Origin of the sequence: Limosilactobacillus caecicola, assembly GCF_943192935.1 — a bacterium.
GTDB lineage: Bacteria > Bacillota > Bacilli > Lactobacillales > Lactobacillaceae > Limosilactobacillus > Limosilactobacillus caecicola.
Genome location: NZ_CALPCI010000003.1, coordinates 1 through 57,671 on the forward strand (window position 1 = coordinate 1; position 57,671 = coordinate 57,671).

General features: G+C 41.9%; 59 protein-coding genes (1 of these 59 running past the window's edge). 5 read left to right on the forward strand and 54 right to left on the reverse strand.

Annotation, left to right across the window (positions count from 1 at the left end):
* Nucleotides 1-284: 284 nt before the first annotated feature.
* Nucleotides 285-941 carry a VTT domain-containing protein gene (locus NFR43_RS05155; protein ID WP_251547137.1) on the forward strand — a complete coding sequence of 219 codons (657 nt, stop codon included), beginning with the start codon at nucleotides 285-287 and terminating at the stop codon, nucleotides 939-941.
* On the opposite strand, the gene NFR43_RS05160 is transcribed toward NFR43_RS05155, so the two are convergent.
* The 18 genes from NFR43_RS05160 to NFR43_RS05245 all read right to left on the reverse strand — a co-directional run bounded on the left by NFR43_RS05160 (nucleotide 915) and on the right by NFR43_RS05245 (nucleotide 13,205).
* The gene (locus NFR43_RS05160) at nucleotides 915-1,562 is read right to left on the reverse strand and encodes a lipoprotein intramolecular transacylase Lit (protein ID WP_251547139.1); all 648 of its coding nucleotides are present in this window, start codon (nucleotides 1,560-1,562) and stop codon (nucleotides 915-917) included. The two genes, NFR43_RS05155 and NFR43_RS05160, sit on opposite strands and share 27 nt — an antisense overlap.
* Nucleotides 1,537-2,316, reverse strand: a complete 780-nt coding sequence (locus tag NFR43_RS05165) for a TIGR01457 family HAD-type hydrolase (RefSeq protein WP_251547142.1) — start codon at nucleotides 2,314-2,316, stop codon at nucleotides 1,537-1,539. The genes NFR43_RS05160 and NFR43_RS05165 overlap by 26 nt, the downstream gene beginning before the upstream one ends.
* A gap of 2 nt (nucleotides 2,317-2,318) precedes the next feature.
* Nucleotides 2,319-2,861 carry a YutD family protein gene (locus NFR43_RS05170; protein ID WP_251547144.1) on the reverse strand — a complete coding sequence of 181 codons (543 nt, stop codon included), beginning with the start codon at nucleotides 2,859-2,861 and terminating at the stop codon, nucleotides 2,319-2,321.
* A 10-nt stretch (nucleotides 2,862-2,871) separates the two neighbouring features.
* Nucleotides 2,872-3,486: a metallophosphoesterase gene (locus tag NFR43_RS05175; protein WP_251547146.1), complete on the reverse strand. Its 615-nt coding sequence runs from the start codon at nucleotides 3,484-3,486 to the stop codon at nucleotides 2,872-2,874.
* 104 nt (nucleotides 3,487-3,590) lie between these two features.
* Nucleotides 3,591-4,790, reverse strand: coding sequence for an acetate/propionate family kinase (locus tag NFR43_RS05180; protein WP_251547147.1), 1,200 nt, complete (start codon nucleotides 4,788-4,790; stop codon nucleotides 3,591-3,593).
* A 17-nt stretch (nucleotides 4,791-4,807) separates the two neighbouring features.
* Nucleotides 4,808-5,821 carry a class I SAM-dependent methyltransferase gene (locus NFR43_RS05185; protein ID WP_407658141.1) on the reverse strand — a complete coding sequence of 338 codons (1,014 nt, stop codon included), beginning with the start codon at nucleotides 5,819-5,821 and terminating at the stop codon, nucleotides 4,808-4,810.
* Between the two features lie 73 nt (nucleotides 5,822-5,894).
* Nucleotides 5,895-6,134: a hypothetical protein gene (locus NFR43_RS05190; protein WP_251547149.1), complete on the reverse strand. Its 240-nt coding sequence runs from the start codon at nucleotides 6,132-6,134 to the stop codon at nucleotides 5,895-5,897.
* Between the two features lie 4 nt (nucleotides 6,135-6,138).
* Nucleotides 6,139-6,573, reverse strand: a complete 435-nt coding sequence (locus NFR43_RS05195; protein ID WP_251547150.1) for a ComGF family competence protein — start codon at nucleotides 6,571-6,573, stop codon at nucleotides 6,139-6,141.
* The gene (locus NFR43_RS05200) at nucleotides 6,570-6,836 is read right to left on the reverse strand and encodes a hypothetical protein (protein ID WP_251547151.1); all 267 of its coding nucleotides are present in this window, start codon (nucleotides 6,834-6,836) and stop codon (nucleotides 6,570-6,572) included. The genes NFR43_RS05195 and NFR43_RS05200 overlap by 4 nt, the downstream gene beginning before the upstream one ends.
* Nucleotides 6,808-7,200: a hypothetical protein gene (locus NFR43_RS05205; protein ID WP_251547152.1), complete on the reverse strand. Its 393-nt coding sequence runs from the start codon at nucleotides 7,198-7,200 to the stop codon at nucleotides 6,808-6,810. Before NFR43_RS05205 ends, NFR43_RS05200 begins: the two co-directional genes overlap by 29 nt.
* Nucleotides 7,201-7,238: 38 nt before the next feature.
* On the reverse strand, nucleotides 7,239-7,538 hold the full coding sequence (gene comGC / locus NFR43_RS05210) for a competence type IV pilus major pilin ComGC (RefSeq protein ID WP_251547154.1): 300 nt from the start codon (nucleotides 7,536-7,538) through the stop codon (nucleotides 7,239-7,241).
* Nucleotides 7,535-8,605 (reverse strand): type II secretion system F family protein, encoded by a 1,071-nt coding sequence (locus NFR43_RS05215; RefSeq protein WP_251547156.1) that lies wholly within the window; start codon nucleotides 8,603-8,605, stop codon nucleotides 7,535-7,537. Before NFR43_RS05215 ends, comGC begins: the two co-directional genes overlap by 4 nt.
* On the reverse strand, nucleotides 8,520-9,497 hold the full coding sequence (gene comGA / locus NFR43_RS05220; RefSeq protein ID WP_251547158.1) for a competence type IV pilus ATPase ComGA: 978 nt from the start codon (nucleotides 9,495-9,497) through the stop codon (nucleotides 8,520-8,522). Before comGA ends, NFR43_RS05215 begins: the two co-directional genes overlap by 86 nt.
* 105 nt (nucleotides 9,498-9,602) lie before the next feature.
* Nucleotides 9,603-10,343: a YebC/PmpR family DNA-binding transcriptional regulator gene (locus NFR43_RS05225; protein WP_251547160.1), complete on the reverse strand. Its 741-nt coding sequence runs from the start codon at nucleotides 10,341-10,343 to the stop codon at nucleotides 9,603-9,605.
* Nucleotides 10,344-10,411: 68 nt separating this feature from the next.
* Nucleotides 10,412-11,230: a hypothetical protein gene (locus NFR43_RS05230; RefSeq protein WP_251547162.1), complete on the reverse strand. Its 819-nt coding sequence runs from the start codon at nucleotides 11,228-11,230 to the stop codon at nucleotides 10,412-10,414.
* An 8-nt stretch (nucleotides 11,231-11,238) separates the two neighbouring features.
* Nucleotides 11,239-12,264, reverse strand: coding sequence for a catabolite control protein A (ccpA, locus tag NFR43_RS05235; RefSeq protein WP_251547163.1), 1,026 nt, complete (start codon nucleotides 12,262-12,264; stop codon nucleotides 11,239-11,241).
* A 143-nt stretch (nucleotides 12,265-12,407) separates the two neighbouring features.
* A complete protein-coding gene (locus tag NFR43_RS05240; protein ID WP_251547165.1) occupies nucleotides 12,408-12,779 on the reverse strand; it encodes a hypothetical protein in 372 nt (123 codons plus the stop codon).
* Nucleotides 12,780-12,797: 18 nt separating this feature from the next.
* Nucleotides 12,798-13,205 (reverse strand): DUF948 domain-containing protein, encoded by a 408-nt coding sequence (locus NFR43_RS05245; RefSeq protein ID WP_251547166.1) that lies wholly within the window; start codon nucleotides 13,203-13,205, stop codon nucleotides 12,798-12,800.
* A 168-nt stretch (nucleotides 13,206-13,373) separates the two neighbouring features.
* On the opposite strand from NFR43_RS05245, the gene NFR43_RS05250 reads away from it, so the two are divergent.
* Nucleotides 13,374-14,204 carry a mechanosensitive ion channel family protein gene (locus tag NFR43_RS05250; protein WP_251547167.1) on the forward strand — a complete coding sequence of 277 codons (831 nt, stop codon included), beginning with the start codon at nucleotides 13,374-13,376 and terminating at the stop codon, nucleotides 14,202-14,204.
* Between the two features lie 12 nt (nucleotides 14,205-14,216).
* Nucleotides 14,217-15,074, forward strand: coding sequence for an HAD-IIB family hydrolase (locus NFR43_RS05255; RefSeq protein WP_251547168.1), 858 nt, complete (start codon nucleotides 14,217-14,219; stop codon nucleotides 15,072-15,074).
* A gap of 216 nt (nucleotides 15,075-15,290) precedes the next feature.
* Here NFR43_RS05255 and NFR43_RS05260 read toward each other — a convergent pair whose 3' ends face one another.
* From NFR43_RS05260 to murI, 5 genes are all read right to left on the reverse strand, one after another.
* Entirely contained in the window at nucleotides 15,291-16,664 is a 1,374-nt protein-coding gene (locus NFR43_RS05260; RefSeq protein ID WP_251547169.1) for an SLC45 family MFS transporter, read from the reverse strand.
* 14 nt (nucleotides 16,665-16,678) lie between these two features.
* On the reverse strand, nucleotides 16,679-18,361 hold the full coding sequence (locus tag NFR43_RS05265) for a glycoside hydrolase family 13 protein (RefSeq protein ID WP_251547170.1): 1,683 nt from the start codon (nucleotides 18,359-18,361) through the stop codon (nucleotides 16,679-16,681).
* 199 nt (nucleotides 18,362-18,560) lie between these two features.
* On the reverse strand, nucleotides 18,561-19,079 hold the full coding sequence (locus tag NFR43_RS05270) for a YfcE family phosphodiesterase (protein WP_251547171.1): 519 nt from the start codon (nucleotides 19,077-19,079) through the stop codon (nucleotides 18,561-18,563).
* On the reverse strand, nucleotides 19,079-19,672 hold the full coding sequence (locus NFR43_RS05275) for an XTP/dITP diphosphatase (protein ID WP_251547173.1): 594 nt from the start codon (nucleotides 19,670-19,672) through the stop codon (nucleotides 19,079-19,081). The genes NFR43_RS05270 and NFR43_RS05275 overlap by 1 nt, the downstream gene beginning before the upstream one ends.
* Nucleotides 19,673-19,675: 3 nt before the next feature.
* Nucleotides 19,676-20,479 (reverse strand): glutamate racemase, encoded by an 804-nt coding sequence (gene murI / locus NFR43_RS05280; RefSeq protein ID WP_251547175.1) that lies wholly within the window; start codon nucleotides 20,477-20,479, stop codon nucleotides 19,676-19,678.
* A 142-nt stretch (nucleotides 20,480-20,621) separates the two neighbouring features.
* Here murI and NFR43_RS05285 point away from each other — a divergent pair, with 142 nt between their 5' ends.
* On the forward strand, nucleotides 20,622-21,146 hold the full coding sequence (locus NFR43_RS05285; protein ID WP_251547176.1) for a YslB family protein: 525 nt from the start codon (nucleotides 20,622-20,624) through the stop codon (nucleotides 21,144-21,146).
* 38 nt (nucleotides 21,147-21,184) lie between these two features.
* On the opposite strand, the gene trxA is transcribed toward NFR43_RS05285, so the two are convergent.
* The 3 genes from trxA to NFR43_RS05300 form a co-directional block, all read right to left on the reverse strand.
* Nucleotides 21,185-21,499, reverse strand: coding sequence for a thioredoxin (gene trxA / locus NFR43_RS05290; protein ID WP_251547178.1), 315 nt, complete (start codon nucleotides 21,497-21,499; stop codon nucleotides 21,185-21,187).
* 78 nt (nucleotides 21,500-21,577) lie between these two features.
* A complete protein-coding gene (locus NFR43_RS05295) occupies nucleotides 21,578-23,953 on the reverse strand; it encodes an endonuclease MutS2 (protein ID WP_251547180.1) in 2,376 nt (791 codons plus the stop codon).
* A gap of 11 nt (nucleotides 23,954-23,964) precedes the next feature.
* Nucleotides 23,965-24,504, reverse strand: a complete 540-nt coding sequence (locus tag NFR43_RS05300; RefSeq protein ID WP_251547182.1) for a CvpA family protein — start codon at nucleotides 24,502-24,504, stop codon at nucleotides 23,965-23,967.
* Between the two features lie 40 nt (nucleotides 24,505-24,544).
* Here NFR43_RS05300 and rnhC point away from each other — a divergent pair, with 40 nt between their 5' ends.
* A complete protein-coding gene (gene rnhC, locus NFR43_RS05305) occupies nucleotides 24,545-25,474 on the forward strand; it encodes a ribonuclease HIII (RefSeq protein WP_251547184.1) in 930 nt (309 codons plus the stop codon).
* Nucleotides 25,475-25,531: 57 nt separating this feature from the next.
* Here rnhC and NFR43_RS05310 read toward each other — a convergent pair whose 3' ends face one another.
* The 28 genes from NFR43_RS05310 to NFR43_RS05445 form a co-directional block, all read right to left on the reverse strand.
* Complete coding sequence (locus tag NFR43_RS05310) at nucleotides 25,532-25,837, reverse strand: DUF1292 domain-containing protein (RefSeq protein ID WP_251547186.1); 306 nt, start codon at nucleotides 25,835-25,837, stop codon at nucleotides 25,532-25,534.
* 10 nt (nucleotides 25,838-25,847) lie between these two features.
* The gene (gene ruvX / locus NFR43_RS05315) at nucleotides 25,848-26,288 is read right to left on the reverse strand and encodes a Holliday junction resolvase RuvX (RefSeq protein WP_251547188.1); all 441 of its coding nucleotides are present in this window, start codon (nucleotides 26,286-26,288) and stop codon (nucleotides 25,848-25,850) included.
* On the reverse strand, nucleotides 26,288-26,551 hold the full coding sequence (locus NFR43_RS05320) for an IreB family regulatory phosphoprotein (protein ID WP_251547190.1): 264 nt from the start codon (nucleotides 26,549-26,551) through the stop codon (nucleotides 26,288-26,290). Before NFR43_RS05320 ends, ruvX begins: the two co-directional genes overlap by 1 nt.
* Before the next feature lie 99 nt (nucleotides 26,552-26,650).
* Nucleotides 26,651-29,302, reverse strand: coding sequence for an alanine--tRNA ligase (gene alaS / locus NFR43_RS05325; protein ID WP_251547192.1), 2,652 nt, complete (start codon nucleotides 29,300-29,302; stop codon nucleotides 26,651-26,653).
* Between the two features lie 245 nt (nucleotides 29,303-29,547).
* Nucleotides 29,548-30,930, reverse strand: a complete 1,383-nt coding sequence (locus NFR43_RS05330; RefSeq protein ID WP_251547194.1) for a DEAD/DEAH box helicase — start codon at nucleotides 30,928-30,930, stop codon at nucleotides 29,548-29,550.
* 17 nt (nucleotides 30,931-30,947) lie between these two features.
* Nucleotides 30,948-31,892 (reverse strand): DHH family phosphoesterase, encoded by a 945-nt coding sequence (locus NFR43_RS05335; RefSeq protein WP_251547196.1) that lies wholly within the window; start codon nucleotides 31,890-31,892, stop codon nucleotides 30,948-30,950.
* 105 nt (nucleotides 31,893-31,997) lie between these two features.
* Complete coding sequence (gene yajC, locus NFR43_RS05340) at nucleotides 31,998-32,396, reverse strand: preprotein translocase subunit YajC (RefSeq protein WP_251547590.1); 399 nt, start codon at nucleotides 32,394-32,396, stop codon at nucleotides 31,998-32,000.
* 79 nt (nucleotides 32,397-32,475) lie between these two features.
* Entirely contained in the window at nucleotides 32,476-33,543 is a 1,068-nt protein-coding gene (locus tag NFR43_RS05345; protein ID WP_251547198.1) for a tRNA-guanine transglycosylase, read from the reverse strand.
* 6 nt (nucleotides 33,544-33,549) lie between these two features.
* A complete protein-coding gene (gene ruvB, locus NFR43_RS05350) occupies nucleotides 33,550-34,545 on the reverse strand; it encodes a Holliday junction branch migration DNA helicase RuvB (protein WP_251547592.1) in 996 nt (331 codons plus the stop codon).
* 41 nt (nucleotides 34,546-34,586) lie between these two features.
* Nucleotides 34,587-35,189: a Holliday junction branch migration protein RuvA gene (gene ruvA, locus NFR43_RS05355; RefSeq protein WP_251547200.1), complete on the reverse strand. Its 603-nt coding sequence runs from the start codon at nucleotides 35,187-35,189 to the stop codon at nucleotides 34,587-34,589.
* 10 nt (nucleotides 35,190-35,199) lie between these two features.
* On the reverse strand, nucleotides 35,200-37,212 hold the full coding sequence (gene mutL, locus NFR43_RS05360) for a DNA mismatch repair endonuclease MutL (protein WP_251547202.1): 2,013 nt from the start codon (nucleotides 37,210-37,212) through the stop codon (nucleotides 35,200-35,202).
* Between the two features lie 13 nt (nucleotides 37,213-37,225).
* Nucleotides 37,226-39,874 carry a DNA mismatch repair protein MutS gene (gene mutS / locus NFR43_RS05365; protein WP_251547204.1) on the reverse strand — a complete coding sequence of 883 codons (2,649 nt, stop codon included), beginning with the start codon at nucleotides 39,872-39,874 and terminating at the stop codon, nucleotides 37,226-37,228.
* Between the two features lie 83 nt (nucleotides 39,875-39,957).
* Complete coding sequence (gene rny / locus NFR43_RS05370) at nucleotides 39,958-41,505, reverse strand: ribonuclease Y (protein WP_251547205.1); 1,548 nt, start codon at nucleotides 41,503-41,505, stop codon at nucleotides 39,958-39,960.
* Between the two features lie 170 nt (nucleotides 41,506-41,675).
* Nucleotides 41,676-42,746: a recombinase RecA gene (gene recA / locus NFR43_RS05375; RefSeq protein WP_251547206.1), complete on the reverse strand. Its 1,071-nt coding sequence runs from the start codon at nucleotides 42,744-42,746 to the stop codon at nucleotides 41,676-41,678.
* A gap of 85 nt (nucleotides 42,747-42,831) precedes the next feature.
* On the reverse strand, nucleotides 42,832-44,079 hold the full coding sequence (locus NFR43_RS05380) for a competence/damage-inducible protein A (protein ID WP_251547208.1): 1,248 nt from the start codon (nucleotides 44,077-44,079) through the stop codon (nucleotides 42,832-42,834).
* Nucleotides 44,080-44,150: 71 nt separating this feature from the next.
* Complete coding sequence (pgsA, locus tag NFR43_RS05385; protein ID WP_251547210.1) at nucleotides 44,151-44,735, reverse strand: CDP-diacylglycerol--glycerol-3-phosphate 3-phosphatidyltransferase; 585 nt, start codon at nucleotides 44,733-44,735, stop codon at nucleotides 44,151-44,153.
* A gap of 24 nt (nucleotides 44,736-44,759) precedes the next feature.
* On the reverse strand, nucleotides 44,760-45,824 hold the full coding sequence (locus NFR43_RS05390; protein ID WP_251547212.1) for a helix-turn-helix domain-containing protein: 1,065 nt from the start codon (nucleotides 45,822-45,824) through the stop codon (nucleotides 44,760-44,762).
* 78 nt (nucleotides 45,825-45,902) lie between these two features.
* Entirely contained in the window at nucleotides 45,903-47,201 is a 1,299-nt protein-coding gene (gene yfmH / locus NFR43_RS05395) for an EF-P 5-aminopentanol modification-associated protein YfmH (RefSeq protein ID WP_251547214.1), read from the reverse strand.
* Nucleotides 47,202-47,214: 13 nt separating this feature from the next.
* On the reverse strand, nucleotides 47,215-48,456 hold the full coding sequence (yfmF, locus tag NFR43_RS05400) for an EF-P 5-aminopentanol modification-associated protein YfmF (RefSeq protein ID WP_251547216.1): 1,242 nt from the start codon (nucleotides 48,454-48,456) through the stop codon (nucleotides 47,215-47,217).
* A gap of 212 nt (nucleotides 48,457-48,668) precedes the next feature.
* Complete coding sequence (locus NFR43_RS05405; protein ID WP_251547218.1) at nucleotides 48,669-49,514, reverse strand: amino acid ABC transporter substrate-binding protein; 846 nt, start codon at nucleotides 49,512-49,514, stop codon at nucleotides 48,669-48,671.
* A gap of 32 nt (nucleotides 49,515-49,546) precedes the next feature.
* Nucleotides 49,547-50,182 carry an amino acid ABC transporter ATP-binding protein gene (locus NFR43_RS05410; protein WP_251547220.1) on the reverse strand — a complete coding sequence of 212 codons (636 nt, stop codon included), beginning with the start codon at nucleotides 50,180-50,182 and terminating at the stop codon, nucleotides 49,547-49,549.
* Between the two features lie 18 nt (nucleotides 50,183-50,200).
* On the reverse strand, nucleotides 50,201-50,848 hold the full coding sequence (locus NFR43_RS05415; protein WP_251547222.1) for an amino acid ABC transporter permease: 648 nt from the start codon (nucleotides 50,846-50,848) through the stop codon (nucleotides 50,201-50,203).
* 458 nt (nucleotides 50,849-51,306) lie between these two features.
* Nucleotides 51,307-51,843, reverse strand: coding sequence for a rod shape-determining protein MreD (gene mreD, locus NFR43_RS05420; protein WP_251547224.1), 537 nt, complete (start codon nucleotides 51,841-51,843; stop codon nucleotides 51,307-51,309).
* A 10-nt stretch (nucleotides 51,844-51,853) separates the two neighbouring features.
* On the reverse strand, nucleotides 51,854-52,705 hold the full coding sequence (mreC, locus tag NFR43_RS05425; protein ID WP_251547226.1) for a rod shape-determining protein MreC: 852 nt from the start codon (nucleotides 52,703-52,705) through the stop codon (nucleotides 51,854-51,856).
* A gap of 116 nt (nucleotides 52,706-52,821) precedes the next feature.
* Nucleotides 52,822-53,850 carry a rod shape-determining protein gene (locus tag NFR43_RS05430; protein ID WP_251547594.1) on the reverse strand — a complete coding sequence of 343 codons (1,029 nt, stop codon included), beginning with the start codon at nucleotides 53,848-53,850 and terminating at the stop codon, nucleotides 52,822-52,824.
* Between the two features lie 122 nt (nucleotides 53,851-53,972).
* Nucleotides 53,973-54,584, reverse strand: a complete 612-nt coding sequence (locus tag NFR43_RS05435) for a JAB domain-containing protein (protein WP_251547228.1) — start codon at nucleotides 54,582-54,584, stop codon at nucleotides 53,973-53,975.
* Between the two features lie 52 nt (nucleotides 54,585-54,636).
* Entirely contained in the window at nucleotides 54,637-55,956 is a 1,320-nt protein-coding gene (locus tag NFR43_RS05440) for a bifunctional folylpolyglutamate synthase/dihydrofolate synthase (protein WP_251547230.1), read from the reverse strand.
* A 102-nt stretch (nucleotides 55,957-56,058) separates the two neighbouring features.
* On the reverse strand, nucleotides 56,059-57,671 hold the 3' portion of the coding sequence (locus NFR43_RS05445) for a valine--tRNA ligase (protein ID WP_275087104.1). The gene runs 1,048 nt beyond the window's last position; only the last 1,613 of its 2,661 coding nucleotides appear in the window; its start codon lies off the right edge, out of view; its stop codon occupies nucleotides 56,059-56,061.

Here is a 57,671-nt window from a genome sequence, read left to right on the forward strand (position 1 = left end):
AATATACCAGTGATTACTAACAGTTGTCAACAAACTTTCGCAATCTTTTTGAACTTTTTTCTAAAGCTGGACAATCATCAACTATAGCTAGCTTATAGTCAATAAAACACGTACTATATCTATCAACTCATCTAAAAAAGTCCACATTCAGAAATACTTACCAGATTACAACAAGTTTGACAATTCATTAAGTTCATAAGTCAAACTTCACTTTAGAACGCAGTGCTGTTAAAATTCTTGATGGATTTAAAATTTAGTTATTACTATATTGAAGGAGATTATTAATGGGTTTTTTAATTGATTTTATCCTACACATTGATTCACACATCATTCAAATTGTAAATACCTTTGGCAACTGGTCATACTTGCTACTTTTTTTGGTGATTTTTATCGAAACCGGGGCAGTAATTCTACCTTTTTTGCCCGGTGACTCACTGCTCTTTGCGGCGGCGGCGCTATCCGCCAATCCACGATACCACCTGAGCATTGAAATCTTCATTCTCGTCTTCTTAGCAGCTTGTATTGGTGGCGACTCATTAAACTTTCTAATTGGAAGCAAGCTTAGCCAATCCCTATCTAAACATCCGTGGTTTAACAAATTAATCGACCAGAAAAGTCTCCGTAAGACTGAGCGATTTTTTGAACGGCATGGTGCTCCAGCAATTATTTTAGCTCGCTATATGCCAATTATTAGAACGTTTGCACCATTTGCCGCTGCCGGTTCTGGATTCCCCTATAAAAATTTCATTCGATACAACTTAGTAGCCTGTTTATCATGGGTACTAATCTGCTGTGGTGCAGGATACTTCTTTGGCAACTTACCATTCGTTCAAGCACACTTCTCATTAATCATCATTGCCATTATTGTGGTCACTCTGATTCCTGCTGTTGTCGGGGCAATTAAATCAAAGCTTTCACCGGTTGAGGAAGACGTAGATTAAGTGTTTAATGTATAAAAGCAGTGCCACCTGCAAAGCTAAACAAGCCGCTGCCCAACCCAATAAGTAGTGTAAAAAGTACTGATTAGTTAATACTAAGATAATCGGGTCAGAATAAGGACTGAAAATCCAATTTAAGTTATGAAAGGCATGATAATGAAACCACAAAAAGCTGTCCTGAAAGCTAATCAATACCATCACTATAATTACACATTCAAATATCATCATTTGGATAAAGAGAGGTGCCAGTCTCCACAACTGGTACCTCTCTTTTTCATAACCAAACAATGCTACAAAGATGACCACAGCGAATACTGTCAAAATCTCTCCAATCGTTATTAAGCCTTGCACATCTGCAAAATGTGCCTGCGCAGCCTCACTCATTTGTATTGCTTTGAAATTAAACTGTCTATTGGAAAAACCAATTAAATACCAAACCAAACGGTAATAATCATGCAACAACGCACGATGGCTGATCAGCAAACCGTGTGATGGAACCTCCACTAAGCATCCAGATCCTAGCAAAACACCAAAAAAGCTAAGACCAATTGTAGTTAACATTCCCGCCACGATGGTTAACAGAGCCACCAAATTATCCTTAAATATTCTCAATTTGCCAATCATCTAACGTATCTACCTCATAAGTTGGCTTAGTCTTTACTTTAGCAACCTGTTTTTTAGTGGAAAGTCCCGTATAAACTAATAAAGTGTCCATTCCAACGTTGATACCCGCAGAAATGTCAGTTTTATAATTATCACCGACCATGATCACATCGTCGACACTAAATCCATAACGTTCTAACGCCATTTGCATAATAATTTTTTCGGGTTTGCCAATCATCAACGGTCGCTGTTGAGTGGCATATTGGACCAGTGCAACTAGTGACCCCGCACCAGGGACCATTCCACGCTCATTGGGCAGGTTACTATCTGCATTCGTACCGATAAAAGTAGCGCCACCACGAATTGCTAACACTGCCGTTTCGAATTTTTGATAAGTTACCTGGGTATCCAATCCAACGATTACATAATCAGGATGATCATCAGTAAGTAAAAAGCCACAATTTTGTAAGGCAGTTTTCAATCCAGACTCACCAATAACATAAACACGCCGATGGGCACCCGCATTCTTATCTAAATAGTCAGCTGTCGCTAAGGCAGTCGTGTACACACAACTAGCATCTACACTAATATCATGATTATTTGCCAAATTTGCGGCAACGTCCTCAGGAGTACGTGTACTATTGTTAGTCACAAACACCACCTTTTTATGATGTGACTGGAGACGACTAATAAAGCGGGAAGCCGCGGGAATTTGTTCTTTTCCCTTATACATTGTGCCATCTAAATCAATAAAATAAGCTAAATAATTCTTCATCCCTACTCACCACGTTTTTTAATAACAAAGCGTCGCTGTCGATTACGTTCAACAGTCTTAACTTCCTGATGATGCCGCTGTTTTAAATTAGGCTCTTTTAATGGAACTCTTTTTTCACGGTACCCTACCGAACGGCGCCGACGCCGTGACTTAGTTCGACGACGCCTGGAATGACGGGGAATATTCACTTCTAGATTATGGATAATAAAATACTTGCAGCCAAAATTGCACTGCTCGTATAAATAATCTTGAATTGTATCGGTTCCACGGCCTGGAACATATAACGGATTATCCGAGCTGTAAAACCCCCGTAATCTTAACTGACCATATCCCCAATCACCGACCAAATAATCAAATTTGCTTAAAATCATGCTAAACCGATCAGTAAATTTATCAAGGTCAAATGAGTGATCATCATCCTTCACAATTTCATAAGGATGATTATTAATGATAAAACGTTGCTCATCTTCCATTTTGGCATGGTAAACACCACGACGTTCCTCTGTTCGTTGATCAATATAGTCTTGTATTTTTGCCCTATTCATAATCAGCCACCTAACTATTTTTCTGTTGATCAAAAAGTTTTGCCTTGCGATGAGCAATTTCATCAACTTCACGAAGTAAGATTGGTGTTCCGAAGGCCGGCTTCGGTGTTAAATAATCTAATTCAGGAGCATCAACACCGACGTTAATGTTTCCTGCCGTTGGAACCATATAGTGATGAATGTGCCCATGTAAATTTAAAATTTGTGGAGCAATTCCCAACATCATTGGGTAATGCGTCATATATAATTGTTGATGATTATACTTAATCAGTTTACCAACATCATGAAATTCAAATTTTGGTTGTCCATGAACTAAATAGTTATGCTGCGCCAAATATTTAAATAAATCTCGTCGATCATGGTTGCCCTTAATCAATACTAACCGGCCGTGCAGTTGTTGTAAAACCTTGAAGACCTGCTCATCGCCAACTCGTGGTGGTTTCGTATAGTTAACAGCAATATCCCCTAAATGGTAAACAATGTCAGAATCCGTAACACGTTGATTCCAATCATTAATAATTTTGGTATTCATGTCAGTAACGGATTCAAAAGGTCTTGGCGCAAACCGATCCATTCCTAACAGATTTTCATCAAAAAAATGAGTATCAGAGGTTACATACATCAATTTTGAGCACTTCCTTACGCAAAGAAGCGAGACTAAAGCCTGAATGACTTTTGAGTCTCGCCCCCAATAAAAAGATTATCAATTAAAGCCGAATATTACAAACATTATTTAGCGGCCTTCTTTAACCGTTCGATATCATGAACAATCATTAATTCTTCATCGGTTGGGATCAATAATACTTTGATCTTGGCATCCGCAGAAGAAATGTCACGTTCAACTCCCCGAACATCATTCTTTTCAGGATCTACCCCAACCCCAAAGAATGAAAGCCGGTCACCAATCGTTTGACGGAATTCTTTATCGTTTTCACCAACTCCGGCAGTAAACACAATCGCATCCGCACCATTTAATTCAGCTAAATATGCACCGATATACTTAACGATGGTATTTTCATCAATATCCAATGCTAGTTGTGCCCGTTTATTACCTTCATCTGCTGCCTTTTGAACATCCCGCATATCACTAGACACACCTGAAATTCCTAGCAAACCAGACTTATGGTTAAGAATATCGATCATTTCATCACTCGAAATGTCCAACTTGTGTTCCATAAAGTTAACCAGTGATGGATCAACATCACCAGAACGAGTTGCCATAGTAATTCCAGCAAGTGGGGAGAAGCCCATTGAGGTATCGAATGACTTGCCATTTTTAATTGCAGTAATGGATGCACCAGCTCCCAAGTGGCAAGTAATTAACTTCAGATCTTCAACTGGTTTACCAAGCATCTTAGCTGCTCGTTGAGCAACGTAACGGTGACTAGTACCGTGCGCACCATAACGACGCGCACCATACTTTTCATACCATTCGTATGGGACACTGTACAAAGCGTTCATCTTTGGCATATCAGAGTGGAAAGAAGTATCAAAAACAGCAACTGCAAAGGCATCTGGAAGAACCTTCTTAAAAGCTTTAATTCCTTCTAATTCTGCCGGGTTATGTAATGGAGCGTATTCAGATAATTCATCAATTTTTTCCATTACATCATCATCAATGACAGCAGAATCTTTAAAGAATTCACCGCCGGCGACAATCCGGTGACCAACAGCAGTGATTTCATCATATGATTCCACAATATTCAAAGCGATTAGTTGATCCAATAAATATTGGACGGCTTCTCCGTGATCGGCAAACTTGCGCGTATCTTCATGAACCTGTCCATCACCAAACTTAATTTTGGCGTGACCTTGATCCATTCCAATCCGTTCAATTAAGCCTTCGGCAACCACATTCTCACTTGGCATATCAAAAAGCTTAAACTTAACCGTTGAACTACCAGCATTAACTGCAATTGTTTTTGACATTTTTGTCTCTCCTTTAACTACTTCAAACTCGTTTTAACCCACTGGTTAATCTCTCCCAAAAATTTGCGAAATTCTTTCTGATCTTTGAGAGAAGGAAACGTTCCTAGTAATACTTGTTGAGCTTGCTTCGCTTCAGCACCATGATTTTGCAACACTAAAATTGATTTTTGCGAAGCGGGATTACTAAACATATCAGTTGGCAGATTAATAAAGCCTTGCAGATATGCAACCGAATGAATCCATTTCACAAAGGTTGCTGATTCCTTTGTCTGAAATAAATTGCTTGGCACAACAAAGAAGGCGAAGCCCCCCGCAACTAAATAATTCATCGTTTGCTCAATTAGTAGATGATGAACATACGAATGACCTTCACTTGCTTTGGTTTCGTAGTTGGCAACATTTTGGTCTAACGGATAGTAGCCAATTGGCAGATCAGCAACCGCCAAGTCTGATTGAGGAATATCAAGATTCAAAATTGAATCCTGATGATACAGTTGGATGGGGAGTCGCTGAAGATCAGCACTAACGCTGGCGACAGCCAACATCGAATCATCGTTATCAACACCAAAGGCTTCAATCTTTTGCTTAGAAATGGTGGATAAGTGATTAATCACCGTAGTCAACAAATTACCAGTACCAACTACTGGATCAAAAATCTTTAATGGTTGATCAGGCTTGAAAGAAACAATGTGCTCAATCAAATATGCAATCAACATCCCAATTGTATCAGGAGTCATCTGATGGTTTGCTTGAATTGCATCCTTTCGTATTACCTTTAGTAAACCTAATTGAAGAAGGCGACGTACATTTTCACGTGGCTCCTGCATTAAATCCAAATTTTGATAAATCTGAGTTAATTCATTGACCGTGTCGGGTTTTGGTAAGCTATCTTCAACACGAACCTTGCCATTATCAACGATATTCTCGGCATTTTCCAAGAAAGCATCCAAGTACGAGCAAGAGAGATCCGCTTGAATTAACTCCGTTGCGTGATCAAACTGCTCGAATAATTGCTCGGGCGTCTTTCCCATCTACGATCGCTCCCTCCATTATAAATTCACAATCTTAAGTTTACCCATTCAGACTATGAAATTCAAGTTTGATTCACTTCACAACCCTAACTTTAGTACCAGAATTCATGGTTACAATCCACTCGTTGATGTTTACCTTTTTAACATTTCCCAAGTTAAATCTTTGATTATTTCCACCGGCCAATTTTACCATGCTTTCTGCTAACCATTGTTCAGTAAGCTGATCATTAATCAATTCTTGACGTGCTAAATAACGTTGGTAATAGCATATCACTCCACAAAATAATCCTAACAATATAATTGATAAAGCCAACATACTACCCTTCCTCTGCGAAATTAAGTAGTGCATTTTTTCTTTCTCCATTTTTTAATTGACACTCGATTCTAACGTTCTGTGAATCAATTTGATCAAAACGTAACGAGCCTGGTGAACAGTTAACTAGCAGCGGCAAATAACCTCCCTGGGCAGTTTTTAAAAAAATCGACTGCCTTCCTCCCTGAACTATGTAAGTCTCATGATTAACTTGGTTCAGTAGGATTAACCGCTGATGTGTCACTTTTTGAACACTAAAAGCGTATTGCGGACTTTCTAACCTTTGCAAACATAAATACCAGTCCGTATCAATTCCCGCTGCTGTATCCGAACTTCTTTTAAGACATGGCACCGTCAGTACAACCAAATATGTCATCATCAGGACCACCAATAAGCCAATCACGCATTCGAGTAGCGTAAATCCAGAACTCTTTTTCATGCCTTAAGCTCCAACACTTTCTGATGATCTTTCCACACTTCAATAACTCGCGAACTATCTTGATGAACAGAATAACCAGAAACTGTGGAAGTATGATGTGAGTAAACATATTCTTTCACTAAGCGAGCAGCCACTAACCGATCTTGCATCCGCTGTTGTTGGCTTATTAAGCCTCGCGTCGTGATTGTAAAGATCATCACCGCCATGACAATAATCGCCAGAGCTACAATTTGTTCACTCAAGATAAAGCCGGTGCTTTTCAATCCGATATCCTCCCCCTGCTAATTGGATTTTCACCAAAACTTCTTGCTGACTGAGCTGATCAACAAATCGCCAAGTATCCGGATGAATATATCCAGATGATTTCATAATTGTGTCATTGACGTCTGCCACCCTCAACCGGGATGGAACCGTAATTTTTTCACGGTAATGATTCGAAGCAAACACAAATTCTCGTCGCTGTTGATCATAATCAATCCGCGTTGCCTGCTGCCAATTTTGTGCTCGTGCTTGAGCAGCTTGCCACTCTTGATTAAATTCATTCCAAAATCTTGCGTGTTGCCACCGACTGTAGGTTAGCGTGATTCGTGATGTTCCTAATAATCCAATTAGCGTAACAATTCCCAATACAATTATTAACTCCACAAAGGTAAAACCCTGGCGCTTCATTGTCGACTAACCTGGCCATTTTGGATCTTAATATTATTTTTCTTGGCCGATTTAACTTGGGCGGCCGTTAGATAATGTTCCTGGTACAATTCATTGATTGTCCTTGGCGCCCGACCGGTTTCATTTTCATACAAGTCTGCTTGAGTTTGAATGACATTGACCATCGCTCGCGAATGAACCTTGGTAGCGCCACTCTTTTGTTTAGCAAGGTTAGGGATCACAATTAGAATTAATAAACTAATAATGAATAAAACAATGGTCATTTCTAGTAATGTAAATCCTTTTCTTTTTCTCATTTAATCACCTGCACTGTTTGATAAATTGGCATTAAAATTTGAAGGTAGAGACTAATAATTACGATTGCGATAATTAGATAAACTACCGGTTGCACATATATTAAGCGTTGTTCACATTTATAAATTAACCTTTTAAATAATTGTTCGGAAAGCGATTGGACTTGTTGAGCTAATTTTTGATTGTCAGCGCCTTGCCGAATGATAATTGCCAACTCATCCGGCAAAAACATTTCTTGGTGAATGAGTTGCGTGGGATCTTGTCCGTTGACAGTTAACGATGCTATTTTCCGACTCAGTTGATACAGCAATGAACATTTATCAAAGCAGTTACAAATTTTAATCATCTGTTGAGTTGAAATTCCTTCCGTCAATAAAATTGCGAAATTACTACACAGATAATAGCCATAATAATTTCGAATTATCCCACCAATAATCGGCGCTCGACAGAGAGAACGAACCTGTTCAAGTTTAGTGAGGCGATAAAATTCAATCATTTTAAAAATGCCAAATGTCACTCCAGCGCCACTAATCCACGCCATAATTTTAAACACTGGTTGCCAAAAATTGCCTGTCGCTTCAGGCCGGATTTCAGCTAACTGCGGAAAGACAAAAACCGTCATCATTGCAATCATGATCGTCAGTAATCCTAATAACATGATTGGGTATTCTAATAGGTGTTTTAATTTCGTCAATTGGTCTTTGCGCATTTTCAAATAACAAGCAAAATGCTGTAACGTTTGTTGCAGTTGCCCATGTTGTTCTGCTAATAACAGTTGATAGTATGTGTCCACCGAAATCCACGGTTGTAATGATAATGCCAATGAATTGCCTTTCTCCAGTGAACGGCTAACTTGATTAATTACTAACTTAGAGTGTGGTAATAAAACTTTGGAAAAAGCTGTGGCTTCCTTTAATGAAAAGCCCGTGTCTAACAACTCTGTTAACAAACCAAACCATTCCTGTTGGTGCTGTAACTTAAACTTACCCGTTCCAAAACGCTTTCTTGACTTCGGCCGTAATTTGGCCTTCAGTGTAGAGCTTTTGCAATGTTGTCTGCCATGCTTCACTAATTCCGCCTCCATTTCCCTTCAATAATTCGTCAGCACTTTGAAGATCAAAAAATACTGCTCGTTGACGACGACCTTGCACAGGAATAATTCTTTGATAACAAGCTCCCAAAAGTGCTTGATCAATATAATAATCTGCTATCCCTAATTGACGCAGCCGTGGTACAACTCCCCGTGCACTTTTGGCATGGATTGTTGCTAAAACAAGATGACCACTCAAGGCCGCTTCAATTGCACACTGAGCGGTTGCGGCGTCACGAATTTCGCCAATAATTAATACTTGCGGTCGGTGGCGCAAGCCCAGGTGTAGTAGAGCTGGGTAATCCATCCCCGCCATTGTATTTACCTGTAATTGAACAAAACGCGGTTCTGTAATTTCAACTGGGTCTTCAATTGTCAAAATTACTTTATCTACTGCTTGTTCCCTCAACAGTCGATACATTGTGGTGGTTTTGCCAGACCCCATTGGACCCGCAAATAGTAATAGCCCTTGACCAATCGTCAATTGTTGTAATTTAGTCCACTGACCTGGTTCAACCATGCGATACTCTCGTAAATTCAGCGGATAAATAAACCGCAAAACTAACGATTCTTGGCCTTGAAAATCACCGACGGTTGACAAACGAATATCGATCTGGTGACTTTGATATTGCCATCGCCAGGCCCCGGCTTGCGGACGCCGGTGTTCGCTAACCGCCATATTAGCCTGATATTTCAAATACGTAATGATTTTCTGACCCAAATCAGGAGAAAGACTTTGTTCATCACTTACCTCCTGACCATGGTTAAACAAAAAACGATATCGATTCCCCATCGGTAATAAATAGGCATCCGTTACTTGTTGTTGGCAAATTACCGTAAATTGTTGTTGTACAAACTTTTCGGGATTCATTAAAACTCACCTCCTCATGTTTTAAAGACGGTAAAAATTCTCAAATGTACGAAAAAAAAACTGCCAAACTAAAAGTTTGACAGTTTTAAGACGGGTAATATTAAATTAATCTTCTTCGTCTTCAGCGATAAATCCTGCTTCGTAAATATCAGCAACATCATCGTTGTTTTGTAATTCTTCAATCAAGTGACGGTATTGGCCAACCTTATCACTAGGAACCTCAGTCTTGTTTTCTGGAATCATCGTGACTTCAGCAGTGTCCAATTCATAACCCTTTTCTTGAAGTGCATCTCGTACACTGGTCATTGAACTTGGGTCAGTGAAGATTTGGAACTTTTCGTCCGTTGCCTTCATATCATCAGCTCCGGCATCCAAAGCATCCATTAACATATCATCTTCACTAGTGTCTAAACCATCACGAAGAATTTCAATGAGTCCTTGACGGTTAAACATGTAAGAAACAGATCCACTAGCACCAAGGGAACCACCAGAATGAGTAAAGGCAGAACGAACAGCAGCAGCAGTCCGGTTTTTGTTATCAGTCAAGCAAAAGACCATGACAGCTACACCACCAGGACCGTAGCCTTCATAAGTTGTTTCTTCAAAGTTGGCGCCACCAGCACCAGTTGCTTTATCGATGGCCCGTTGGATATTTTGCTTAGGCATGTTTGCTGCCCGTGCCTTATCCATCACCAGACGCAATTGAGGGTTGTTGTCGGGATCAGGGTCACCTGCTTTAGCGGCTTGGTATAAGTCACGAGAAATTTTTTGAAAGATTTTGCCACGCTTAGCATCTTGGGCGTTTTTACGTCCTTGAATGTTATGCCATTTTGAATGTCCTGACATGAACTAACTCCTCTTTTCTATTATTTGATACGTAAACATTAAGATTTTACCAAATGAAATCAGATATTTCAAGACCTGTGCCCGCGCAAAAACAAACTAACCATCCATAAAACAATGGCCAAAACTAAATCAACGATCACCATTTGCCAGCCAACTTTTAAAATCGCGTTACTTACTTGATTGATCACCGTAGAAAATGAGGCGTAATCAACTTGTAAACTGTGGATTACCGGTCGAGCGGATACTAACAACAGGGCACTTCCCAAGCCACCAAGTAAGGTGATCCAACGAAAATCACGAACTAAGGTCTTCGTAAACCAGCTCCGCATTACAATCAACATCAAAATGATGATACTAATAATCAACCCTGTTAAGTTAAGCAGTCGTCCTAATCGCAAACCGTTTTCTAAATTGGTAATGGCCTCACTATTAATTCGATTATTAATAATGGTTGAAACTTGGTCATTAACAGAACCCGTTGGCAAACTACTTAACACTGACGAAGATACTCCATAGCTTGAAAGAACCCCCACAGCCTTATTTTCTAAGCTATTGGAGACACTACTCATATCTAAATGCAGTCGTTTCCCCTGATAAACTTGCCGAGTAGCTTGTTTTAATAATTGCCTTGTTTGCTTAGTAGTAATCACCCCACCACTCAATCCATAACTAGCCAAGCTAGCGTTGAGATCATTTTTAACTTCTGCACTAACTGCAGAACTAGTAACCTGTTGCTCTACAAACTTTTCATTTAGAACGGTTGCCTTAGCCAGCGCGCAGATCACCAGTAACACAACCGCAAGTGCACCGATAATGGTGGTACCCCAGTGATGTTTAGGAGTTTCTACCGGTTGCACTTGTTGGCGATATTCCATTCGTGATGGCATTGAATCACCTACGATTTAGTTGATTGACGCTTAACAAAACCATGCTGCAAAATAACGTTATTTTCGTCTTTTTCAGCATCCGCTTCAGCATCTGCATCGTCACCAGACATCAGTTTTGTTAACAACCGCATTGAAACTGCCCCAATGTCATAGAGTGGTAAAGTAATGCTTGACATCATTGGCCGAGTTACTGTGGCCAATTGTGTATCATTCCCCGTAATAATTTCAAAATCATCAGGAACTTTTACACTATGATCAAACAGCCCGTTCAAAACACCAGCTGCAATGCCATCATCACTAGAAAAAGCAGCAGTGGCACCACTTTGCATGATTTGTTCAGCTAATGAATATCCTTCATCATATGAATCATGAGCCTCAAAAATCGTTTGTTCGTCAAAAGGAATTCCTGCCTCTTTTAAGGCTGATTGATAACCAGGGATCCGGTATTTAGCATTGATCGTCGTGTCTTTGCTACCAATGATTAAAGCAACCTTTTGATTGCCTTTTAAAAGATGCGCCGTCGCTTCCTTAGTTGCATTTTCGTAATCAATCCGGACTGCTGGTAAACTTGCATCATTAGTGACAGAACCGGCCACAACAACTGGTACCGTTGAATTCTTAAATTCGTCTTGTAATTCTTGACTCACGTCGTGGCCCATAAAAATGATCCCATCAACTTGCTTTGCGTACATACTCCGCACAACTTGGATTGCCTTTTTATCGTCAGCATCAGAATTGGTCAAAATCATGTTGTATTTGTACATTGTGGCGATGTCATCAATTCCCTGTGCTAGTTTGGCAAAGTAGTTATTGGTGATATCAGGAATCACAACACCAACGGTCGTCGTTTTCTTACTTGCTAATCCGCGTGCAACTGCATTGGGGCGATAGTTCAATTTCTTGATAACTTCCAAGACTTTCTTCCGCGTATCAGGTTTAACATTCGGATTGCCATTCACAACCCGCGAAACAGTTGCCATTGAAACGTGTGCTTCACTAGCGACCGTATAAATGGTAATAGTTTGTTTTTCCATAACAAAAAGCCCTTTCTTTATTGATATGATTTGTTTTCATTTATTTTCATCAAAGAAGAATATACCAAAAAAACATTGAAAGTTCAAACTTTCTCATCACTAAAAAAGAGGCTGATGTTTTATCAACCTCTTCTAAAATAATTTTATTCTGCAGTTGTTTGATCAATGATGATATCATCATTTTCGTCATCTTTAGCCTTTTTTAACGCTGCCCGTAAGTTAGCGGTTTGTTCATCAAAATCATCGCTAACAAAGTGGTCCGTCAATTGAGTTTTCTTTTCGTGAGCCTTTTCCTTTAAATTAGCAACTTTTTCCGAAACCCCATAATCATGAATCATCGCATCGGCAATATCTAATGCGTTCAGCGAATAATCAGTAATAAAATCGAGGGCTTCGTACGCAGTTGCAGAGACTTTTTCTTTTAATTCCCTTTGTTGTTGCGGTTTTAAAGATGTCCAGGCTGCCAATCCTGCTAAACTCCCTAACGTCACACCAGCTAAAAACTTCTTACCCATGACATTGTTCCTCCTTGATTAATTTTGACGATCATTTTGTTTTCGGGTCTTAAAACGATGAAACAGCCCTAATGCTGCCGCTTGTCCAAAGCTCGTTACCACTTTGGAAACTGCGCTACGATTTTGACGCCGCTGATTGATTCTATCCACAAAATTACGTGAGGCATCATTAATATCAGAAACACTTTGTCCAACGTCGGCGATTGCTTGCACAGCCGGCGTAATCATTTCTGCCTTATCATTAACGTCCTCCAATAATTCATTAGTATTAGTAAGAACATTATCTAATTCATTCGTTAAATCATTAATATTGTGAGATAAATCAGCTAAATTTTTAACCAATTTAGTCAAGAACCAACCGATCCACAGCACTAAAACCACGAAAGCAATGGCTGCGATCAAACCAGCAATTTGTCCAATAGTCATATTCTTTCCTCCTTGAAGCCTTTGAAAACAGAATATCACGAATATAAAAATCGGGCAAACCATTGGCATTTCCCGGAAATTTTGCTATTATACTATCAAATACAAACACTTTTCCAAAAGTGACAAAATTAATTTGATAAGGATCCGTTATTTGCAATGAACTCTCAGTTGAGCACATATTCGAAGCATTTTCAAAAAACAATTACTGACATTAACTGGTTTAAAGTTGGTGACAACTTTATCCATAAGTCAGGAACCTTAATTTTCACCACGATTGTCTTCGCCATAATTTTATGGGTCGGCAAGTGGATCATCAATTCCATTTTCAAACAAACCCGACGAATTGAAATTCTTGGTGGCTTCAAACGGGCGGAAACCTTTCGGACAATTACTTTAAATCTCTTTCGCTATATCACCTATTTTTGCTATTTATATGCCATCCTTTCCATTGTTGGCGTTCCAGTTGGCACCTTAATTGCTGGAGCAGGAATCTTCAGTATTGCGTTAGGCCTTGGTGCTCAAGGATTCGTTAGTGACGTCGTCAATGGATTCTTTATCCTCTTAGAGGAACAACTTGATGTTGGTGACTTAGTTGAAATCAACAATATTAAAGGAACTGTCACTGCGTTGGGATTACGGACCACGAGATTATTGAGCCCTGATGGCACAGTTAATTTTATCCCGAACCGCTCCATCAGCATCATTAAAAATTTTTCGCGCCATTCTCATTTAGTCAACATTGACCTTAATATTCCAACGAATGCTAATTTTGAAAAAGTGAAAGTAATCATTACAAAGGAGAATCAACAGATCATGCAGACCGAGCAAGCCGAGCTGGTGGCAACGCCAGAAATTATTGGACCAGTAGATGTCAATGGTAAATTAGTTTTTCGCGTTGCCGTAAACATGCCAACCAACCAACAAGCAAAATTAACATCACAACTACTGAGTGTCTACCTGAAAGCACTTGCCCGGGGAGGCATTCATCTAACTGAATAGGAGATGAACCTCATGACTGTCAAAATGATTGTAACGGACATGGATGGGACCTTTTTAAATGATCACCATACCTTTAACCGGAATTTGTTTTCTTACGCCTTCGCTTTAATGCGCGCTCGGGGGATTAAGTTTGTCCTAGCGAGTGGATCCAGCTACCCACGTTTAAAGCGAGATTTTTATGAATTCAAAGATCACTTAGGATTTATTTCGCAAAACGGTTCCGTTACCCACATTGGCAATCGCCTGATCGACTATATTCCACTTACTCCTCATGACCTGAATAGCCTCTTATTTGTTCTCCATCGGACATCACTAACTGATTACATTGATCAATTAGTGGTGTCTGGAGTTCACGGATCATATGTCGATGCTTCGATGAGCAATGACGATTATGACCGAATGAAAATTTACTATGAAAAAATTACCAGAGTTCCTTCGTTACTCAACGTTTTCAAAACTTTTCCAGACGAAATTTTTACTAAAATTACCATTTGCTTTTCTCATTCATTAACTTTGAACGACATCCATAACAAGCTTGACCAACACCTACCAGCCAACTTGCTAATGGAAAATTCTGGGTATAATTGTGAATTAATCGGGAATGCCCTGGCTACTAAACGGAATGCCATTCAAACTTTGCAAACAATTTATGGGATTGACGATCCCAACGAGATCGTGACTTTCGGTGACAACGAAAATGACCTTGGCATGCTTGCGATGACAAAAAATAGCTTCGCAATGAGCAACGCGGCCGACGATATTAAGTTGCCAGCCCACCATACCACTGCGTTATCAAATAATGATGATGGCGTGCTGGCCACGATCATGGATATTCTTGATATGAAATTACCATTGCAAATCGCTCAATAACCCAAAAGAGGGGGCGTGACAGAAGTCGTTTACGACTTCGTAGTCACGCCCCCGTCGACGCGTAGCTAGTCCCCTTGCGGGAAAGCAACAATAGGGCTCCAGCATTCGGTTTTACCGGATGTTGGAGCCCATTATTGTACTGCGCCGTTCGTGTTACAGCTATCTTCCAGGGATTATGTCACAGACTCTTTCCTACGATTAGTCAAGAACGGTCACTTAGCCTTCCTTGACAGTTACCCCTTCGTGGATTGCTTGAACCGCAAAGGCACCAAGCAGAAGTGAAATTCCACCAATTAATAACATCATTGGTTGATTATGCCCAACCATTGGGAAAAGGAAGAAACTACACAACGAAGCAACAATTTGTGGTACACAAATTCCAACATTGAAGAGGCCTAAGTATGCCCCTTCATTTTTACCGTTCAAAGAAGATGTCAGTAAAGTAAACGGAATGGTGTTGATACTAAAGTTGCCGATTCCAAACATAATCATTGCAATAATTGAAGTTGTCTTGGTAGTAACAAAAGTCATCCAAATCAGACCAATGCCTCCAATAATCATCCCAAAAGTATACCACTTTTTACGTGAGCCAGCTTTCGCATGGGCATAAATCAATCCCCAAACAATTCCGGCAATACTGTAAACAGCAGTTAAAATTCCGTACCAGTTACCCGCAGCTTGGTACCCTGCTGATGAAACATCTGAGGTATGCCAAATGTTCCGGGCACAGGTTCCCGTAGTGTAGGTCCAAACATACATGATTGCAAACCAACTAAAGAGCTGAACCAGGTTAATTTCCCAGAATGCCCGGGGAGCTTTTTTTACTAATTCCCAGAGACTGACTGACTTATCCTTCTCCTGGGGGTCAATGTGGTGGTATTTAGCATAAGTTTGTGGATCATATTCTTTCACATTAAAGACTGTCCAGAGACCAGTGATCAGTAAAACCGCCGCTGCACATAGGTAAGACCAAATAACTGTATTCGGAACCACTCCACGCTTAGCAGTATTAGACATACCAAACATTGTAAAGATGAATGGTAGAATCGTTGCCAAAATGCCCCCACCATTGGAGAAAACTTGTTGCCACGACCAAGCAAAGTTCTTCTGCTTGTTGTTGACCATATCACCAACAACCATTCGTGATGGCTGCATACAAATATTACTAAATAAGTCCATTAAGCAAACTGCCGTGGCGGCGTAAATCATTGCTGCTAGCGAACCATAGCCAAAGCCCATCGAACCAGAAAATGGCAACATAATTAACACCAGGGCAGCAATCGGTGTCCCAAATAAAAGGTATGGCATCCGCCGGCCAAAACGATTCCACGTCCGGTCTGACATCTTACCTAATAGTGGTTGAACAATCATCCCCATCAATGGTGGGAAGATGAAGAAGAAGCCTAAATTATTTGGGTTGGCACCAATTGTTTGACAAATTCTGCTCATTTGCGAACTCTGTAAAGAGAACGCCATGTTAATCCCCAAAAATGCGAATGTGATCGCAAATAATTCCTTCTTAGGTAGGTCTGGCATCCCCGTATCAAGATCAACCTGCTTGGTTGCCGTGTGTTTAGCTGCTTTATCCATAAAAATTCACCCCTCTAAAATTGGTAAACTTTGGCTTCATATGGTCGGATGGTATTTCCTTGGTCATCCGCATAGTTACTAATTAGTAATTTAGCCTTTGTCGGAACATCATAATGGCGTTCCACAACTTGGTCGGTATAGTTCAGGATGACAAGCAAGGTTGTCTCGTCACTTTGCCGCGTGTAGGCAAAAATTGCATCATCGTCTTCATTACCAGGAACTAGGGCATATTTTCCATTCGTAATCACTGGTAAGGTATGGCGCAACTCAATCAACTTTTGATAGTAATAAAAGACTGAATTTTGATCTGCTAATGCTTTCTTAACGTTAATTTGCTTATAATTAGGATTTACTTTTTCCCATGGCAGATGATCAGAAAAGCCAGCATATTCACTGTCATCCCATTGCATTGGTGTCCGTGCATTATCACGTGAATGAAGGGCGATATATTTCATCATCGTCTTACCATCAAGCAAATGCTGGTCATCCACTAATTGGTGATAAGCATTGATGGATTCGAGGTCAACGTAATCTTCCAGCTTTGGGAAGTATGCGTTCGTCATTCCAATTTCTTCTCCCTCGTAAATATATGGGGTCCCTTGCATCATATGCATCATCGTTGCCAACATCTTGGCTGATTTAACCCGGTAATCCTCGGTTTGATCATTACCAAACCGTGATACAACCCGTGGTTGATCATGATTATTCCAATACAGCGAATTCCAAGCAATCCCGTATAATTTTTCTTGCCACTTGGTGAGGTTAGCCCGTAAGTCTTTCAAGCTTGCCTTTTGATCAAACCACTTTCCCAATGCCGGATTAGGATTGCTATCTAGTCCCATGTGTTCAAACTGGAAAACCATATTCAACTCCGAGTTATCCAGGTTAGCATATTTTTTTGCGTCATCAGGCGTCGCTCCCGGAGTTTCACCGACCGTCACCATCTTGTGCTTGCTCATCACATTCTTGTTCATTTCTTGCAGAAATTCGTGAATCCGTGGACCATTGGAGACTAATGGTTCAACATTACCGTATTTTTCATCACCACTCTGGGGAGCGTCTGGAAGCCCCGCCGGTTTGGAGATGAGATTAATCACATCCATCCGGAAGCCATCAACCCCCTTAGCAGCCCACCAATTCATCATGTCATAAACCGTGTGCCGAACTTTCGGGTTTTCCCAATTCAAGTCTGGTTGTTGAGGAGCAAAGAGGTGCAGGTAGTACTGTCCTGATTGTTGATCGTACTTCCAAGCCGCCCCAGAGAAATAAGAACCCCAGTTATTCGGCTCCTGACCATCTTTTCCGTCACGCCAAATGTAGTAATCACGGTAAGGATTATCCTTTCCCTTCCGCGATTCTTGGAACCAGTGATGTTGATCAGAGGTATGGTTGACAACCAGGTCCATTACTAATTTCATTCCGCGTTCATGAATACCATCAATCAGTTCTTGAAAGTCGTCCATATTCCCTAATGTCGGGTTAATAGCCTTGTAATTGCTAATATCATATCCATTATCAACCTGTGGTGATTCATAAATGGGATTGAGCCAAATAATATCGACCCCTAACTTTTTAAGGTAGTCCAGGTGTTCAATAATCCCTCGTAAGTCACCGACACCATCATGATTGGTGTCCTGAAAACTCTTCGGATAAATTTGATAAACTACTGAATTATTCCACCAATGATTGTTCTCCATAAGTCAAAACCTCTCTCTAAAGTAGAAACACGGCGGTAACAATTAATTTCATGTAAGCGTTTACTTAAATGATAATTCTATCCTATCACCGATTGATAAATATGCAAGGCCTTTCATGCGAGCGATTACATTATTAACAAAAATTAAAAAAGAGCCTCACAATCGTTAGTATCTTGACTAACAATTGGAAGGCTCTTCACTACCGTTCAAATTTAAAATGTAAATCAGGCACTGCATGCATTTGGCGGTCATAATACTGCACAATGAAGCGTTGGGAATTGGCATCAACGATTGCAAAGGTTCCGCCAATCCCAGTATATGTTCCCCGCGGAAAACTAATACTGCCAGGATTAATAAACAATCGTTGCTCTTCCATCGTTACCGCTAACTGATGGGTGTGCCCATAAGCGATAATATCCGCATGGGTTTCCTGACCTAACAATAAAAGGGGAGTCAACGTCATGTTTACTTGATACAAATGGCCATGAGTAACGGTAACGACCTGGTCATCGACTTGTTCAGTAACGACCTGTGGATAATCTAATCCCCAATCAGTATTACCAATCACTGTCTGGTAACCCTGAATCCCTGGTTGGTGGGAAGCCAAATTTGAATCACCGCAATGAAATAGCGCAGAAACTTGATTACCAAAAGTCTGCCGAATTTGCTCTAAAATTGCCTCATCACCATGATTATCACTAACAAATAGCACTTTCATTAGCCTAACCACCAATTATTAAATTGATCCATGAACTTGGCCAAGGCGCGTCCTCGATGACTAACGGCATTTTTTTGCCGATCAGTCAAGGTTGCCATTGCACACCCAAGTTCATCAACATAAAACAGTGGATCATAGCCGAAGCCGTTTTCGCCTTGAGGATTCCGTAGAATATGGCCATCCACCTGGCCTTCTGTGATTAATTGCCGACCATTTGGTTTCAAGCCAACAATCGTCGTGTGGAAATGAGCAGTCCGATAATAATCATCAACCCCCGCTAATTCACGCAATAATTTGCGATTATTTGCCTGGTCATCATGGTCCCCAGCATAACGTGCCGAATGCACCCCCGGTGCACCATCTAATGCATCCACCATCAGACCAGAATCGTCCGCCAGGACCGGTAACCGAAGACGTTGGACAGCGGTTCGTGCTTTGATCAGTGCATTTTCTTCGAAAGTTTGGCCACTTTCATCAATGGAAAATGGCGGGAAATCACGCAGCGTTTTGACTGCAATACCAAGGGGCGCAAACATCTCACCATACTCACGCGCTTTTCCTAAATTATTTGTCGCAATCACGATAGTTTTCATAAATTAATCTCCTGGAATATTAACATGTTCGCAGGTGAAGCGATCTCCTGGTAACCACTTTTCTGCGCCAACTTGTAATTCTTTAAAATCACCAGTACTGTAAAGCTTCATCGTGTGGGTGGTTTCATGATCATGAAGTTGATCGGTATCCGTCAACATCTGCCGAGCCGTCTTAACAGTTTCCAGTGCCGGATCAACTAGCGTTACATCTGGCAGTAAATTACTAATTTCCTTGGACAAAAATGGAAAGTGTGTACATCCTAAGATGAGGACATCAACATGCTTATCCTTAAAAATGCCTAATTGTTCATTAACCACCTGTTGGGCCTTTGGCGTGCCAACCTCATTATGTTCAACGATGCTGACCATCGGTTGAGCAGCCTTGGCAATCACCGTCACATCCGGATTTAATTCGTGAATTGTCTTGGGATAAGCACCAGCTTTGATCGTCCCTTCAGTCGCCGTTACCCCAATGCGATCATGCTTGGGTTGCTCTAAAGCTGCAGTCGCTCCCGGCTTAATTACCCCAATGACAGGAATCGGCAGTTCTTTTTGCAAAGTTGGTAATGATGCTGCAGTTGCCGTATTGCAAGCAATTACCATCATTTTAATGTCATGCGTTAACAAATACTTACCAATGTTCAAGGCTAAATGACAAACATCTTCTTGGGTCCGTACTCCATAAGGAAAATGTCCTTGATCACCTACAAACACAATGGACTCATGTGGTAATTGCTCCCGCATAATTCTGATCACAGAAAGACCACCTAATCCAGAATCCATTACACCAATTGGTCGATTATCCATCGTAATTACCTCCTTTAAAGGGATCAACTTAATTTTTGATTTAATTATATCGTTTCTAGAAAAGAATTACTAATTAGTCGCACTTTTCTTGGTTTTTTCGTTATAATGTTAATTGATTTGAAATGGAAGGATTACATTTAGGATGACTCAAAAGCGGTATGATCAATTAATTAACAGTAAACGCGGGTTTATTGGGGCCACAATCAGGGATGTGTTATTACCCGCAATTTTAGGCAAAGAAACTGATGGTATTTTGTACTGGATCGGTAAGGACCTGGCCCGCGAATACCCGGTTCAATCTATTGATGACCTGGTACTATTAACTAAGCAACTGGGTTTTGGTAAGCTTGAATTGATCAAGAATTCTCCACTTCAGCATACCTTTAAACTCAGTGGTCCCGTTGTTGAAGAACGCCTCGCAATCGACAAGGAGCACACCTCATTCACTCTCGAAGCAGGTTTCATTGCTCAAGAACTAGAGTTTCAATTAGGCACGGTCACTGAAGCGGAAATTGACGGCATCAAACATAAAGAAGTACGCATCTTTGCTCAAAACGATCCACAAAAAAACGTTAATCAACAGGAAACGGAGATCGTTGAATTCATTAAACTTCACCGTGATGCTGATTCAAAACCAGATTCGCAAGCAAAACCAGCAACAAATTAAAAGGCTGAGCACTTCACAATGCTCAGCCTTTTCTGAACTTACAGGTATTGCTGTAAGACTTGTTGTAATTGTTCCTTAGAGTGGTAACCGATGACCTTATCGACTACTTCACCATCTTTCTTTATTAACAACGTTGGGATACTCATAATTTGAAACTTTTTCGCAGTATCAGGATTTTGGTCCACATCTAATTTGTAAAAACCAACTTGGTCACCCATTGTTTCAGATAAGTTTTCAACCACTGGCGATTGCATCCGACATGGGCCACACCAGGTTGCCCAAAAGTCAACCAAGTTAACACCAGACGCCGTATCCTGCTCAAAAGTCTTGTCAGTTGTAACTGCTACAGCCATGATCCTTACCTCCTGTAAATAATTGATTATGATCTATTTTACCGAAAAGTACCCGGAAAAACAATCAAAAATGCTTACTTATTCAAAGTAAACTATTGTGGCACCATCGCCACCGTTTGAAGGCGACGCATATTCAAACAACTTAACCCGCGTGTTGCTACGTAGATATTCCTGGGTTCCTTTGCGAATGGCGCCAGTCCCTTTACCATGAATAATTGTGACACTTGGTAGATTATTTAGTAAAGCATGGTCAATAAAATTAGATAAATTGGCCATTGCTGGTTCATACCGTTGCCCACGCAAATCTAAGCGAGCAGACGTGTGGCGAGTTTGCACCGTCCGAACCCGCCGGGGTTTAGCAACCCGTTCTTGATCGCTCTTGGCCAGCTCCTTTTTGGAAACTTTTTCGAGGTCCTGATCATCAATTTCCATCTTCAAAATTCCCAACTGGACTTCCCACTTATGCTTACCACGTTGGCCAACCAAGGTCCCGACTTGCCCGTAAGATTTCACTTTCACTGCATCACCAACTTTCAGTTGGTGTTTTTGTTTGGCCCGCTTAAGGACTTTATTGTTACTCAGCCGCGGATCCCGGTGCAGCGCATTCAAGGCTCCTTGGGCATCAATCAACTCGTTTTCCTTAACCTGACGTCCGCCTTGAACCTCTAATTGACGTAAATGATGAATAATCTTATTCGCCTTGCGTTTGGCATCTGCCACCTCATGATTGGCCTGGACGCGAGCTTTCTCCAAGAGGTCATCGCGACGTTCATTAAAACGTTCCAACTTTTGGTTCAATTCAGTCTGCTTTTGCTGATTATCAGCCACCAGGGCTTCCAATTTTTCACGATTCAGTCGCGCCTGCTTGCTTTGTTCGACTAACTCACCAATCATGGCATTTAATTCCTGGCTATCGTCCTCAACCAACGAACTAGCGTCCTTGATTACTGCTGGCGCTAATCCCAATCGCTGCGCAATTGCGATCCCATTTGATTGCCCTGGAATGCCAAGCATCAAACGGTAGGTTGGTTGGAGTGTTTGTTGATCAAATTCCATGCTGGCATTAATGGTATTGTCATGTTCAAACCCATAGACCTTCAATTCTGGATAGTGAGTCGTAATCACAACCTCGCAACCGACCCGTTGAAGTTGCTCCAAGATTGCCATGGCCAGTGCGGCCCCCTCTTTTGGATCAGTTCCGGCCCCTAATTCATCAAGTAGAACCAGAGAACGTTCGGTAATTTGTTCCAAAATGTGCTTAACATTTTCCATGTGGCCAGAGAATGTCGATAGATTTTGTTCCAAGGATTGTTCATCACCAATATCGGCAAAAACATTATCGAAAATCGTAATCTGACTACCATCTGTCGCTGGGATAAAGAAACCTGATTGCCCCATTAGTTGGATTAACCCCAGTGTTTTCAGGGTAATGGTTTTACCACCAGTGTTAGGCCCGGTAATGACTATCGTCCGGTAATCTTTTCCCAACTGAATATCATTAGCTACCACTTTTTGGGGATCGATTAACGGGTGGCGCGCCTTTTTCAAGTTGATGATCCCAGTATCATTAATGATCGGTAACGTCGCCGCCATTTCATTGGCCAATTGGGCCTTGGCATTGACAAAATCAAGGTGACCTAATAAACGTTCGTTATTAGCGATTTCCTCGCGGTGAGGGGCAATCAATCCCGATAACTCCGCTAACACCCGCCGGACCTCTTGACGTTCTTCGATTTGAGCTTGACGTAAGCGATTGTTAATCTCCACCACGTTTTGTGGTTCAATATACAGCGTCTGCCCACTCGCACTTTGGTCATGAACAACACCACCAAAGCGACTCCGATAATGTGCTTCAACTGGAATGACGTAGCGGTCATTACGCATTGTAATGATTGTGTCACTCAAATACTTTGCTTCTCGCCCGCGAGTATACTTTTCCAGCGCACGCCGGACCTCATTTTCTGTCTGCGTAATCAGTTGGCGAAGACCATGTAGTTTGCTGGAAGCTTCATCTTTAATGCGGCCGTCCTCATCAACAGACTTTAAAAGACGTTGCGTGACATCCGGAATCGTTACCAATTGCTCCACCACACCATACAGTTGTTTTAACTCTACTTCATCATCACGGAGACGATCAAAGAAATTATTCATGGCCATCGTTGCCTGTAATACTTTAGCAATCTGCGCCAATTCCGTCCCATTTAAACTGGCCTGAATCCTTAATCGTTTCAATTGCGGTTGAATATTTGCCAAAGTTGGTACTGGCAGTGGGCTTACCAACCGAATAATGTCCATTGCATCCGTAGTTTCCTCAATCATCTTTTGAACAGTTGTCAATTCGGTTTGTGGTTCTAAAGCTGCCAACTCTTCTTTACCGGCCGCAGTTGCTAAATACTTATCAGCCCGGTGTTTTAATTTATCATATTCTAAGATTTCAAAAATTTTTTTATTCATGACTTATCTCCCTACATAAACCAATGAATTGCACTTTCAGCTAATCCAGGAGTTTTTAAAATAATCCATTGTGCTAAGCCTGAATTAGCAAGTTGTTCTTGCCACCAACTCCCTGGCCAGAGTTGAAAAACCATTAATACCATAAAAATAATCAGGTAACCAACCACGACATCTAGGATGCCGCCGGCCCAACCATTCACGGTACCAAGAACTGGAACCCGTTTTAAAAAACTCACGCGCTTTAATAACCAGCGGCTAAAAAAGGTAATCCCATAAAAAATGATAAAAAAGGCAATCCCATTATAAAAAAACTGGTTACTACTGATCGAAAGCATACTTGAAAAAGTACTCCCCGTCGCGGAAGCCTCATGTTCACCGATTGATGGTAAGATATTACTAAGTACTAATCCTAACGATTTAGCGCCGAGACGAGCAACTACCCAACCAAGTAAATAAGTTGCGGAAGAAATCATAATGGCAATTAAGCCTTTTTTACGACCATTCAGCCAACATCCAAGGAGGATTAGCAGGATTGCCATACTAATAATCACAGTTTCACATCCATTCTAAATAATTTAAAGGAGCCACATTATGACAGTTGTATTAAAAGTCACACCACAGGAGCTCAAGAAACTTGCTCAGCATTACACCACCATTCCTCAAACCGACTTACCAAAGGGAACTTATTTTCAGGCCAAAATCCCCGGCGTCTCCATTACCGGATATAATTCTGGCAAGGTGATGTTTCAAGGAAAATTGGCCCAACAAGAAGCGGAACGTTGGCAAACACTGGATTCAGTTAAAACCCAACAAACTAATAATGTTCGTCAATTACAGAAAGCATCCAATTTACCGACCAATTTCGCCAGTCTCGCAGTAATTGGTTCTGATGAAGTGGGGACAGGAAGCTACTTTGGCCCCCTCACGACTGCAGCGGTGTTTGTCGATGCTGAGCGTCAACCAACGTTACAAAAACTAGGAGTGGAGGACTCCAAAAAATTAACCGACCCGACAATCATCAAAATTGCTAAACAAGTAATGGCAACTTGTCCATACCATGTAGTGAACATCAAGCCCCTTGATTATAACCGGTTGATTAAACAATACAACCAAGCACAACTGAAAGCAATTTGTCACAATTATGTCCTGGGCAAGGTGATTCAAAAAATTGCGCCACAAACGCCAGACGCTCTCTTGGTTGATCAATTTGTCAAGCCCCAAACTTACTTTAACTATCTGAAAGACCAGTCACCCATTATCAGTCACAATGTCTACTTTAAAGAAAAGGGTGAATCATACCACCTGGCAGTCGCTGCTGCTTCAATCGTTGCTCGTTACGTGTCACTACAAACGATGGATGAGCTTTCGGCAACTGCCGGCATGACCTTACCCATTGGAGCAGGTAGTAAGGTCGACCAAATTGCCGCCAAGTTACTCCATGACGGTAAAAACCTTGGTCAGTTTGCTAAATTACACTTTGCCAATACCAGGAAAGCAATTCAGCTTGCAAAACAACTTTAAAAACAGAAAGACTGGGACCTTCCCCAGCCTTTTCTATTTGCAAATTATCAATCGTAATTAAAAATTAAAATTACCATCATCATCAATGAAAGTATTAATGACCTGTTGGACCATGTCCCACTCATCATCACTTTCGATTGGCATTAATTGGATATCCTCATCCTCATCTGCACCAGGAACCATTTCAAATGCTTGAACATTAACCTCTTCAGCATTTTCTTGATCAACCGGGTACAAACAAATATACCATTTATCAGAATTATCGGCTTGAAAGCGGAGCGCTTCCTTGTATAACTCCTCATTACCCTTTTCATCAATCAGGGTAAAAACTTCACCCTTATCTTCGGGTTGAATTTTTGCCATCTTTAGCACCTCACAACTTTTGTACTAATTTACCATGCCGGTCCAAATAGTTTTGCAAGATTAAACTAGCCGCCAACTCATCAATGACCTTTTTTTGCTTCCGACGTGAAACATCGGCTTCTTCTACCAACATTCGGTGTGCCTGCACTGTCGTGAGCCGTTCATCTTGAAAGTCAATTGGTAAATTTGGAAATCGCTGTTGAAGTAATTCACCATAATGTCGTGAAGCCTCAACCCGTGGTCCCTCCGTGTTATTCATGTTTTTCGGCAATCCCAACACGAAGCCCGCAACTTGACGATCTTTGACGAGTTCAGCAATCCGGTCAATTCCAAAAATCTCATTATCTTCGTCAATTGGAATAATTTCAACAGCCTGCGCTGTCCAACCTAGCGGATCACTTTCCGCAACACCAACCGTTTTTGAACCAACATCCAATCCCAATAACCGCATTACTTATCTCCGTTATTAGCAAGATACGAACGAACTAGTTCTTCGATAATTTCGTCACGTTCGTGTTCGCGAATTAAGTTCCGTGCATTGTTTAACCGTGGAATATAGGCAGGATCACCAGACAACAGGTATCCAACAATTTGGTTAATCGGGTTGTATCCCTTTTCTTCAAGGGCATTATATACAGTTTTTAAGGTCTCTTTGACGTTTTTTTCGTGTTGTTCATCAAAATTGAAGAACATTGTTTCATCATTTGCCATCAAGTTAACCTCCTTTTGAATTACTAATAGTAAAAGTATAACATATTTGGCTATTAAAGAAGGGATGAGATCATAATTTCTTCATCTCACCCCTCTAAATTATTAATTATTTAAATATTCAACGGCTTGGCTTAACGCATCTTGAATTCCAGCTGGTTTCTTACCACCCGCTTGGGCCAACGTTGGGCGACCACCGCCGCCACCATTAATTGCTGGAGCAATTGCCTTGATCAAATCTCCTGCCTTGATCGTCTGCGATTTTTCATCGCTCACGGCAACTAACAAATTGGCCTTTTCGCCATTAGCAGTCCCGAGAACCAGGATATCTGAAAGGTTCTTTTGCCGCCATTGGTCAGCAAGTTGACGTAATTGTCCCATTCCAGCCACGTTAATTTCAGCAGCAATCAAGGTTCCCTGCTTAGTATCTTGGACATTGTCAAAGACTTGTCCAGCTTGTTGTGCAGCGATTTTGGCTTGTAAATCTTCATTCGCCTTTTGCAGGTCCTTCAATTGTGTCTGTAATTCTTGAACCCGATGTGGAACCTCTTGTTCTTGGCTGATCTTGAGATCACCAGAAACTTGGTTCAAAAGATCAACGCGATCTTGTAAGAATTTGAAAGCATCACTACTGGTGACCGCTTCAATTCGCCGAACGCCAGCACCCACACCAGCTTCAGAGACAATCTTAAAGAGACCAAGTTCATTGGTATTTTTAACGTGGTCACCACCACAAAATTCGGTATTAAAATCACCGATTTTAACAACCCGCACTTTATCACCATATTTGTCGGAGAATAACGCAATTGCACCCATTTCCTTAGCCGAATCAATGTCAGTTTCAACGGTTGTTACAGGGATCTCCCGCCAAATTTGTTCGTTAACCATCTTTTCCACGGCTTTCAGGTCTTTAGCTGTCACTTGGCCAAAGTGGTTAAAGTCAAAGCGTAAGTAGTGTTCTTCGACTAGTGAACCTGCTTGTTGTGTATGACCACCTAAGACATTCCGCAAAGCTTGGTCAAGCAAGTGGGTGGCCGTGTGGTTTTTCTCGATCTTTAAGTGACGAGCACGATCGACGACTAAACGGTATTTAGCCCCCTTCTTCAACGGTGAGGTTAATTTTACCCGGTGGAGGTTTTGTTGGTTTGGTGCGTGTTGGACATCAACAACGCGGCCAACCTTTTTGCCATAGTTATCAATGATGTCACCAGTATCAGCAACTTGGCCACCCATTTCAGCATAGAATGGCGTCACATCAAAAATCACTTCAATATCATCTGCACTAGGATCCGCTTCGTCAACATGTTGACCATCTTGAACGAGGCCAATTACCTTCGCAGCATCTACGGTCAATTGATCATAACCAACATACTTACTTGGTTCTTTAAATTCAGTCCAGACATCAGTTTGAACCCCCATCCCATTATCAATATCGCGGGCGTTCCGGGCACGATTCTGTTGTTCGGTCATTGCTGCCTCAAAACCAGCTTGGTCGACATTCAGGCCCTCATCGGCTGCATATTCTTTGGTCAATTCGATTGGGAACCCATAAGTGTCATATAACTTAAATGCGGTGCGCCCATCAATTTCGTTAGTACCATTTTCCTTGGCTTCCGCAATCACGTTATTTAACAGATTTAATCCACCATTCAACGTTGCGCTGAACCGGTCTTCTTCAGACTTAATAACCGAAGCAATATAGTCGGCATTATCTAAGACATCAGGATAGTAATCCTTCATAATCTCACCAACTGTTGGCACCATTTTCGCGAGGAATGGTTCGTCAATTCCCAGTTTCTTACCAGCGACAACCGCACGCCGTAATAGTCGCCGAATGACGTAGCCACGGCCCATATTGGAAGGTAATGCACCATCCCCGATTGCAAAAGTAATCGTCCGAATATGATCGGCAATGATCTTGAATTGAATATCATCAGCCGCATTTTCGCCATACTTTTTACCATCACTAAACGATTCGGTTTGCTTGATTAGTGGCAAAAAGAGGTCAGTTTCAAAGTTGGTTGGGGCATTTTCAAAAATGGAAACCACCCGTTCCAAACCCATCCCCGTATCAATGTTCTTATGGGGTAATGGTTCATAGGTGTCTTCTGGGGTGTGGTTGAACTGACTAAAGACGATGTTCCAAATTTCCAGGTAACGTTCATTTTCTCCACCAGGGTAATTTTCTGGATCATCTTCGGGAACATTATTCATTTCCTGACCACGATCATAGAAAATTTCTGTATCTGGACCTGATGGACCTTGACCAATATCCCAGAAGTTATCCTGATTTTGAATTAGGTGGTCTTCCGCAACGCCGGCTTCACGCCAATAATTGTATGCTTCATGATCCTTTGGATAGTAAGTAATGTATAATTTCTCGGGATCAAAGCCGAACCATTCATCACTGGTTAGCAGTTCCCAAGCCCAAGGAATGACTTCCTTTTTAAAGTAATCACCAACCGAAAAATTACCCAACATTTCAAACATCGTATGGTGGCGAGCGGTTTTACCAACGTTTTCAATATCATTCGTCCGAATACTCTTTTGCGAACTTGTCATCCGCGGGTTATCTGGAACCACTTTGCCATCAAAGTACTTCTTCATCGTTGCCACACCAGAATTAATCCATAACAATGTCGGATCATTCACTGGTACTAACGAACGACTAGGCATTTCTTGATGGCCATGCTGAATAAAGAAGTCCAAATACATCCGCCGGACTTGAGCACTATTCAGCTTTTTGAGTTTTTTCATAGCTACTTTCCCTCCAAAAGAAAATCCACCCCTGCACACAGAGACGCAACAAGCGCGGTACCACTCTGTTTGCAACGATGGATCGTTAACCTCTTTATTCCCATTTGGGAGTTATTATTCTGTTTAACCTGGGGAGCAACCTCTCCTAGCACCGAACCCCTTGCACCAACCAGGGTCTCTCTGAACATTGCACTAGTGCGGTCATGTCCCAGACGGCATAATTATAACCTTCCAACACCACAAAATCAACGACCAAATTGTTGCTTTTGCCGTTCAGCGCGGTGCTGTCGTTGGCGCGCCCGCTTGGCTTTCCGCATTTTGTGACGTTGCTCTTGTTTAGCTTGTTGACGAGCCTCTTCTTTAATCTTATTTTTAATCCGTTTCTTGTATCCCGGCTTAACCTTCTTTTTAGTCTTCTTGACAAAGCCCTTCATCACCGGATCCAGCGCTTGCTTACGGCGCTTGTACGATTGCCGACGATTTCGATCATACGTAGTCTTAATCCGACCATTAGTTAAAACTTTCGGGATAAATTTAATGCCCCGATCTTCGAGCTTTTCAATGAGGTCATCTTCGGCTGGCGCATACAGTGTGATGGCCGTCCCCTTTAAATTGCCACGACCAGTTCTGCCCACACGGTGAATGAAATACTCAAGATCAGTTGGGATATCATCATTTATTACTAAGGAAACCCCATTAATGTCAATTCCACGCGCCGCTAAATCTGTTGCCACAACGTATTGGAAATCCATGTTGCGGATCTGCCGCATCATCTTTTTCCGTTCGCGTGGTTCTAATCCACCATGGACTAAGGCAACTTTTAAGCCTTGCTCTGTCAAATAATCATAAATTTCCGTCGCCCGTTCACGGGTATTCGCAAAGACCAACGCCAAAAACGGTTCGCCAAGCGTCAATAATTGGTAAATTAATTGATTTTTGTCTCGTCCCTTGGTCGACATCAACCAATTTTCCACATTGGGGTTAATCACCGTTTCAGTTGGGATTTCTTCAACGACTGGATTTTCAAGATACTTTTTCAGGAATGGTCGCAAGCCGACGGGGATCGTTGCTGAAAAGACCATCATCTGAAGCTTCTCTGGAAAGTGACTAGCAATCTGGTCAACTTGTTCCAAGAATCCCATATCTAGTGTCATGTCCGCTTCATCGATTACAAATTGATTGGCCTTATGGATATCTAAAGCATTGGAATTAATCAAATCTAGAATTCTTCCCGGGGTTCCAATGACCAACTGGGGCTGTTTCCGACTTAATTGTTCAATTTGATGCTCCTTATCCGTACCACCAACGTAATTGTGAATCGTAAATGGTTGCGGAGCATATTTATTTAATTGCTTAGCCGCCTGATAGGTTTGGTATGCCAACTCACGACTGGGGGCAGTGATCACTGCCTGTACTTCCTGGAGCGTTGGATCCATCATCGAAAAGATGGGGAGGAGAAATGCATGGGTTTTCCCCGAACCGGTTTGTGATTGGCCCACCACATTTTTCCCTTGTAAAATTTCGGGAATGACTTTCTCTTGGACCGGAGTTGGCTGTACAAAATGAATATCCTTTAAGGCTGGAGCTAACCATGGCTTTAAATTAAAATCTGCAAACGTTGCACTCATGTTAACTTCCTCTCAATCTATTTTTGACTTGTTAATGCCTCAAGCTCTTCAACGATTTGATTAATTTCAGAAAGATCCTTTGCTTTAGCACCACTGGCAAGTGCATGCCCACCACCATCGTGATTTTTAGCAAGTTCATTAATTGCCGGGCCTTTGGAACGAAGCCGTACCCTGTAATGACCGTCTTCTTGTTCGACAAAAATTGCCCAAGCCTTTACTTCCTCCAGACGCCCTGGCAACGAAACCACCGCTGAAGTTCCAGCTTCCGTCAAGCCAAACCGCTTGAGAACTTCTGTGCTCAGCACCACGTAACCGGCTCCGCTAGATGAAATCGTTAAATTGTCATAAACATACGCAGATAGATGAGCTACTGACATTGAAATTTGATTCTCGCGTTGACTGATTGCGGCAGCATCCGCACCATGGGCAATTAACGCTCCGGCAACTAACATTGTGCGGGCAGTCGTTGCTGGATATAAAAACCGTCCAGTATCACCAATAATGCCCGCATAAAGGGCATTAGCTGCCTTCTTTGGTAATTTTAATTCTTCTGCAAAGCGTTGGTAGAAATCGTAAATCATTTCTGAACAACTCGAAGCCTCTGGTTGAACCCACATTAAATCGCCAAATGGCTCATCATTAGGGTGGTGATCAATCTTAATTAATTGATCACCATTATCAAAACGCCGGTCGTCAATGCGTGGAGCATTAGCTGTATCAACCACAATTACTAAAGCATCCTGAAATTCTGCTGAATTTAAATCGTCCATTTTACCGATCCAATTCAGACTAGGAAAGTCTTTTCCAACCACATACACTTCTTTGTACGGAAAAGAAGCCTTAATAATCTCCGCCAGACCAACTTGGGAGCCAAAGGCATCCGGATCAGGACGTTGATGACGGTGAATAATAATTTTCGGATATTTTTTGATTTCTTGATAAATTTGGTCTAAAATGTCCATTTTTTCTCCTCTTTAATTTGTAGGATGAATTTGAAATAAAAGAGAGCCTGAGTTAACCCCAGCCTCTCTTTGCGATTATTTGATAACCTAATTGCACAGCAACCGTTAGTGGGCTGAATCTGTATCGTTATCATCTGTAGCTGTATCATCTGCGGCTGCTTCTTTTTCAGGAGTAGCTTGGGAAGCTTGATCTTCCTTGCTTGCTTCTGGTTGATCATTAGTCGTTTTAGTAGCAGTTTGTGAAGCAGACTTAGCAGAAACCACCCGTTGGATGGCAACCAAATCGAACGTGAGGTAAATACCTTCACAGTCGAGAGTGACTGTCTTCTCTTCTTCGTTAACTTCGCTAACCACACCATGGAGGCGGCCAATTGTAACCACTTCGTCACCAGGACGCAACTTGCTCATCATTGCTTGGTGTTCTTTCCGTTGCTTTTGTTGCGGACGGATCATAAAGAAATACATAAACACCAACAATAATAAAATCAAGATGATACTTGACATACTTTGGCTATTCAAAACACTTCATCCCTTCTAAAATTAATACACTCTTAAGAATAACAAAAAAGCTATCAAATTGCTACTAATTATCTGCGGCAACCTTTGCAGCAAGTTGAAAAATTCGGGCAACAGCGTCCCCTTGGGCACTTTCAATTTGCTGACGGAAACGACCAACCAGTTGATTGGTTGATTGCCAATTATAAAGTCCTAACAAATGATCACCCAACGAATCCTGCTGATGATGTAAATAATGGAGCAGTGCGTAACTGACGCTCCCCTCTCCATGAATAGGTAAATTCTCCATACTAGTGGCAAATTTTTCATAACCAAGTTTAAAAATGCCTCGCTTGGTAAATGCTTCACCACGATGCGCACCCTGAATCTCCGCCACGGAAATCACCACATCAATTCCTAATGCTAATGCCAATAATTCTTTCGACCAGCTATCAACGACCACCATTCGCAAACAATCAGCTGGTAAGAGGTCACAAACGACCGTCACAATTCGTTGCCATTCATCAAGTTCAGTTGGTAAACCGGCAATCAGGTACCCTGTGCATTGGTCAAGATCATGAATGCTTTCTTCACGTAACGTTTTGAGGCCCGCACCAGTCACCACACCCCATTCACCACCAAACTGTTTTTGCCAAGTTTGATTTAACTGAACAGCCAATTGAAGATCATCCACGGGTGCATAATAATCTGGCGTTTGAAAGAGTGGCATTTGAACGTCGGCTCGACCAAGCTTTTGAATCATTTGCGCCTGGGTCCCGTTCATTCGCCGGTTAGCTTTCGTAAATGGTTCTTGATAACGAATGCCTAATTCAGCAGCATTCTTTTTAACCTTTTGCATCACAGGGAACTCATCAACAAACGAAATTAATGGTCCCGGCCAATTAATAAAATTAGCAAGCGAGCCGCTCGCCTTTAGCACTTCAACCCCCGGTTGAATCGTCAGTGGCAGAATGTCAGTGGCCAAACCTTGGCAACCAATCTCTTTTAACTCAGCATTGGTTAATGGACTCACCGTCCCCAATTTGGCATATGGTATGACGGTTGGCGTCTGAATGACACCATGGTCAGTTGTCAAAACACCTGAACGAATGCGTTGATTTTCAAAACCTTTTTGAATTTGAAAGATTGTTTGCATATTCCTTTACCTTTGATCATGCGGGTATTCGATTCCTAAATGTTGATAAGCTGCGGGAGTTACCACCCGGCCCCGTGGCGTTCGCGAAAGATAGCCAATTTGCAATAAATAAGGTTCATACATGGATTCGATGGTGTCCACCTCTTCACCAATATTAGCGGCAATCGTTTTTACCCCAACCGGACCACCATGATAAAAGTTAATCATAGTCATCAACATTTTGCGATCCACTTCGTCCAGTCCCTGATCGTCAACCTGTAACAAATTCAAGGCCTTAGTAACGATATCGGAATCAATCGCTGGTTTTTGAGCGACCTGTGCAAAATCGCGGACCCGTTTTAATAGGCGGTTCGCAATTCGCGGTGTTCCACGGGATCTAAGGGCCAGTTCATGGGCCCCGGAGTCATCAATTTTAGTTTGGAAAATTCCCGCACTTCTGATAATAATTTGATTTAATTCATCCGCGTTGTAGTATGCCATGTGTTCAACAATCCCAAACCGATCACGTAATGGTGCTGATAGAATTCCAGCTCTCGTGGTCGCTCCAATCAACGTAAATGGCGGCAACGGAAAGTGAACCGGATGGGCGGTTGGACCTTCCCCAACCACGATATCGATATAAAAATCTTCCATGGCTGAGTACAACATTTCTTCGACAACCTTAGGAAGTCGGTGAATTTCATCAATAAATAACACATCGCCGGGTTGCAACTCATTCAGTAAAGCAACCAAGTCACCAGGTTTTTCAATTGCTGGACCACTCGTTGTTTTGATATGCACACCCATTTCATGAGCAATTACCATTGCTAAAGTCGTCTTCCCCAGGCCAGGCGGACCATACAATAAAACATGATCTAAGGCTTCTTCCCGTGATTTAGCAGCTTTGATATAGACCTGAAGCTCTCTTTTGATTTTGGTTTGGCCAATATAATCAGTTAATGTCTGGGGCCGCAAGCTTTTTTCCACCAGGTTCTCATCATCACCAGCTGATTGACCAGACATGATATTTGGTTCTTCACTCACGCGTTTTCAACTCCTTTCGATTAACTTAGGAGACTGAGCCCCCTACGCAGGTATTGGTCCGTGGACAACGAATTTTCTTTCAGAAGGGCCCTTTTGACTTTTTTAACGTCTTTTTCAGGATAACCCAGAGCCTTTAAAGCGGCCAATGCATCCGCCAATTCAGTATTCACCTGATCCGCTTGTGGAACATTCATCGTTTCTTGCTGCAGGTCAAAGGTCGGCAATAGCGAATCAACCTTATCTTGCAGCTCAATGATAATCCGTGAGGCAGTTTTCTTGCCAATTCCGGGGAACTTAGTAATATAGCCAACGTTATTGTTGGCAATTGCTTCCACCAAGCCAGCATGATCCGGATTGGCCAAAATTGCTAAGGCACTTTTGGGACCAATTCCAGAAACATTTAATAATTTTTGAAATAATCGTTTCTCATCACTACTGTGAAAGCCAAACAAACTAATGTCATCATCGCGAACCGCTTGGTAGATAAATACTTTCACATTCGGGTGATTCATTTCAAAACTGTACGGGTTAGCAACCTGAACTCGATATCCAACCCCACCCACTTCGATGATAATTGCATCTGGTTGTGCAGTGGTAATTGTACCAATTAAATACTCATACATCTTTGTACCTCTAATACTCATGGTCATCAAAGTCATTGGCAAACGGTTGATGACTTTCTTGAATTCGTTTAAACAATTTTTCTAAATCAGTGTCCGTAAAATGGATCAGGACCGGTCGACCATGTGGGCAATTAAAAGGATTCTCACAAGCAGGCAGCTTCTTTAAAAGCGCCTTGGCTTGCAAATCATCAAGGTGGTGATTGGCCTTGATTGCCCGCTTACAACTCATCATAATGGCCGTTTTCGCACGAAATTCAGTAACCGTTAATTCACCATTGGCAATGACCCAATCGATCATTTCACGTGCGGTCGCCTCTTCTTGGCCATCAATAAACCAGACCGGGTGGCTTGATAGGAGAAAGCTATTTTGCCCAAATGGTTGGAGCTTGATTCCAACCTGGGACAAAACATCAAGGTGATCGTTAATCTTTAAAGCATCCGGAACCGAATAATTCAGCACTAGCGGTTGCAGAAAATTTTGTTGATCCGCGGAGACTTCACCAATTTCCCGTCGAAACCGTTCATAGTTAACCCGCTCCTGAGCCGCATGTTGATCAACAATATACAAGCCATCAGAAGCCTGGGCTAACAAGAAGGTGCCCTGCAGTTGGCCAATATATTGCAAGTCCGGAAAACGTTCTTCAGCCTCATTAGATTGATCATCAATCGCCAAACTGACTTCTTCTGAATGGAATTCTGCTGTTGACTCTTCCAAAGTCGGATTGCCAGTCTCAAAGGTCGGGATACTTTCATTTTGGTAACGCTCATCGAATTTTTGCAGTGCTGGCTGGTGTAATTCAGCCCGGTTATGGATAATGATTGGGTCAGTAACATTACTATCTGCTCCATCTGCCGCAACGGGGTTATTTGATACTGTTTCAGCAGGCTGGAGCGCCGCTTGCACGGCAGATCCCGGTTTTGGTGAGTCGCCGAATTTTCCATGATAATGGCCTGTCATCTCCTGAACCGAATCAGTTGCAGGTAGCCGTTTTTCTAATAAATCGCCAGCACGTGTTCCCACATCAGGAATTAAATTCTGCCGGCCAATTGCTTGACGGATGGTCTCACTAATCAGCGTTGATAACTGTGGTTCCTTGCTTAACCGTACTTCACGTTTGGCAGGATGAACGTTCACATCCACTAATAAAGGATCTAAATCAATATTGATTGCCACTACTGGGTACCGCCCAACCATTAACTTAGAACCATAACCAGCAATCACTGCTTTTGCTAACTGAAAATTACGAATGTAACGATGATTAATTGTGATGGTCAGATATTGGCGACTGGCCCTGGTTAATTCTGGTAACGAAATGTAGCCACTAACTTCAAAATCATTATCTTTTCCATGAATTGGCAACATTTTTCGCCCAACCTTCACTCCATAAATGGCCGCAATCACCTGCTGAAGGTTACCATTACCTGCGGAACGAAACAATTCTTTTCCATCATGAGTAAACGTAATTGCCACGTCCGGATGCGACAAAGCCAAACGGTCAATAATATCCACCATGCGACTAAGTTCGGTATGTGGTGATTTCAAATATTTCAACCGGGCGGGAGTATTGAAGAAGAGTTCTTTGACGGTGACATCGGTCCCCCGACGTGCTGCAGCCGCAGTACATTCGGCAACCTGACCACCATGAAGGTGAATCATTGTCCCCGACTGCTCATTACCGGTCGCGGTTTTCATAACTACATCTGCAACAGAAGCAATACTAGGCAGGGCTTCGCCACGGAATCCCATCGTCTGGACCCGAAAGAGGTCTTGACGGGAGGTGATTTTGCTAGTTGCATGACGTTTAAAGGCTTCTTTGACGTCATCATTAGCAATCCCACTACCATCATCAATGACCCGAATTTCGCCAAGGCCCGCTTTAGTCACGAGGACGTCAATTCGCTGGCTACCCGCATCTAACGAATTTTCGACCAATTCTTTAACAATTGATGCCGGGCGTTCAATGACTTCACCAGCAGCAATTTGATCCGCTAAAACTGTATTTAAGACATGTATTTTCCCCAAATCTAATTCACCCTTACTTTAGCTTCTGCTGCCACTGGTAGACTTGATTCATGACATCCATCGGTGTCATGCTCATTAAGTCTAAGTCCTTAATTTGTGATAATAACTTGGCCTGCTTCTTTGGTAGTTGCTGAGTCGGTGCAGGCGTGAACAATTCTAATTGGCCATTTTCTTCTGCGGTTAAATTAGCTGGTGACTGATCTACATTAGACGACGATGACTCATTGACGGTTTGGACCTGTTCGTCAGCCGCCTGGTGAGCAGTCTGCACGTCTGCATAATCATTTTCATGCTCTTTTTCTAACCCCGCTAAAATCTGGTTGGCCCGCTTTAAAAGCGAACTAGGCATTCCCGCTAACTTAGCAACGTGAACCCCATAAGATTTATCCGCCGGGCCTGCTGAGACCTTATGAAGGAAGATTAATTGACCATTTTCTTCCGTCGCCCCAACATGCACATTCTTTAATTTAGTTAACTGGCCTTCTAAACTCGTCAACTCATGATAGTGGGTTGAAAACAGCGTTTTAGCATGAACATTGTCATGAACATACTCAATAATCGCCTGTGCCAAGGCCATTCCATCATAGGTTGCCGTCCCGCGACCAATTTCGTCAAACAGAATCAAACTATTCGCCGTCGCATGTTGTAAGGCATTATTTGCCTCCATCATTTCAACCATGAAGGTACTCTCTCCTGAAACTAGATCATCGGCGGCACCAATTCTCGTAAAAATTTGATCAAAAATTGGTAAATTGGCCTCGTCCGCTGGGATAAAACAGCCCATCTGCGCCATCACAGCAGATAAAGCTAGTTGACGCATGTAGGTACTTTTCCCTGACATGTTAGGTCCCGTAATCAATAAAATGTCCGTATCGTTACCCATCAACACGTCATTTGGGACATATTCTTGGTGGCCCATAAATTTTTCCACGACCGGGTGACGGCCATTCTTAATCATTAACTGGTGATCATGATTTAATTGTGGACGGACAAAATGATAATCCTCCGAAACCACCGCGAAACTTTGCAGAACATCCAGTTCGGATAATGCACCAGCGAGTTTTTGAAGGCGTTCAATCGCCGCTTTGACTTGTTCACGAACTTCAACAAATAGATCATATTCCAGAGCGGTTGATTTTTCCTGAGCCCCGAGAATTAAGGCTTCTTTCTCTTTTAGTTCAGGTGTCGAAAAACGCTCCGCATTGGTTAAGGTTTGTTTTCGTTCATACCGGTCTTGAGGCAACTTGCTCAGGTTAACCTTGGTGACTTCGATATAGTAACCGAAGACGTGATTATAGCCGATTTTCAAGTTATTAATCCCGGTCGCTTCCCGTTCCCGTTGCTGAAGATCAGCGATCCATTGCTTCCCATTACTCATCGCATCGCGATAGCGATCTAATTGATCATTGTAATGGTCCTTAATAACCCCACCTTCAGTAACCGAAATCGGCGGGTCATCGATAATTGATTCATCAATTAAATTCGCAATGTCTTCCAGTGGATCCATTTTATTCACCAGCTCATCAAACACTGGTGAATCCATCGTCTCCAAAATATATTTAATTTTTGGCACCTGCTGCAAGGATGTCTTTAATTGAATTAAGTCGCGTCCATTAACACTGCCATATGCCACTCGGCCAGCAAGTCGTTCCAGGTCATAAACCTTAATCAGTTCTTCTTGTAAGTTTTTACGTTCAAAGTAGTTATCCAACAACACTTGAACTTTATCCTGTCGCTCTTCAATTTGATCGACTTTAATTAGTGGCCGATCAAGCCACCGTTTTAACAACCGACTTCCCATCGCAGTCTTAGTCTCATCAAGGAGCCAGACAAGCGTTCCTTGACGTTTGCCACTGCGCATATTCGTCATTAATTCTAAATTAGTTTTGGAATAGTGATCGATTTTCATATAAGCACTGGGTTGATAAGATTGCGCCAACTGCATATGCGCAAGTGAGCGTTTTTGGGTGGTGAGCAGATAGGAAACCAAAATAGCAACGGTGTGCCGTTGATGCTCATCAGTCAAGTTTTGGGTAAGGTAGTTAACCTCTGATTGTGTTGAAATGTCTGACTGGGTTGATATTAAAATATTGCGTTGCTTTAATTGTTCAACAATCTTGGCAGGTAAATCGGTCAAGTGAACAACTTCCCGTGTTTGTAAATTAATCAGTTCATTCATTAATTCACTTTGGTGCTGAAAAGTTGTTGTTTTCAATTCACCAGTTGAAAGATCCGTATAAGCTAAGCAATAATCCTGACCATCATAGTCGATAGCAGTTAAGTAATTATTGCTTTGTGCCTGATCACCCTTCAGATCCATTTGTGTTCCTGGAGTCACTAATCGGGTCACTGCCCGTTTGACCATTCCCTTCGCCTTTTTAGGGTCTTCCATTTGTTCACAGATTGCAACTTTATAGCCCTTATCAATTAGGATATCTACATAATTGTCAACTGCGCGGTGGGGAACCCCACACATGGGAATCGGATTCTTGGCACTGTGACTACGACTAGTCAAGGTTAATTCAAGCAATTGAGCACCCTTTACTGCATCATCATTAAATAGTTCATAAAAGTCACCCAACCGATAAAATAAAAAAGCATCAGGATACTGATCCTTGACCTTTTGATATTGTTCCATCATTGGTGTTAATTTTTTGGCCAACCTACTCACCCCGTCTAATTTTAAAAGATTCTTTACGCCTTATTTTAAACTAAAAAAGCTGGGGATGATATCCCAGCTTTTTCTTATTTCGCATAATCAACAGCCCGGACTTCACGGATGACCGTCACTTTAATATGTCCTGGGTATTCAAGCTGATCTTCAATTTCATGCTTAATATCATGGGACAACGCTGCCGCTTGATTATCTGAAACCTTCTTTGGCTTGACAATCACACGTACTTCACGCCCCGCTTGAATAGCATAACTATGGTCAACACCTTTATGACGATTAGCAATTTCTTCCAACTGCTTCAATCGTTGAATGTATTCATCTAATGACTCACTCCGCGCACCTGGCCGCGCACCTGAAATAGCATCAGCAGCTTGAACAAGGACAGCAATCGTTGAGGTAGCCGGAACATCTCCATGATGTGAAGCGATAGTGTTAATCACAACTGGATTTTCTTTATACTTCCGCGTTAATTCCACACCCAACTCCACGTGAGAGCCATCAACCTCATGATCAATTGCTTTACCAATATCATGCAATAAGCCGGCACGCTTAGCTAATGTCGTATCTTCACCAAGCTCAGCAGCCATAATTTCCGTCAATTTTGCGACTTCAATCGAGTGTTGAAGAACATTTTGACCATAACTAGTACGATACTTCATCCGACCAATCGTTTTAATCAAGTCTGGATGCATCCGGTGAATTCCAAGATCAAAAATCGTTTCTTCACCAACTTCACGAAGTTGTGCATCCATATCCTTGCGGGCTTTTTCCACCGCTTCCTCGATACGAGCAGGATGAATCCGCCCATCTTGAATCAACCGTTCCAATACCATTTTGGCAATTTCACGCCGGACTGGATCAAATCCACTCAAAACCACTGCTTCTGGAGTATCATCAATAATCAAATCAATCCCCGTCAGTGTTTCAAGAGTTCGGATGTTTCTACCTTCACGACCAATAATCCGACCTTTCATGTCATCGTTTGGTAAGTTAACAACGGAAACCGTTGCTTCAGATACCATGTCAGCACTACTCCGCTGGATCGCACTAACAATTAAACTCTTTGCCTTTTTTTCTGCTGTTAATTGCGCATCTTCTTCGCTTTCACGGATCATCTTGTCACGTTCTACTACCAGTTCATCCTTCAACTTGTCCAGTAAAATCGTTTTGGCTTGATCCTCACTTAAGCCAGCAACTTCCTGTAATTTTTGGGTTTGCTGCTTAATCAAATTTGCTACTTGTTCATGATCTTTTTGAACTTGTTCCCGTTTTTCATCTAATTTAGATTCCCGAGAACTAATTACATTTTCACGATCTTCTAAGGCACTATCCTTCCGATCTAACGTATTTTCCCGCTGAATCAACCGTTCCTCTTGTTTTTGAACTTCCTGACGGCGATCCTGCAAGTCCTGTTCTACGCTTTCACGATAGCGGTGACTTTCTTCTTTGGCCTCTAAAATGGCCTCTTTTTTTTGAGTTGCCGCTTCTTTTTTAGCCGATGAAATAATTTCCTTAGCATTATTTTTAGCTTGTTCCACTTGACGCTCAACAATCATCTTGCGAATGAAATAGCCAAAAAAACAAGCAACAATAGCGATGATGGCCGTCAATATAATCATTTTGACCCCTCCAAATCAACTATTGAGTTGTGATCTCATCAATCAATTTATAAAATTACGTGCAGAAACACGCACAGACTCAATTTTAAACTTTGTTTTAGGGGGTGTCAATAATGCCGTCATAATTGTAAAAACAGAATTGATGACGTCACCAATTCTGCTTAAGTTCTTTATTCTTCTGTTGCCTCTTCAATCGTCTCTTGCTTGCTTTCCGTAGAGTCTTGTTCAGCTTGTTGTTTTTCCTCATCACTAACGGGCATATTATATGCTTCGCGAACTTTGGTCATCAGGGTCTGCATTTGATCAGGGTGAGCTTCCAACCACTTCTTCGCGTTTTCCCGTCCTTGACCAATCCGTTCAGAACCATATGAATACCAAGCACCACTCTTTTTAACAAGATCTTTGTCAGCAGCCATGTCAAGCAATTCACCGGTCTTCGAAATCCCGGTACCATACATAATGTCAACTTCAGCCCGTTTAAATGGCGGCGCAACCTTGTTCTTCACAATTTTAATTTTGGCACGGTTACCAATGACATTCGTACCATTTTTTAACTGTTCACCACGACGAATTTCCATTCGGATTGTCGAATAAAATTTCAATGCGCGTCCACCTGGCGTCGTTTCAGGGTTACCAAACATGACACCAACTTTTTCACGAATTTGATTGATAAAGATAGCAATTGTCTTGGTTTTATTAATTTCACCAGAAAGCTTTCGCAAAGCCTGTGACATTAACCGAGCTTGCAACCCAACGTGAGTGTCACCCATTTCACCTTCAATTTCAGCCCGGGGAACTAGAGCAGCTACTGAATCAACCACTACGATGTCAACAGCACCACTAGCAATTAGTGCATCAGCAATTTCAAGCCCCTGTTCACCAGTATCAGGTTGTGATAGCAACAAGTTATCAATATCAACCCCAAGAGCTTGGGCATATTGTGGATCCAGGGCATTTTCTGCATCGATATAGGCAGCAGTCCCACCTTGCTTTTGCACTTCAGCAACTGCATGCAAGGCAACTGTCGTCTTACCAGAACTTTCTGGACCATACATTTCAATAATGCGGCCACGAGGATAACCACCTACACCAAGCGCATCATCAATGGCTAATGAACCACTTGAAATGGTAGCGATTTGTGTGTCGGCGGCATCACCCATCCGCATAATCGAACCCTTACCAAAGTTCTTTTCAATTTTCTTGAGGGCATTATCTAATGCCGCTTTTCTTTGATCTGCCATTATTTTCCTCCTTTTAATCAGGAACCTAATTTAATGATATCAGTTTTTAACCAAATTACAAGGAAAAGTCGAACCAATGTTCGCACTATTTTTGTGATTGTAATAAGTGGTGAAGCATCAACAAACCGCGTTGAACACTTTGCTGACGAATTGCTTGACGACCCATTCGTTGGGACAAATGCAGTTGTTTAGTGATGATTTGTTCTCCAAACTGCACCCCAATCCAGACTTCGCCCACTGGATGACCATCTAGTCCATCTGGCCCTGCTACTCCCGTAAAGCCGACCCCAATCTCAGCACCCGTCAATTGTCGACTACGGGCTGCCATAGCACCAGCAACTTCTCCACTGACAACACTGTATTGAGCGATTTTTTCAGCTGGAATACCCAATAACTTTGTTTTCATTTCGGTAGCATAGGTGACAAAGCCACCAGCAAAAACATTAGATGCGCCTGGAACGCCACAAATTGTGGCTTGAAACAATCCCCCGGTTAAGCTTTCAGCAGCTGAGACCGTTAAATCACGTTTTTTTAGCTCCTTAACAACCTGTCCCGCCAAAGTGATCTCGTTACCAGTTCCATAATAATACTTACCTAATTGCGCGATAATTTTTGCTTCTGCCGTCTTTAAGAGTTGTTGGGCGGTGTCACATTGCTGATCAAAAACTGTTAACCGAACCTGCGTTTCACCCGGTTGGACATAGGAGGTGGCCACCACAGGACCAGCAGTGCCGATAATTTCCTGGATATCATCCATCAAGGTTGATTCGGGATATCCAACAAAATGCAAATTCAAACTCGCAATGGTTTGGTTGTCTGCTAATTGGTGCAATCGGGGAAGAAGACTCTTCTCTACCATCGCCTTAAATTCACGCGGTGGTCCAGGCAAAACGACATAGGTATGCGCGCCTTGTTGAATCAGGGAACCTAATGCCAACCCTACTGGATTAGGCAGGGCCTCTCCACCGCCTAAATAATATGCTTGGCGAATGTTTTCAGGGGCCAATGCAACTTCCCGTTGCTTAAAATCAGCTTGTAATTGTTCCCAATACTTTTGGTCAAGTTTCAAGTCGGCCCCCACTGCATCCGCAACACTTGCCATTGTAACATCATCTTGGGTTGGGCCTAACCCACCACAGATAAAAATTAACTCCGCCCGTTGCGCTGCCTGATGAATTGCTGCGATGATCCGTTGCCGATCATCGTTAACCGTCGTTTGCCAGTAATCTTTAATATTCAATTGACGTAATTGATCAGCTAAAAAGCGCGCATTGGTATTGGTAATTTGGCCTAAAGTAATTTCAGTACCAACTGAGATAATTTCTGCTTCCATTAATAGTTCCTCCAGTATTTAAAGACGAAAAAAAGCTGCGAAATAACTAATTATTTCAACAGCCTTGATATTTATTTAAACCCGTCGGCAAAAACACCCCGACCTTGGATAAAGTAATCAACCCCGGAATATACCGTAAAGAAGAGGCAAATGTATAACATGATTTGACCAAATGGAATGTTCCAAAGGGCAAAAATTGCATTATGCAACAGTAAAAAGATGATCGCAATAAACTGAGTAGTCGTTTTAATTTTTCCGGGCATTTTGGCGGCAAGAACTTGTCCATTTTGTTCAACAATCAATAACCGTAACCCAGTAACGGAAAGTTCTCGCCAAATAATTATACAAGTTACCCAGGCAGGAACCGCATGACTAGCCGTTAAAACAATAAACGCCGTCATTACCAATAACTTATCTGCTAACGGATCGGTGAATTTACCAAAATTTGTCACCAGATGATCCCGCCGTGCAATCCGCCCATCCAGATTATCGGTAATCGTTGCCGCGATAAATAAGATAGTCGCGATCAACTGAGCGATCGGAACCGTCGCTCCCAAGAAACTCACATTTCCCCAACCGAATGGTACCACCATTAAAATTAAGAAAAATGGAATGATGATCAATCTGACAATCGTCAGTTTGTTTGGTAAATTCAAAACAAATCCTCCCTAGTAAATAAACTATTGTTGCGTCGTCCGAGTACTACTTGTTGTAGAAGTTTGGGTACTATTAGCAGTCGTTGTTGACTGACGATTTTGAACGGTGCCAGTGGTAGAAGTAGTCCGGCTACTGCTGGTGGTATTAGCGGTGGTTGTACCACGAGTAGTTGTGGAACTGGTGGTACTTTGTGAGCTAGAACTACTGCTCGAGCTGGTGGTGCTCCCCAGCGTAATCGTAATTACCCGTGTGGATGGGTAACGGTTATTATCAGTAAAGTCTAACGTTTGGTTACCAATCTTAATCTTGGTATTCCGAGCATTACCAACTCGAATCGTAATCGTTCGTGCTGTTTTTGCAATGGTGATTGATTCTTTGCCATTGGCAGCCATCGTCTTGCTTAGCCGCGTCGTACCATCAACAACAACGCTATTCGTTGACGTTCCACTTGTAGAAACCACTAATTTGGTGGCCTTGCTTAAAGACTTATTAGAACGATAAGCAACCGTACTAGAAGTCCGGGAAGTCTGTGTCAACTTCAAGGTAGATTTACTCTTTTTGCTGGAAGACTTCTTAGCAGAAGAAGATTGCTTCTTGCTAGATTCACCAGAAACAGAAACGGAACTGCTATCAATTTTAGAAGATTCATTGTGATTTCTGGCAATCGCGGTTACCCAAATTGCTGCTAAAATGACAATCACAATCACACTAATGATGATTGTCGGCAGGTACCTTCTCAGGCCTTCAATGCGGTCCACAGTAGTCGGTCGGTTAGCTCCCCGACGACTTTCAACTGCTTCATTCAAATGAGCAGAATAGTCTTCCGTCTTGGCCTTTGGGAGGTAATCGTCATATTCCTTTAATAATTCATTACCGTCAAGGCCAACGGTATTAGCATATTGCTTAATGAACGCCCGGACATAGAAATCCCCAGGTAATTCATCGAACTTTTCGTCTTCAATGGCAATTAAATAGCGCTTTTGGATTTTCGTGGCTTGTTGTAAATCATCTAAGGTTAACCCCTGTGCCACCCGGGCATCCTTAAGCTTTTTTCCAATATTGAGTTGCTTTTCTTGTTCTTCACTCATAAAAAGTCCCTCACTCTTCTTAATTTAAACCAAGACATAGTATAGCATAGATCACCGCTGATAAATTCTAAGAATCTCTTACATCTTTTCCGGTTGGACAGTAAAATTAGTGAACCGGTGCGGCCCCAATAATTGTTGGCAGGCATCATAGACATCGCCAAGCGTTAACAGACGTAAAATCTCTAGTTCATCAAAAATATTTAATTCACCAAACAATGATGAAGCATACCGATTGGCAATCATTTCGGGAAGATTTAGGCTCATGATTAATCTTCCCATGGCACCACGTTTAGTTTTTTCAAATTCAGCATCCATCTTCGCCAGATTTTCTTTGGCATGACGGGCAATCTTTTGAATAGCATTAAAAAACCGTGCCGGATCATCTGTGTCAGAGCTGATTGTGGCAAAGTGAAAGCCACGTTCCATCTCAAAACTAAAGCCAAATGAATCATCAATGATTTGCTGATTATAGAGGTCCAAATAATTAGTAGTCGTATCATCAAAAAGCAGCTCCAACATCAATTCACATGCCAATTTGTATTTGAGGCGTTTTCGCGCATCAGGATACTGACTGAGGCCCCGAATACCAACCATTGCTTTGGGGCGACCAATTGGCATTCGAATGCTGCCATTAGCGATGATATCATTGCCTTGGACATCTTGAATAAGCGGTCCTCGTTGAATTTTGCGTGCGACCTGTTGACGATCTTTTTCACACTGTTCAATCACTCCCAAAGTCTGCTCCACATCTAAATTACCAACCACTACCAGACGCAAATTACTCGGTTGGTAAAATGTCTGGTAACATTGCATTAACAATTCTGGAGTGATCTTCTTGATACTCTCTTCGGTACCAGCAATATCATTTTTCATCGGATCAGCCGGATATAAATTAGCAATTGTTCCAGTATACAAACGTGAATCAGAATTATCATTATACATTCTAATCTCTTGGCCAATAATCCCCTGTTCTTTTTTCACTCCAGCTCGTGAAAAATAAGGATCCTGAACGAAATCTAACAGGATTGACAGGTTTTTGGCGAATTGCTGAGCCGTAGAAAACTGGTAACTAGTTTGTGTATAACTCGTAAATGCATTGGCATCAGCACCAAACTGACCAAACAAATCAAAGGCATCGTGATCAGCTTTTTCAAACATTTTGTGTTCCAAAAAATGCGCAATGCCGGCCGGAACAGTCACCAGCTGATCCTGTTGAATTGGCACAAATCGATTATCAACGGCACCATAATTCGTTGTCAAAATTGCATAAGTCTTTTTAAAACCTTGCTGAGGAATCAACACAACATCTAAACCATTCTCTAAAGTTTGCTGGTAGACAGCTTGTTGGAACTGCGCATAATACTTTTTCTTAACCATGATGTCCATGTCCTCACTTTAAAAAATACGTTGCTTGTAATTTTACTTTTTGAGCAACCGCACTTACCTGGTGTCGATTAACTGCTAAAATCCGGTCAACCGAATTTTCTGGAATTGTGAGGCCGGTCAAACTACTGATCACCGCTCGTTCCATCAACTGTCCTTGATTGTCTTGACTTGTCAAAATGCCATTGACCAAACCATTTTTGATCCGTGTCAATTGAACATCATCAATATCGTTGTCCTGCATCGCCATTAATTGCTCTTGGATTAACCGTTCTGCTTGATCGTGATTATTACTATTAATTCCCGTTTGGACAAACAAATACCCACCAAACGGCCGATAACCACTGGAAGCATAGTAAGCGAGGCTCGCTTTTTCACGAACGTTGTTAAACAATAATGAATAAGGACTAGCCCCATATAGCCCATTCATTACAACTGCTGAGTAATAATCCTCATCGAGAAAATAAACGGGAAAATTATAAGCCAGGTCTAATTTTGCCTGCTGAATGGCCTCTTGACCGATCCCCTGACGAATTTTCGATAGCACCAGTTGGCGATAGAAAATTTCACTACCGAGGGGTTGCCGGGGCTGTAATGGCCAGTCAGCAAATAACTTTTGGACTTGTTCAACATCAACATTTCCCGCAATAATAATGTCAATTTGATCCTCTTGTAACATTGCTTGATAAGCATTCATTAACTCGGCATTGGATAAGCTAATCACATCCTGGACAGTTCCAGTACCAGGGTTTTGCATGACTGAATCGGCTGAAAAATATAAATTGAATAACCGCTTAGCCGCGAGGTATTGCTTATCATCATCCCAGGAAGTTAATGTGGCTGCCAGATTATCACGTTGCAGTTGCCAACTGGTGGGCGAAAGGACCTGTCCCTCACGCAATGGTGCAAAAAGGACCTCATGAAGAAAGTTAACTGCTTTTTTCGTTAATGAGTCATTCACAATTTGATCATTAACGTAAGTAAGACTAAGACGAACGTTATGCGCCAAACCTAATCGGGCGACATAGCCGTCCAGTTCAGCCCCATATAATGAAGATAGTTGGCGTGCCACGGCCGTTTGATCAGGGTAGTTTTGTGAGCCATTGATTAACAGATTCACTAATAAATTCCGGGCCGCGTTATTAACGTGCCCTTGATGAGCAGCAAAATTTACCAAAATGCGATTCGTCGTATACTTTTGGGAGGGAATGATATGTAATCGAACCCCTGTATTTAAATCAATCTGCATCCTAATCCCCTTCCCGTCTAAATCAATGCAAGAAACATCATAAACATTTTTTCACTAAAAAACAAGCAAAGTCACTGAAACAAAAGAGTGTGGGAACCAGAACTAGCTTAACTAGTTCGTCGTTCCACCTCCGCAGGGATGGCCACTGCGCTGTAACATTCAAATTTTAGAAATAACAAGAGGCTGAGTTCCCTCAGCCTCTTGTGAAATATTTATTTTGTCGGTCCCAGGTAATTACTGTTAGTTCCAAACCATTTGTGGTTAATCTTACGAAGCTCACCATTCTTTTGGAGTCGTTCTAGTCCCTGATTAATTTTCTTGCGAAGAGTTTTGTCACCTTTTCGCATCCCAACCGCAAATTTGTCAGCTGGCATTTTCGAACTACTGTAGGTGGAATAAGCATTTTTATTCGCCTGGTGTTGGATGTAGTAATTAGCATACACTTCATCCATCAAAATTCCTTGAATCCGGTTAGCATTTAAGTCAATAAAGGCATTCGGGAAAGTATCATAAAGAACTGCCTTATGATTCTTAATCCGGTCCTTCAACAATTTCGGATATTCATCCAACATGGTCATCCCAGTAGAACCATTTTGAACCCCCAGCGTCTTCCCAGTCATATCCTTAAAGTTATTGATATGATCCTTCTTTTTGGTGACTAACACTTGTTTGTTAAGTAGATAGACCCGACTAAACGCGACTTTCTTTTGCCGTTGCGGAGTGACCGAATAACCATTCCATAATAAGTCAATCGTGCCATTTTTTAATTCAGTTTCTTTCATTGACCAATCGATCGTTTGAAAGTCAACCTTAATCCCGTACTGTTTGAAGACTGCCCGCGCCAAGTCGACGTCATAACCAACTAATTTACCATTTTTTTGGCGAAATCCCATTGGCACAAAACTATCGTCAATTCCAATAATCACTTTGTGACGGCGTTGGATTCGTGACCAGGTATCTTCGTGATTAGCTCGTTGTGTAACACTCTCGCAGCCTCCCAACATCAAAAGTGGGATAAATAAGCAAACTAGTGCGACCCAAGCTTTCGCTTTCCTCATAAGATTCGTTCCTCTCTTTAATTTTGCTCACGCTAATCGAGTGCCTGAACCGTCAGCATCTTGTCAGCAATCCTCTTGGCAAATTCCATATCGTGAGTAACTACTAATTGCGTCACCCCTTGTGCCTTCAAATCTAAAATTAAATTGGCAACTTCATCACGTAAATTAGGATCCAACGCACTCGTAGGCTCATCATAACACAAAATCTTGGGTTGCATTGCCAAAGCCCGCGCGATCGCGACCCGTTGTTTTTGACCACCAGATAATTGATATGGATAAAGGTTTTCCTTATCCTGTAACCCCAATTGTTTTAATAATTGTAATCCCCGTTCTTGGGCCGCTGCCTTGGATTGTTTAGTGACCATAATCGGCGCTAGCGTTAAGTTCTCCAAAACTGATAAGTGAGGGAACAAGTTAAAGTCTTGAAAGACAACTCCCATCACATTATCTGATTTTTCTAAATCTTGGGGATTAAACTTTTGACCATCGATAATAAAAGTACCCGAATCAGCGGTTTCCAAGCCAGTAATGCACCGCAACAAGGTCGTTTTCCCGGCTCCAGATGGACCAACAATGGTTAAAATATTACCATCCTCAACCGTAAAGTTAACGTCGTCTAAAATTTGCCGACCGCCAAAACTTTTCTTTAAATTTTCAACTTTTAACATACGCAAACCCTCCTTTGTTTACTTGTAGTAAGAGTAACGTTGTTCAACTTTGTGAAGAATATAAGTACAAATTCCGACCATCAGGAGATAAATCACCCCGACTAATAGGAGTGGTACCAACGTTACGTCACGCGATGTTGCAACGTTTCCGGCACGAAGCAAGTCCCCCAGGCCGATGACGTATACCAACGAAGAATCCTTAACCAAGTTAACGACTTCATTTCCAATTGATGGAATGACAATTTTAACAACTTGAGGAATCACAATTTTGCGCACCGTTTGCCAGTAGCTTAATCCTAATACTCGTGCCCCTTCATATTGTCCTTCATCAATAGATTGAAGTCCTCCACGGAAGATTTCTGCGAAGTACGCTGCGTAATTTAAAATGAACGCGATCAGTGCAGCATCGAACCGTTGAAAAACAATCCCCACGATCGGTAAACCATAAAAAACAAAGATTAATTGAAGTAATAGCGGTGTCCCCCGCATTAACCAGACATACAATTCCAAAATCCACTTCAAAGGTTTAATTTTTGAAACTAATCCTAAACTAAAAATAATTCCTAATGGTAATGCACCAATTAAAGTCAGAAAAAATAATTCCAGGGTCATGCCAGCCCCTTGGAATAATGATGGCAAAATTTCTAAAACATATTGCAACGACATATAAATACCTCCTTCTCACGATGAACAAAAAAACGTCCCCTTGGATAATCTAAATCCAAGGGGACGCTCAACCGTGGTTCCACCCCAATTTATAATTAGCTTACACTAATTACCTCAGTGAGTTCACTTATGGAAGCAAAAAGCCCTCTAACTATTAAAGTAGTTAGAGGGCTTTTCAGCGGTTCCACCTCATTAACGTTAGATTCTCACGAACCTAACCTCAGTAAGTTCAAAATAAACTCCGTGCTGTAACGGGCTTCCCCGGACTACCTTTTGGTCAGTAGTCAACTCACAGTTGTGATTCAAGCATCAATCGATGTTCCTTCTCATCTAGCGGAACTTTCTGTAAAAGACTAATTACTTTACTAGTCTGCTCTTCGTCATTAATTTGTTATTTAGTATGATAAACATCTTACCGATGAAAGTCAACACTAAAATTAAAATTTTCTCATAATAATCTAGGAACGCTTTTTGGCTAAAGCCTTAGTGTAGAGAATATTGATTGGCCAATACAAAACGACAAAATATACTAAATTAAGCGCTAACGTTGGTGCCAAAGTATACAATAAGAAATCGCCGATATTAGTATGAGTTACACCAATCAGCACAAACGCCCAATAGTTTAAGAACTCAAAGACAACTACGTCAATAAAAAAGATTAACATCGTATTGAAAAAATTGTCAGTAAACAACCGCGCTAAGAATTTAGTTAACCAGACAATCAAAGGGTATAACACAATAAATAATCCCCAGATTCCAGAATAATAAAGATCACTTAAAACACCGACTGCAATCGCAAAACCATATAGAGGGATTTTCACTGTTCCCTCAAAAAAGTATGCTAAAACTAACCACAGCAAAACTAGTTGGCTGACCATCGAATACGGAAAACTGAAAAATTGATTTGCCAGGACCTTGCTTAACGACCCATCCAAGAAAAAGGCGATCAATAAACCAATGGGAAAGAGAAATCTCAAACGTGATAAACGATACATTTGCTCCCTCCTATGAGTCTAACTCTGCAACAGTGACAATGTTAACGTCATTAAAGTTTGCCGCGGGCTTAATGTACACCTTTTGTGCCAAACCATAATCGTCTTTGGTGACCTTGGTGACCCGACCGACATATAAGCCCTTTGGGGTAACGCCACCCATTCCACTTGTGGTGACCTTAGTTCCCTTCTTGATTTTGGCCTTTGAAGTAACTTGCCCCATCACAAGACTGTTGCTTTGTGAATCATAATCAGTAATAATCCCATTTACCGTCTTTCCACCCGAACCAGAAATTTGAATGGCAAACCGGTTGGCTGATTCACTGGTATTGCTTAATAATTCGACTTTACTATTAGTTTTGTTTACTTCGGTAATCCGCCCAATTAAACCACCGGCGGACATGACTGGCATATTCTTTTTAATACCACTAGTCTGCCCCTTGTTGATGATGAGCTGCTTTTGCCAAGAAGATGGTGTCCGCGACAAAACCGCCGCACTGATCGTTGAGTAATCGGTCATTGATTTATTAACCTTCAGTTCCTTTTTCAATTCCCGATTTTCTTTAGCCAAGGTTTGGTCACGAACCTTCGCCTGTGCTAATTCAGAAACCTGTTGCTTTAGCTTTTTATTTTCAGAATACGTATTCAACAAGTCAGTAAATGAATTAACGCCACTTTGGGCAGCGTTGACTGGATAGGCAACCACGCCATCAACCATCCCGACAATATCATTGCCAAATTGTTGAATTAATGGCGGCGTTTGGCGACGGTTACGAAGTGCGACGGAACCGCCCATTAAGCCAAATGCAACCACTAAAACGACCACAATGAACACTAGTCGTCGGTTTGAGAAAAATTTCCGCATCCTTTCTGAACCCCCTCCCAGTTGAGAAAAAGTGAAGCGGAGCTTGGCAAAACAAACACATCGTTTTGCGACTCGCTCCGCCCCAAATTACTCATTCTCAACTGGTTATTTCTGAATTACTTTTTCTTCTTCATTACGTCGATACTCTTCAAAGATTCTCCAGTCCCAATGGCCACACAATCCAATGGATCATTAGCAATAAAGACTGGAACTTTAGTAGCATCGGCGATCACGTCTGGTAAGTGCTTTAATAACGATCCACCACCAGTTAAAACAATTCCGTGATCAATTACATCAGCAGCAATTTCAGGCGACGTTTCCTCCAAAGTGGATTTAATCGCATCAATAATTTCCGCTACAACGTCCTGCAAGGCGCCAGAAAGCTCTTCTGCAGATACTTCCATGGTCTTTGGCAAACCAGTAACCAGGTCACGACCACGCACTTCAGAACTTTCCATATCCTTGGCAGCTTCTGGGGAAGCTGAACCAATATCCCACTTTAATTTTTCAGCAGTCCGTTCACCAATTAACAAGTTTTTATCTTGGCGAATAAACTGAATGATGGCTTCGTTCATCTTATCTCCCGCCATTCGAATGGACCGACTAGAAACGATCCCGCCAAGTGAAATGGTGGCAACGTCAGTGGTACCACCACCAATGTCAACAACCATACTCCCAGTTGGGTCCATCACAGGCAACCCAGCACCAATCGCTGCAGCAAATGGTTCTTCAATGACGTAAGCATCACGAGCACCGGCAACCCGGGTAGCATCAATTACCGCCCGTTTTTCAACTTCAGTAATTCCACTCGGTACACAAACCATGACGTAAGGCTTACCAGCGTTACCGCCCAAAGCCTTATCCATGTAGTACTTCATCATGGCAACAGTAGTGTCATAATCAGCAATTACCCCGTTTTTCATTGGGCGAATTGCGACAATACTTGCAGGGGTCCGGCCGATCATGTCACGAGCGGCTTCACCAACGGAAATTACTTCGCCAGTATTTTTATTCCGTGCAACTACTGAAGGTTCCCGTAAAACAATCCCTTTTCCTTCGATGTAAACAATCGTATTGGCAGTACCTAAATCAATACCAATATTTTTGGTTCCAATTCCTAATGGCAATCTATGTCGTCCCTTCATCATTTGGTTTCAGTTTTCTCTTAAAACAGAAATATTATACCATAGCTGTTCCACAGATTAACAGTCACAATATACTACACCCGCCGACAAAGGACAATTTTTTTGCGCACATTTAAAAATATTTAAAGGTCTGCGGAATTTTCACGCCAACTATAATAATGCGCTTGACCAATAATTATGAAATCTAAAAGGCAGATGCCAATTGTATTGCCAGCCCGCTCTAACCGTTGACACATTAATAAATCATTGTCGGAGGGTTCAATGCTACCGCTCGGATGATTGTGGACAATGATGACCCCAGCGGCACAATTTTTCAAAGCATAGCGAAAAATTTGATCGGGATAGAGACTACACTGACTCCTCCCACCCACAAATAATTGGTGACGGGCGACAATTTCATTATGCACGTCCGTACACAAAACTGTAACGCTCTCTTGTTCCTCTCCAGCATATTCATCGACAAAGGAGTTGCCTACTAGAGAACTCGAATAAGCGTGCCCGTATAATTCGTGAGGACTTTTCACAATTAATTCTCCTAATTGAACAGCAGCAAAGAATTGACCAAGCTCCTTTTTGGCTCGCCCTTTGATTAGGCGCCTTTCATTCACCGTTAATTGCCGAAAATCATGTGCTGTCGGCACATGTTTCAAAAACCAAACCGCCAATTCTGGTTGATCAATAAAATATTCTTGCACCAGTTTGCGATAGTTACGTGTAGTGACTTCTAAAAACATCAAATCTCTCCCTTCATCATTAATAGACGAAGGAAAACCGCTTTTTAATTTTTCAATCTAACATCAAATGACGAACATCTGAAATAAAATAGAGTGAACCGGTAATTAAAATGACGTCATCAGCAGAAACCTCGCCACTAATTTTTGCCAATGCTCGCTGCCAATTCTCATCCACCTGAATTGGGTGATGACTCGGAATGTCGTTAATAATGGAATTTAAATTGGCTGACGAACGACCGGAATACGGTCCATTAAAAGCAGTAACTGTAATGTGAACATTGGGTAAACTCGCTAGTTCACCAAGCATCAAATCATATTGTTTGTCAGCCAAAATTGCCACGAGCAAGTAAATCTCACGATCTGCAAAATCATCCCGACAGGTTTTAACCAGGGCTTGAACTCCTGGTAGGTTATGCGCCCCATCTAAAATCACCAGTGGTTCTTCATTTACCAATTCCATTCTTCCCGGCCAATTAGTGTGCTGAAGTGACTGCCGAAGAGTCCCAATTAACAAGGGTAAATTTAATTGCCGCATCGCCACCTGGACAATGGTCAGTGCAACACCAGCATTTTCAACCTGATAATTCCCCGCTAATGACAATTGGAACCGTTCACGATGCAAGTTACCTCCGCTATAGCTAATCAACGGATAGAGTAGCTGGTGGCCAATTTGATGAGCCTCATAATCACGTTGCCAGGCATACCAATAACTATGCTGCTCCTCAGCAACCGCGGCAATTTCTTCTTGTGCACTCTTCTCCAGTGGACCGGTAACGACTGGACAATTCTTTTTAATAATGCCCGCTTTTTGTTGAGCAATTTCTGCTAAGGTGTTACCTAAATACTTCATATGGTCGTACCCCACCGTAACAATGGCGGAAACCAAGGGAGCTTCAATAATATTAGTTGAATCATAAAGGCCACCAATACCAACCTCCAAAATGACAACATCAACTGGTTGGTCTGCAAAATAACAAAACATAATCGCCGTATTGATTTCAAACTCGGTTGGCCCACCCTCAGGTAACTCGGCATCTAAATCAACGACCACTTGGGCAACACGCTGGGTATATTTCACTAGTGCTTCATCACTGATTGGTTGCCCATCAATAGCAATCCGCTCATTAAACCGCGTAATATAGGGAGAAGTAAACGAACCAACTGTTAATCCCTGCCCCATCAACATTTCTCTCGTCATTGCAACAACGGAACCTTTACCATTGGTACCAGTAATGTGGATAAATTGTTGCCCTTTTTCCGGATTGCCTAGCCGACGAAGGAATAGTTTCATCCGTTCCAGGGTGGGGCGCTTTTTGAACCGCGGCCGTCCATGGATAAATTTCAGTGCGTCTTCGTAGTTTTTAATTTGCATTTGTCACTGCCGTGCCCTTTCTAATGTCATTATTAAGCCGATTTTAACCCAAAAGAAAGGAGGTGTCGAACCCTTAGATTCGCCACCTCTCAATTGATCAATTTATGCATTATTTAAAGATGCCAACCGTTCTTCGGCAGCGGTCAGCTTTTGTTGCCATTCAGCAGCTTTTTTCCGTTCCTCTGCAACAACCTGTTCGGGAGCGTTTTGAACGAATTTTTCGTTCCCTAACTTCTTAGTTGAGCGAGTAACTTCATTTTGCAATTTGGCAATTTCTTTTTGCATCTTGGCCTTTTCTTCTTCTAAGTCAACTAATTCGGCCATTGGAATATAAACCGTGGCCCCAGTCAAAATGCCACTCATTGCTAACTTGGGTACTTCAATTTCTGTCGCAATTGTTAATTCAGCTGGGTGACAGAACCGTTCGATGTAGTCTTCATTGTCTTTAAAGATCTCACCTAATTTTTCTGTATCGACCTTAATTAACATATTAACTGGCTTGGATAATGGAGCACCAGCGTCATTTCTGATCGCACGAACCGCTTTAATGAGATCAATTAAATCACCCATTTGTTCCACGGCACTTGGATCATCCAATTCAGCATGAGTTACTGGATATTCACTGATCATAATGGACTTACCTTCATGCGGCATGGCTTGCCACAATTGTTCAGTGACAAATGGCATGATTGGGTGAATTAATTTCAAGGTTTGGTCCAAAACGTACCCCAGAATATTCTTGGTATCAGTCTGTTCTTCAACGGTCCCATTCGTCAACTTTTCCTTGGACATTTCAATGTACCAATCACAGAAGTCGTTCCAGATAAAGTTGTACAGGGCCCGACCTGCTTCACCAAATTCAAACTTCTCAAATTGAGCATTGACTTGCTTAACCGTGGCATTAAGTTTTGCTAAAACCCAGCGGTCAGCTAAATCCCACTTGCTCTTATCAGGCAGAACCGGTGCTTTATCCATCCCATCTAAGTTCATGATGACATACCGGCTGGCATTCCAGATCTTGTTAATGAAGTTCCACGCCGCATCCATCTTCTTATAGGAGAACCGGATATCTTGGCCAGGAGTCGAACCAGTAACTAAGAACCACCGCAGGGCATCAACACCGTACTTTTGAATAACATCCATCGGATCAATTCCGTTACCAAGAGACTTACTCATCTTGCGACCTTGTTCGTCACGAATTAACCCATGCAAGAGAACGTTCTTAAATGGTGCCTTACCGGTAAACTCAAGTGATTGGAAAATCATTCTTGAAACCCAGAAAAAGATAATGTCATAACCAGTAACTAAGGTACTGGTTGGGAAGTACCGTTGGTAATCTGGAGCATCCGTATCTGGCCAGCCCATCGTTGAGAATGGCCACAAAGCACTAGAGAACCAAGTATCCAAGACATCCTTATCTTGTTCCCAATTTTCCGCATCCTTTGGTGCTTCCATGCCAACGTACATCTCACCAGTCTGCTTATTATACCAAGCTGGAATCCGGTGTCCCCACCATAGTTGACGGGAAATGACCCAATCATGAATGTTTTCCATCCATTGCGTGAAAGTATGTTCGAACCGCCCAGGGATGAAATTAACCCGGTCAGGTGTTTCTTGGTTTTTCAAAGCTGCTTCTGCTAATGGTTTCATCTTAACAAACCATTGGGTCGAAAGCCGTGCTTCCACTTGCACACCAGTCCGCTCCGAATGACCAA

What these genes read in the sequence shown, in the direction of transcription:
- NFR43_RS05155 (WP_251547137.1), top strand. Translation starts at nt 285, where the DNA reads ATGGGTTTTTTAATTGATTTTATCCTACACATTGATTCACACATCATT.
- NFR43_RS05160 (WP_251547139.1), bottom strand. Translation starts at nt 1,562, where the DNA reads ATGATTGGCAAATTGAGAATATTTAAGGATAATTTGGTGGCTCTGTTA.
- NFR43_RS05165 (WP_251547142.1), bottom strand. Translation starts at nt 2,316, where the DNA reads ATGAAGAATTATTTAGCTTATTTTATTGATTTAGATGGCACAATGTAT.
- NFR43_RS05170 (WP_251547144.1), bottom strand. Translation starts at nt 2,861, where the DNA reads ATGAATAGGGCAAAAATACAAGACTATATTGATCAACGAACAGAGGAA.
- NFR43_RS05180 (WP_251547147.1), bottom strand. Translation starts at nt 4,790, where the DNA reads ATGTCAAAAACAATTGCAGTTAATGCTGGTAGTTCAACGGTTAAGTTT.
- NFR43_RS05185 (WP_407658141.1), bottom strand. Translation starts at nt 5,821, where the DNA reads ATGGGAAAGACGCCCGAGCAATTATTCGAGCAGTTTGATCACGCAACG.
- NFR43_RS05195 (WP_251547150.1), bottom strand. Translation starts at nt 6,573, where the DNA reads ATGAAAAAGAGTTCTGGATTTACGCTACTCGAATGCGTGATTGGCTTA.
- comGC (WP_251547154.1), bottom strand. Translation starts at nt 7,538, where the DNA reads ATGAGAAAAAGAAAAGGATTTACATTACTAGAAATGACCATTGTTTTA.
- comGA (WP_251547158.1), bottom strand. Translation starts at nt 9,497, where the DNA reads ATGAATCCCGAAAAGTTTGTACAACAACAATTTACGGTAATTTGCCAA.
- NFR43_RS05225 (WP_251547160.1), bottom strand. Translation starts at nt 10,343, where the DNA reads ATGTCAGGACATTCAAAATGGCATAACATTCAAGGACGTAAAAACGCC.
- NFR43_RS05230 (WP_251547162.1), bottom strand. Translation starts at nt 11,230, where the DNA reads ATGCCATCACGAATGGAATATCGCCAACAAGTGCAACCGGTAGAAACT.
- ccpA (WP_251547163.1), bottom strand. Translation starts at nt 12,264, where the DNA reads ATGGAAAAACAAACTATTACCATTTATACGGTCGCTAGTGAAGCACAC.
- NFR43_RS05240 (WP_251547165.1), bottom strand. Translation starts at nt 12,779, where the DNA reads ATGGGTAAGAAGTTTTTAGCTGGTGTGACGTTAGGGAGTTTAGCAGGA.
- NFR43_RS05245 (WP_251547166.1), bottom strand. Translation starts at nt 13,205, where the DNA reads ATGACTATTGGACAAATTGCTGGTTTGATCGCAGCCATTGCTTTCGTG.
- NFR43_RS05255 (WP_251547168.1), top strand. Translation starts at nt 14,217, where the DNA reads ATGACTGTCAAAATGATTGTAACGGACATGGATGGGACCTTTTTAAAT.
- NFR43_RS05260 (WP_251547169.1), bottom strand. Translation starts at nt 16,664, where the DNA reads ATGGATAAAGCAGCTAAACACACGGCAACCAAGCAGGTTGATCTTGAT.
- NFR43_RS05265 (WP_251547170.1), bottom strand. Translation starts at nt 18,361, where the DNA reads ATGGAGAACAATCATTGGTGGAATAATTCAGTAGTTTATCAAATTTAT.
- NFR43_RS05270 (WP_251547171.1), bottom strand. Translation starts at nt 19,079, where the DNA reads ATGAAAGTGCTATTTGTTAGTGATAATCATGGTGATGAGGCAATTTTA.
- NFR43_RS05275 (WP_251547173.1), bottom strand. Translation starts at nt 19,672, where the DNA reads ATGAAAACTATCGTGATTGCGACAAATAATTTAGGAAAAGCGCGTGAG.
- murI (WP_251547175.1), bottom strand. Translation starts at nt 20,479, where the DNA reads ATGGATAATCGACCAATTGGTGTAATGGATTCTGGATTAGGTGGTCTT.
- NFR43_RS05285 (WP_251547176.1), top strand. Translation starts at nt 20,622, where the DNA reads ATGACTCAAAAGCGGTATGATCAATTAATTAACAGTAAACGCGGGTTT.
- trxA (WP_251547178.1), bottom strand. Translation starts at nt 21,499, where the DNA reads ATGGCTGTAGCAGTTACAACTGACAAGACTTTTGAGCAGGATACGGCG.
- NFR43_RS05295 (WP_251547180.1), bottom strand. Translation starts at nt 23,953, where the DNA reads ATGAATAAAAAAATTTTTGAAATCTTAGAATATGATAAATTAAAACAC.
- rnhC (WP_251547184.1), top strand. Translation starts at nt 24,545, where the DNA reads ATGACAGTTGTATTAAAAGTCACACCACAGGAGCTCAAGAAACTTGCT.
- NFR43_RS05310 (WP_251547186.1), bottom strand. Translation starts at nt 25,837, where the DNA reads ATGGCAAAAATTCAACCCGAAGATAAGGGTGAAGTTTTTACCCTGATT.
- ruvX (WP_251547188.1), bottom strand. Translation starts at nt 26,288, where the DNA reads ATGCGGTTATTGGGATTGGATGTTGGTTCAAAAACGGTTGGTGTTGCG.
- alaS (WP_251547192.1), bottom strand. Translation starts at nt 29,302, where the DNA reads ATGAAAAAACTCAAAAAGCTGAATAGTGCTCAAGTCCGGCGGATGTAT.
- NFR43_RS05330 (WP_251547194.1), bottom strand. Translation starts at nt 30,930, where the DNA reads ATGAGTGCAACGTTTGCAGATTTTAATTTAAAGCCATGGTTAGCTCCA.
- NFR43_RS05335 (WP_251547196.1), bottom strand. Translation starts at nt 31,892, where the DNA reads ATGGACATTTTAGACCAAATTTATCAAGAAATCAAAAAATATCCGAAA.
- yajC (WP_251547590.1), bottom strand. Translation starts at nt 32,396, where the DNA reads ATGTCAAGTATCATCTTGATTTTATTATTGTTGGTGTTTATGTATTTC.
- NFR43_RS05345 (WP_251547198.1), bottom strand. Translation starts at nt 33,543, where the DNA reads ATGCAAACAATCTTTCAAATTCAAAAAGGTTTTGAAAATCAACGCATT.
- ruvB (WP_251547592.1), bottom strand. Translation starts at nt 34,545, where the DNA reads ATGTCTGGTCAATCAGCTGGTGATGATGAGAACCTGGTGGAAAAAAGC.
- ruvA (WP_251547200.1), bottom strand. Translation starts at nt 35,189, where the DNA reads ATGTATGAGTATTTAATTGGTACAATTACCACTGCACAACCAGATGCA.
- rny (WP_251547205.1), bottom strand. Translation starts at nt 41,505, where the DNA reads ATGATTATATTGACGGCCATCATCGCTATTGTTGCTTGTTTTTTTGGC.
- recA (WP_251547206.1), bottom strand. Translation starts at nt 42,746, where the DNA reads ATGGCAGATCAAAGAAAAGCGGCATTAGATAATGCCCTCAAGAAAATT.
- NFR43_RS05380 (WP_251547208.1), bottom strand. Translation starts at nt 44,079, where the DNA reads ATGGAAGCAGAAATTATCTCAGTTGGTACTGAAATTACTTTAGGCCAA.
- NFR43_RS05390 (WP_251547212.1), bottom strand. Translation starts at nt 45,824, where the DNA reads ATGAGTGAAGAACAAGAAAAGCAACTCAATATTGGAAAAAAGCTTAAG.
- yfmH (WP_251547214.1), bottom strand. Translation starts at nt 47,201, where the DNA reads ATGGTTAAGAAAAAGTATTATGCGCAGTTCCAACAAGCTGTCTACCAG.
- yfmF (WP_251547216.1), bottom strand. Translation starts at nt 48,456, where the DNA reads ATGCAGATTGATTTAAATACAGGGGTTCGATTACATATCATTCCCTCC.
- NFR43_RS05405 (WP_251547218.1), bottom strand. Translation starts at nt 49,514, where the DNA reads ATGAGGAAAGCGAAAGCTTGGGTCGCACTAGTTTGCTTATTTATCCCA.
- NFR43_RS05410 (WP_251547220.1), bottom strand. Translation starts at nt 50,182, where the DNA reads ATGTTAAAAGTTGAAAATTTAAAGAAAAGTTTTGGCGGTCGGCAAATT.
- NFR43_RS05415 (WP_251547222.1), bottom strand. Translation starts at nt 50,848, where the DNA reads ATGTCGTTGCAATATGTTTTAGAAATTTTGCCATCATTATTCCAAGGG.
- mreD (WP_251547224.1), bottom strand. Translation starts at nt 51,843, where the DNA reads ATGTATCGTTTATCACGTTTGAGATTTCTCTTTCCCATTGGTTTATTG.
- mreC (WP_251547226.1), bottom strand. Translation starts at nt 52,705, where the DNA reads ATGCGGAAATTTTTCTCAAACCGACGACTAGTGTTCATTGTGGTCGTT.
- NFR43_RS05430 (WP_251547594.1), bottom strand. Translation starts at nt 53,850, where the DNA reads ATGAAGGGACGACATAGATTGCCATTAGGAATTGGAACCAAAAATATT.
- NFR43_RS05435 (WP_251547228.1), bottom strand. Translation starts at nt 54,584, where the DNA reads ATGTTTTTAGAAGTCACTACACGTAACTATCGCAAACTGGTGCAAGAA.
- NFR43_RS05440 (WP_251547230.1), bottom strand. Translation starts at nt 55,956, where the DNA reads ATGCAAATTAAAAACTACGAAGACGCACTGAAATTTATCCATGGACGG.